At 72.0% G+C, this 54,637-nt stretch carries 59 protein-coding genes (1 of these 59 running past the window's edge); 30 read left to right on the top strand and 29 right to left on the bottom strand.

Annotation, left to right across the window (positions count from 1 at the left end):
• The 3 genes in view from AB0B39_RS20360 to AB0B39_RS20350 are tightly spaced (at most 34 nt apart) and all read left to right on the top strand, a layout consistent with a single transcriptional unit that may run on beyond the window.
• Positions 1–671, top strand: partial view of a hypothetical protein gene (locus tag AB0B39_RS20360; protein WP_357575056.1) — the 3' portion only. It extends 127 nt beyond the left edge of the window; 671 of the gene's 798 nt are visible here — the last part of the coding sequence; the start codon falls outside the window, past its left edge; it ends in the stop codon at positions 669–671.
• Between the two features lie 34 nt (positions 672–705).
• Complete coding sequence (locus tag AB0B39_RS20355) at positions 706–906, top strand: hypothetical protein (RefSeq protein WP_074314830.1); 201 nt, start codon at positions 706–708, stop codon at positions 904–906.
• Complete coding sequence (locus tag AB0B39_RS20350; protein ID WP_357575037.1) at positions 906–1,286, top strand: type II toxin-antitoxin system death-on-curing family toxin; 381 nt, start codon at positions 906–908, stop codon at positions 1,284–1,286. The genes AB0B39_RS20355 and AB0B39_RS20350 overlap by 1 nt, the downstream gene beginning before the upstream one ends.
• 12 nt (positions 1,287–1,298) lie before the next feature.
• On the opposite strand, the gene AB0B39_RS20345 is transcribed toward AB0B39_RS20350, so the two are convergent.
• A complete protein-coding gene (locus AB0B39_RS20345; RefSeq protein ID WP_357494705.1) occupies positions 1,299–1,877 on the bottom strand; it encodes a TetR/AcrR family transcriptional regulator in 579 nt (192 codons plus the stop codon).
• Positions 1,878–2,321: 444 nt separating this feature from the next.
• Between AB0B39_RS20345 and AB0B39_RS20340 the strand changes: the two genes are divergently transcribed.
• Complete coding sequence (locus AB0B39_RS20340) at positions 2,322–2,975, top strand: NAD(P)-binding domain-containing protein (RefSeq protein ID WP_357575036.1); 654 nt, start codon at positions 2,322–2,324, stop codon at positions 2,973–2,975.
• A 61-nt stretch (positions 2,976–3,036) separates the two neighbouring features.
• On the opposite strand, the gene AB0B39_RS20335 is transcribed toward AB0B39_RS20340, so the two are convergent.
• Positions 3,037–3,720: a response regulator transcription factor gene (locus tag AB0B39_RS20335; protein WP_039906992.1), complete on the bottom strand. Its 684-nt coding sequence runs from the start codon at positions 3,718–3,720 to the stop codon at positions 3,037–3,039.
• A gap of 23 nt (positions 3,721–3,743) precedes the next feature.
• Positions 3,744–5,024: an ATP-binding protein gene (locus tag AB0B39_RS20330; protein WP_234582347.1), complete on the bottom strand. Its 1,281-nt coding sequence runs from the start codon at positions 5,022–5,024 to the stop codon at positions 3,744–3,746.
• A 203-nt stretch (positions 5,025–5,227) separates the two neighbouring features.
• Here AB0B39_RS20330 and phoU point away from each other — a divergent pair, with 203 nt between their 5' ends.
• Entirely contained in the window at positions 5,228–5,881 is a 654-nt protein-coding gene (gene phoU, locus AB0B39_RS20325; RefSeq protein WP_234582346.1) for a phosphate signaling complex protein PhoU, read from the top strand.
• Between the two features lie 50 nt (positions 5,882–5,931).
• Here the strand turns inward: phoU and AB0B39_RS20320 are convergent, their stop codons facing one another.
• Complete coding sequence (locus AB0B39_RS20320; protein ID WP_007465667.1) at positions 5,932–6,699, bottom strand: phosphoglyceromutase; 768 nt, start codon at positions 6,697–6,699, stop codon at positions 5,932–5,934.
• Between the two features lie 153 nt (positions 6,700–6,852).
• On the opposite strand from AB0B39_RS20320, the gene AB0B39_RS20315 reads away from it, so the two are divergent.
• Positions 6,853–8,136, top strand: a complete 1,284-nt coding sequence (locus tag AB0B39_RS20315) for an MFS transporter (RefSeq protein WP_357494712.1) — start codon at positions 6,853–6,855, stop codon at positions 8,134–8,136.
• Positions 8,137–8,285: 149 nt separating this feature from the next.
• Complete coding sequence (locus AB0B39_RS20310) at positions 8,286–9,575, top strand: MFS transporter (protein ID WP_357494714.1); 1,290 nt, start codon at positions 8,286–8,288, stop codon at positions 9,573–9,575.
• Positions 9,576–9,945: 370 nt separating this feature from the next.
• On the opposite strand, the gene AB0B39_RS20305 is transcribed toward AB0B39_RS20310, so the two are convergent.
• The 3 genes from AB0B39_RS20305 to mshA all read right to left on the bottom strand — a co-directional run bounded on the left by AB0B39_RS20305 (position 9,946) and on the right by mshA (position 13,294).
• A complete protein-coding gene (locus AB0B39_RS20305; protein ID WP_357494971.1) occupies positions 9,946–10,980 on the bottom strand; it encodes a hypothetical protein in 1,035 nt (344 codons plus the stop codon).
• A 322-nt stretch (positions 10,981–11,302) separates the two neighbouring features.
• Entirely contained in the window at positions 11,303–11,824 is a 522-nt protein-coding gene (locus AB0B39_RS20300) for a YbjN domain-containing protein (RefSeq protein ID WP_357494716.1), read from the bottom strand.
• 105 nt (positions 11,825–11,929) lie between these two features.
• Entirely contained in the window at positions 11,930–13,294 is a 1,365-nt protein-coding gene (mshA, locus tag AB0B39_RS20295) for a D-inositol-3-phosphate glycosyltransferase (RefSeq protein ID WP_234582340.1), read from the bottom strand.
• Positions 13,295–13,501: 207 nt separating this feature from the next.
• Here mshA and AB0B39_RS20290 point away from each other — a divergent pair, with 207 nt between their 5' ends.
• Both AB0B39_RS20290 and AB0B39_RS20285 read left to right on the top strand, forming a co-directional pair.
• The gene (locus AB0B39_RS20290; protein ID WP_234582339.1) at positions 13,502–14,266 is read left to right on the top strand and encodes an SDR family oxidoreductase; all 765 of its coding nucleotides are present in this window, start codon (positions 13,502–13,504) and stop codon (positions 14,264–14,266) included.
• Positions 14,267–14,282: 16 nt separating this feature from the next.
• Positions 14,283–15,083 carry a class I SAM-dependent methyltransferase gene (locus tag AB0B39_RS20285; protein ID WP_357575035.1) on the top strand — a complete coding sequence of 267 codons (801 nt, stop codon included), beginning with the start codon at positions 14,283–14,285 and terminating at the stop codon, positions 15,081–15,083.
• Positions 15,084–15,182: 99 nt separating this feature from the next.
• Here the strand turns inward: AB0B39_RS20285 and AB0B39_RS20280 are convergent, their stop codons facing one another.
• Positions 15,183–16,265: a UDP-N-acetylmuramate dehydrogenase gene (locus tag AB0B39_RS20280; RefSeq protein WP_357575034.1), complete on the bottom strand. Its 1,083-nt coding sequence runs from the start codon at positions 16,263–16,265 to the stop codon at positions 15,183–15,185.
• 69 nt (positions 16,266–16,334) lie between these two features.
• Here AB0B39_RS20280 and AB0B39_RS20275 point away from each other — a divergent pair, with 69 nt between their 5' ends.
• The 8 genes from AB0B39_RS20275 (at position 16,335) to AB0B39_RS20240 (ending at position 24,316) form a co-directional block, all read left to right on the top strand.
• Complete coding sequence (locus AB0B39_RS20275; RefSeq protein WP_234582337.1) at positions 16,335–17,096, top strand: maleylpyruvate isomerase family mycothiol-dependent enzyme; 762 nt, start codon at positions 16,335–16,337, stop codon at positions 17,094–17,096.
• Between the two features lie 201 nt (positions 17,097–17,297).
• Entirely contained in the window at positions 17,298–18,605 is a 1,308-nt protein-coding gene (locus tag AB0B39_RS20270; RefSeq protein WP_357575033.1) for an extracellular solute-binding protein, read from the top strand.
• A 73-nt stretch (positions 18,606–18,678) separates the two neighbouring features.
• Positions 18,679–19,671: a sugar ABC transporter permease gene (locus AB0B39_RS20265; RefSeq protein ID WP_357494728.1), complete on the top strand. Its 993-nt coding sequence runs from the start codon at positions 18,679–18,681 to the stop codon at positions 19,669–19,671.
• On the top strand, positions 19,668–20,501 hold the full coding sequence (locus AB0B39_RS20260) for a carbohydrate ABC transporter permease (protein WP_357494730.1): 834 nt from the start codon (positions 19,668–19,670) through the stop codon (positions 20,499–20,501). The genes AB0B39_RS20265 and AB0B39_RS20260 overlap by 4 nt, the downstream gene beginning before the upstream one ends.
• The gene (locus AB0B39_RS20255; protein ID WP_234582333.1) at positions 20,498–21,877 is read left to right on the top strand and encodes a GH1 family beta-glucosidase; all 1,380 of its coding nucleotides are present in this window, start codon (positions 20,498–20,500) and stop codon (positions 21,875–21,877) included. The genes AB0B39_RS20260 and AB0B39_RS20255 overlap by 4 nt, the downstream gene beginning before the upstream one ends.
• Positions 21,878–21,896: 19 nt before the next feature.
• Positions 21,897–22,904 (top strand): LacI family DNA-binding transcriptional regulator, encoded by a 1,008-nt coding sequence (locus AB0B39_RS20250; RefSeq protein WP_234582332.1) that lies wholly within the window; start codon positions 21,897–21,899, stop codon positions 22,902–22,904.
• A gap of 100 nt (positions 22,905–23,004) precedes the next feature.
• A complete protein-coding gene (locus tag AB0B39_RS20245; RefSeq protein ID WP_234582331.1) occupies positions 23,005–23,418 on the top strand; it encodes a RidA family protein in 414 nt (137 codons plus the stop codon).
• A gap of 1 nt (position 23,419) precedes the next feature.
• A complete protein-coding gene (locus AB0B39_RS20240) occupies positions 23,420–24,316 on the top strand; it encodes a GNAT family N-acetyltransferase (protein ID WP_357575032.1) in 897 nt (298 codons plus the stop codon).
• Between the two features lie 18 nt (positions 24,317–24,334).
• Here AB0B39_RS20240 and AB0B39_RS20235 read toward each other — a convergent pair whose 3' ends face one another.
• The 5 genes from AB0B39_RS20235 to AB0B39_RS20215 form a co-directional block, all read right to left on the bottom strand.
• Positions 24,335–24,919 (bottom strand): TetR/AcrR family transcriptional regulator, encoded by a 585-nt coding sequence (locus AB0B39_RS20235; protein WP_357494736.1) that lies wholly within the window; start codon positions 24,917–24,919, stop codon positions 24,335–24,337.
• Between the two features lie 69 nt (positions 24,920–24,988).
• Positions 24,989–25,720: an ABC transporter ATP-binding protein gene (locus tag AB0B39_RS20230; RefSeq protein ID WP_357575031.1), complete on the bottom strand. Its 732-nt coding sequence runs from the start codon at positions 25,718–25,720 to the stop codon at positions 24,989–24,991.
• A complete protein-coding gene (locus tag AB0B39_RS20225) occupies positions 25,717–26,847 on the bottom strand; it encodes an ABC transporter permease (RefSeq protein ID WP_357575055.1) in 1,131 nt (376 codons plus the stop codon). The genes AB0B39_RS20230 and AB0B39_RS20225 overlap by 4 nt, the downstream gene beginning before the upstream one ends.
• A gap of 184 nt (positions 26,848–27,031) precedes the next feature.
• Positions 27,032–27,298, bottom strand: a complete 267-nt coding sequence (locus tag AB0B39_RS20220) for a flavin reductase (protein WP_357494740.1) — start codon at positions 27,296–27,298, stop codon at positions 27,032–27,034.
• Positions 27,295–27,549: a hypothetical protein gene (locus AB0B39_RS20215; protein WP_357575030.1), complete on the bottom strand. Its 255-nt coding sequence runs from the start codon at positions 27,547–27,549 to the stop codon at positions 27,295–27,297. Before AB0B39_RS20215 ends, AB0B39_RS20220 begins: the two co-directional genes overlap by 4 nt.
• Positions 27,550–27,742: 193 nt before the next feature.
• On the opposite strand from AB0B39_RS20215, the gene AB0B39_RS20210 reads away from it, so the two are divergent.
• Positions 27,743–28,489: a helix-turn-helix transcriptional regulator gene (locus AB0B39_RS20210; RefSeq protein ID WP_357575029.1), complete on the top strand. Its 747-nt coding sequence runs from the start codon at positions 27,743–27,745 to the stop codon at positions 28,487–28,489.
• A complete protein-coding gene (locus tag AB0B39_RS20205; protein WP_357494746.1) occupies positions 28,477–28,674 on the top strand; it encodes a DUF397 domain-containing protein in 198 nt (65 codons plus the stop codon). The genes AB0B39_RS20210 and AB0B39_RS20205 overlap by 13 nt, the downstream gene beginning before the upstream one ends.
• Before the next feature lie 321 nt (positions 28,675–28,995).
• Here AB0B39_RS20205 and AB0B39_RS20200 read toward each other — a convergent pair whose 3' ends face one another.
• Entirely contained in the window at positions 28,996–29,511 is a 516-nt protein-coding gene (locus tag AB0B39_RS20200) for an O-acetyl-ADP-ribose deacetylase (RefSeq protein ID WP_357494748.1), read from the bottom strand.
• A 1-nt stretch (position 29,512) separates the two neighbouring features.
• Positions 29,513–30,304: an EI24 domain-containing protein gene (locus tag AB0B39_RS20195; RefSeq protein ID WP_357575028.1), complete on the bottom strand. Its 792-nt coding sequence runs from the start codon at positions 30,302–30,304 to the stop codon at positions 29,513–29,515.
• A gap of 200 nt (positions 30,305–30,504) precedes the next feature.
• On the opposite strand from AB0B39_RS20195, the gene AB0B39_RS20190 reads away from it, so the two are divergent.
• From AB0B39_RS20190 to AB0B39_RS20170, 5 genes are read left to right on the top strand one after another with little or no spacing between them, the layout of a single operon-like run.
• On the top strand, positions 30,505–31,413 hold the full coding sequence (locus AB0B39_RS20190; RefSeq protein ID WP_357494752.1) for an ABC transporter ATP-binding protein: 909 nt from the start codon (positions 30,505–30,507) through the stop codon (positions 31,411–31,413).
• Between the two features lie 12 nt (positions 31,414–31,425).
• Positions 31,426–32,160, top strand: a complete 735-nt coding sequence (locus AB0B39_RS20185) for an ABC transporter permease (RefSeq protein WP_357575027.1) — start codon at positions 31,426–31,428, stop codon at positions 32,158–32,160.
• 11 nt (positions 32,161–32,171) lie between these two features.
• Positions 32,172–33,440, top strand: coding sequence for a sensor histidine kinase (locus AB0B39_RS20180; protein WP_357494754.1), 1,269 nt, complete (start codon positions 32,172–32,174; stop codon positions 33,438–33,440).
• The gene (locus tag AB0B39_RS20175) at positions 33,437–34,078 is read left to right on the top strand and encodes a response regulator transcription factor (RefSeq protein ID WP_357494756.1); all 642 of its coding nucleotides are present in this window, start codon (positions 33,437–33,439) and stop codon (positions 34,076–34,078) included. Before AB0B39_RS20180 ends, AB0B39_RS20175 begins: the two co-directional genes overlap by 4 nt.
• Before the next feature lie 24 nt (positions 34,079–34,102).
• Positions 34,103–35,086: a YafY family protein gene (locus AB0B39_RS20170; RefSeq protein WP_357494758.1), complete on the top strand. Its 984-nt coding sequence runs from the start codon at positions 34,103–34,105 to the stop codon at positions 35,084–35,086.
• Between the two features lie 37 nt (positions 35,087–35,123).
• Here the strand turns inward: AB0B39_RS20170 and AB0B39_RS20165 are convergent, their stop codons facing one another.
• From AB0B39_RS20165 to AB0B39_RS20140, 6 genes are all read right to left on the bottom strand, one after another.
• Entirely contained in the window at positions 35,124–36,038 is a 915-nt protein-coding gene (locus tag AB0B39_RS20165) for an SDR family oxidoreductase (protein ID WP_234582320.1), read from the bottom strand.
• A gap of 46 nt (positions 36,039–36,084) precedes the next feature.
• Complete coding sequence (locus tag AB0B39_RS20160) at positions 36,085–36,822, bottom strand: alanyl-tRNA editing protein (RefSeq protein ID WP_007465709.1); 738 nt, start codon at positions 36,820–36,822, stop codon at positions 36,085–36,087.
• 11 nt (positions 36,823–36,833) lie between these two features.
• Positions 36,834–37,721 (bottom strand): alpha/beta hydrolase, encoded by an 888-nt coding sequence (locus tag AB0B39_RS20155; protein ID WP_234582318.1) that lies wholly within the window; start codon positions 37,719–37,721, stop codon positions 36,834–36,836.
• Positions 37,718–38,032 carry a DUF2516 family protein gene (locus tag AB0B39_RS20150; protein WP_234582317.1) on the bottom strand — a complete coding sequence of 105 codons (315 nt, stop codon included), beginning with the start codon at positions 38,030–38,032 and terminating at the stop codon, positions 37,718–37,720. Before AB0B39_RS20150 ends, AB0B39_RS20155 begins: the two co-directional genes overlap by 4 nt.
• Before the next feature lie 71 nt (positions 38,033–38,103).
• Positions 38,104–38,823, bottom strand: coding sequence for a hypothetical protein (locus AB0B39_RS20145; RefSeq protein ID WP_357575026.1), 720 nt, complete (start codon positions 38,821–38,823; stop codon positions 38,104–38,106).
• A complete protein-coding gene (locus AB0B39_RS20140) occupies positions 38,820–39,434 on the bottom strand; it encodes a helix-turn-helix transcriptional regulator (RefSeq protein ID WP_357575025.1) in 615 nt (204 codons plus the stop codon). Before AB0B39_RS20140 ends, AB0B39_RS20145 begins: the two co-directional genes overlap by 4 nt.
• Before the next feature lie 112 nt (positions 39,435–39,546).
• Between AB0B39_RS20140 and AB0B39_RS20135 the strand changes: the two genes are divergently transcribed.
• Positions 39,547–40,344 carry an alpha/beta hydrolase gene (locus AB0B39_RS20135; RefSeq protein WP_357575024.1) on the top strand — a complete coding sequence of 266 codons (798 nt, stop codon included), beginning with the start codon at positions 39,547–39,549 and terminating at the stop codon, positions 40,342–40,344.
• 111 nt (positions 40,345–40,455) lie between these two features.
• Here the strand turns inward: AB0B39_RS20135 and AB0B39_RS20130 are convergent, their stop codons facing one another.
• From AB0B39_RS20130 to AB0B39_RS20115, 4 genes are all read right to left on the bottom strand, one after another.
• Positions 40,456–41,415, bottom strand: a complete 960-nt coding sequence (locus AB0B39_RS20130) for an asparaginase (RefSeq protein ID WP_357494767.1) — start codon at positions 41,413–41,415, stop codon at positions 40,456–40,458.
• A 94-nt stretch (positions 41,416–41,509) separates the two neighbouring features.
• A complete protein-coding gene (locus AB0B39_RS20125; protein WP_357494769.1) occupies positions 41,510–42,337 on the bottom strand; it encodes a 3-keto-5-aminohexanoate cleavage protein in 828 nt (275 codons plus the stop codon).
• Positions 42,338–42,360: 23 nt separating this feature from the next.
• Positions 42,361–43,473 (bottom strand): folate-binding protein, encoded by a 1,113-nt coding sequence (locus AB0B39_RS20120; protein WP_357494771.1) that lies wholly within the window; start codon positions 43,471–43,473, stop codon positions 42,361–42,363.
• Positions 43,470–43,901 (bottom strand): Fur family transcriptional regulator, encoded by a 432-nt coding sequence (locus tag AB0B39_RS20115; protein ID WP_357494773.1) that lies wholly within the window; start codon positions 43,899–43,901, stop codon positions 43,470–43,472. The genes AB0B39_RS20120 and AB0B39_RS20115 overlap by 4 nt, the downstream gene beginning before the upstream one ends.
• A gap of 66 nt (positions 43,902–43,967) precedes the next feature.
• On the opposite strand from AB0B39_RS20115, the gene AB0B39_RS20110 reads away from it, so the two are divergent.
• Positions 43,968–44,849, top strand: coding sequence for an aminotransferase class IV (locus AB0B39_RS20110; protein ID WP_357575023.1), 882 nt, complete (start codon positions 43,968–43,970; stop codon positions 44,847–44,849).
• Between the two features lie 4 nt (positions 44,850–44,853).
• On the opposite strand, the gene AB0B39_RS20105 is transcribed toward AB0B39_RS20110, so the two are convergent.
• Positions 44,854–45,444, bottom strand: coding sequence for an FABP family protein (locus AB0B39_RS20105; protein WP_357494777.1), 591 nt, complete (start codon positions 45,442–45,444; stop codon positions 44,854–44,856).
• A 55-nt stretch (positions 45,445–45,499) separates the two neighbouring features.
• Positions 45,500–45,604 (bottom strand): small membrane protein MtfM, encoded by a 105-nt coding sequence (gene mtfM / locus AB0B39_RS20100; RefSeq protein ID WP_305076120.1) that lies wholly within the window; start codon positions 45,602–45,604, stop codon positions 45,500–45,502.
• Positions 45,605–45,616: 12 nt separating this feature from the next.
• Between mtfM and AB0B39_RS20095 the strand changes: the two genes are divergently transcribed.
• The 3 genes from AB0B39_RS20095 (at position 45,617) to AB0B39_RS20085 (ending at position 48,505) form a co-directional block, all read left to right on the top strand.
• A complete protein-coding gene (locus tag AB0B39_RS20095) occupies positions 45,617–45,991 on the top strand; it encodes a DsrE family protein (RefSeq protein WP_357575022.1) in 375 nt (124 codons plus the stop codon).
• An 82-nt stretch (positions 45,992–46,073) separates the two neighbouring features.
• Positions 46,074–46,454: an SCP2 sterol-binding domain-containing protein gene (locus AB0B39_RS20090; RefSeq protein WP_357494781.1), complete on the top strand. Its 381-nt coding sequence runs from the start codon at positions 46,074–46,076 to the stop codon at positions 46,452–46,454.
• Positions 46,451–48,505, top strand: coding sequence for a glycogen debranching N-terminal domain-containing protein (locus tag AB0B39_RS20085; RefSeq protein WP_357494783.1), 2,055 nt, complete (start codon positions 46,451–46,453; stop codon positions 48,503–48,505). Before AB0B39_RS20090 ends, AB0B39_RS20085 begins: the two co-directional genes overlap by 4 nt.
• A 19-nt stretch (positions 48,506–48,524) precedes the next feature.
• Here the strand turns inward: AB0B39_RS20085 and AB0B39_RS20080 are convergent, their stop codons facing one another.
• Positions 48,525–49,289 (bottom strand): hypothetical protein, encoded by a 765-nt coding sequence (locus AB0B39_RS20080; RefSeq protein ID WP_357494975.1) that lies wholly within the window; start codon positions 49,287–49,289, stop codon positions 48,525–48,527.
• 166 nt (positions 49,290–49,455) lie between these two features.
• Positions 49,456–49,935: a winged helix-turn-helix domain-containing protein gene (locus tag AB0B39_RS20075; protein ID WP_357494977.1), complete on the bottom strand. Its 480-nt coding sequence runs from the start codon at positions 49,933–49,935 to the stop codon at positions 49,456–49,458.
• 209 nt (positions 49,936–50,144) lie between these two features.
• Between AB0B39_RS20075 and AB0B39_RS20070 the strand changes: the two genes are divergently transcribed.
• A complete protein-coding gene (locus AB0B39_RS20070; protein ID WP_357575021.1) occupies positions 50,145–54,530 on the top strand; it encodes a S8 family serine peptidase in 4,386 nt (1,461 codons plus the stop codon).
• Positions 54,531–54,637: the final 107 nt, after the last annotated feature.

Here is a 54,637-nt window from a genome sequence, read left to right as displayed (position 1 = left end):
TGACCTGGCTGCTCTCCCGCTGGACCTGCATCTTCGGTCGCGGTTGCCACGGCATCATCGCCGGTCGGTCCGCCGACGGCTGCTGCTCGCACGGGGCGTTCTTCACCGACTCGGACGACGAGAAGCGTGTCCGCAACGCCGTCAAACAGCTCACCTCGTCGACCTGGCAGCACTACCGGCGCGGTTTCAAGAACTGGACCGACGAGGACACGATCGACGGCAAGAACCCGGCCCGCCGCACCGCCACCCAGGGCGCCGACGGGCCGTGCGTCTTCCTCAACGACGCCGACTTCGCCGGCGGTGGAGGGTGCGCGCTGCACGCCCAGGCGCTGCGCGACGGGGTGCACCCGCTGGAATACAAGCCGGACGTCTGCTGGCAGCTGCCGATCCGGCGGGACCAGGACTGGGTCAAGCGACCCGACAACTCCAAGGTGCTGGTCTCCACGCTGTCCGAGTTCGACAGGCGCGGCTGGGGCGCCGGCGGGCACGATCTGGACTGGTGGTGCACCTCCTCGACGGACGCCCACGTGGGCGCCGAGCCGATGTACCTGTCGTACGGGCCGGAGCTGACCGCGCTGATCGGCGCGGCCGCGTACGAGCGGCTGGCCGAGCTGTGCGCGGCCCGGGTGCAGCAGGGCCTGGTCGCCCCGCACCCCGCCGACAATCTCTAGCCGATCTTGGTAGCACACTTGCTACCATCTGAGCATGGCGATGACCCTCCGGCTGGACGACGAACGCGAACGTCGACTTCGTCTTGTCGCGGACGAGGAAGCCCGATCCATGCACGCCGTCGTGGTAACCGCCATCGACGACTACCTCGCACGGCGGAACGCCAAGGAGTTCGGCGACCTGGCCGACGAGATCATTGAACGTCACGCCACACTGCTCGCCCGCCTGGCGGAGTGATGACGGTCCGCTATCCCACCCTCGCCGACGTGGCCGCCATCGCCCGCAAGCTCGGTGTCGGGATCAGGGACGCCGGCCTGGTGGAGTCGGCGGTGGCTCGACCGAAGACCAGTGTGTTCGGCGAGGACGCCTACCCCGACCTGTGGACCAAGGCGGCGGCGCTGCTGCACTCGCTGGCCAACAACCATCCGTTCGTGGACGGCAACAAGCGGATCAGTTGGATCGTGACGATCGCCTTCCTGCTCCAGAACCGCGCCGTCACCATCGCCCAGCTCGACGAGACCGACCAGGACATCGCGTACGACCTGGTCATCAGCGTGGCGGAGAGCCGCCTGACCGAGGTGGCCGACATCGCGACGGCGCTGCGCAAGCTGTTCTGAGCTGAGCGCCCGTCAGCGCAGTGCCGCGTCGACGAGGGTGCGGGCGCTGCGGCGGGCCGCGTCGGCGATCGCCGGGTCGCCGTCCAGCACACCACTGGCGAGCCCGCCGTCGAGCAGCAGGGTGAGCTGCCGGGCGAGCAGGTCCGGCTCGGCCGCGCCGGCCTGCCGGGCCAGCTCCGTCACCCAGGCCCGGACCACCGTCTTGTGCTCGACCGTCCGGGCGTGCACCGGGCCGCCGGCCGGCGACTCGGCGGCCGTGTTGATGAACGCGCAACCGTGGTAGCCGTCCCGCCGGCAGGCGCTGGCGAGCGCGTCGAACATCCCGACCAACTGGTCGCGCGGCTCGTCGCCGGCATCCCGGGCGGCGGCGCGCAGCGCACCGAACCACGCCTGGTCGACGCGGTCGAGGTACGCCAGCACCAGGTCGTCCTTGCGCGGGAAGTGCTTGTAGAGCGTCGCCTTCGCCACGCCCGACTCGGCGATGACCGTGTCCACCCCCACACCGCGCGGACCATGGGCGTAGAAGAGCCGGAACGCGGTCTCCAGGATCCGGTCCCGGGCCGAGCCGGCCGGCGTGCGGTGGGCAGGCATCGGCACTCCCTCGACGTGCTGGTGACGGCCGATTCTACAGACAGCTCCGTCTGCTGCCGCACGTCGTCCCGCGGCAGGGCCCGGTGGTGTCGTCGACTCCTGTCGAGCTGCCCCATGTGCGGGGCGGCGCCAATGGGAGGAGCCGTCGGAGTGAGCCACCGGTGCCGCGCCGCGTTCGCCCCCGCGCCCGGCCTCGCGTCCGGCCCTCGCCCAGCCCGCGTCCGGCCCCCGCCCAGCCCACGTTCGGCCCGCGCCCGGCCGCGCCCGGCCCCCCGCCCAGCCCACGTTCGGCCGCGCCCGGCCGCCCCATTTCTGGGGCAGCTCTACAGGCAATGAGAGACACCTGCCCTGTCGCCTCCCGAGGGGCAGCAGTAGACAGACCTGTCTGTTAGCCTACCGGCAGTCGGCGCGAGGCCACCGCGCCCGAGTGGAGGATCGATCGACATGCGCATAGCAGTTCTCGGCACCGGCTCGGTCGGCAGGACCATCAGCGCCCGCGCGGCGGAGCTGGGCCACCAGGTCACCATCGGCACCCGCGACGTCGCGACCACCCTGGCCGGCGACTACGCCGCCTGGACCGCCGAGCACCCCGAGGTGGGCCTGGCGACCCACGCGGATGCGGCCGCGGACGCCGAACTGGTGGTCAACGCCACCAGTGGCAGCGGCTCCCTGCCGGCGCTCACCGCGGCCGGCGCGGCGAACCTCGCCGGCAAGGTCCTGCTCGACATCGCCAACCCGCTCGACTTCAGCGCGGGCTTCCCACCCACCCTGACCGTGCAGGACACCGACTCCCTCGCCGAGCAGATCCAGCGGGAGTTCCCGCAGGCCAGGGTGGTCAAGTCGCTCAACACGCTGACCGCCGAGCTGATGGTGCGCCCGCGCCAGCTCGCCGACGGCGCGCACACGGTCTTCGTCTCCGGCGACGACGCGGAGGCCAAGCGGATCGTCACCGGGCTGCTCGTCAGCTTCGGCCACACCGACGTGATCGACCTCGGCGACCTCTCCACCGCCCGGGGCACCGAGATGCTCATGCCGCTGTGGTTGCGGCTCTACGGCCGGCTCAACACCGCCAACTTCAACATCAAGATCGTCCGCTGAGCGGACCCGGACCGGCCGAAGGGGGCCCACGCCGAGCGTGGACCCCCTTCGGGTCGGCCGATCACGGCTCGAACTTGTACCCCAGGCCCCGCACCGTGACGATGAAGCGCGGCGCCGACGGCTCCGGCTCGATCTTGGAGCGCAGCCGCTTGACGTGCACGTCAAGCGTCTTGGTGTCGCCCACGTAGTCGGCGCCCCAGACCCGGTCGATGAGCTGACCGCGGGTCAGCACCCGGCCCGCGTTGCGCAGCAGCAGCTCCAGCAACTCGAACTCCTTGAGCGGCAGCTGCACGGCCCCGCCCTCGACGGTCACCACGTGCCGCTCGATGTCCATCCGGACCGGGCCGGCGGCCAGCGTCGGGGCGCCCGCCTCGGCCACCTCCGGGCTCTGCCGGCGCAGCACCGCGCGGATCCGCGCGACCAGCTCCCGGGGAGAGTACGGCTTGGTGACGTAGTCGTCGGCGCCGATCTCCAGGCCGACCACCTTGTCGATCTCGCTGTCCCGCGCGGTGACCATGATGATCGGCACGGCCGAGCGCTGCCGGAGCTGCCGGCACACCTCGGTCCCCGACATCTCGGGCAACATCAGGTCGAGCAGCACGATGTCGGCGCCGGTTCGGTCGAACTCGGTGAGGGCATCGGTACCGGTCGCGGCGACCGAAACCTCGAAGCCCTCCTTACGGAGCATGTACGACAGGGCGTCGGAGAACGACTCCTCGTCCTCGACCACCAGAACGCGGCTCAACGGGGATTTCCTTTCCATTGCTGTCAGACCTGCCGTAGCTCGGCCGGACCGGCCTCGATCCCAACCGGCGGCAGTGTCGCCAGCAGGTCGTCAGGTGGACTGGCGGGCAACCGTAGGGTGAACGTCGATCCACCCCCAAGAGTGCTCGACACCTCCACCCGACCGCCATGGTTGCTCGCGATGTGTTTCACGATGGCCAGGCCGAGCCCGGTGCCACCTGTCGAACGCGAGCGGGCCTGGTCGGCCCGGTAGAACCGCTCGAAGATCCGGTCCACGTCCGTCGGGGCGATGCCGATGCCCTGGTCAGCGACCGCGACCTCGACATGTTCGCCGTCACCGCGGAGGGTGACCCGCACCGTGGTGTCCTCGCCCGAGTAGTTGATGGCGTTCTCCACCAGGTTCGCCACCGCCGTGGCGAGCTGACTGTCGCTGCCGTACGCGGTGAGACCCCGCTCGCCGTCGACAGTCACCTCGACCCCCCGGGCGGAAGCCGTGGTGCGGGTGCGGTCGACCACCTCGGCGATCACCCAGTCGAGCGCGACGGGCTCCGGTGGCGGCTGCGGTTCGGCGCCCTGCAGCCGGGTCAGCTCCAGCAACTCCTGCACCAGCCGGCCCAGCCGGGTCGACTCGTGCTGGATCCGTTCGGCGAACCGGCGGGCGGCGACCAGATCCTCGGAGAGGTCGGGCACCGCGGCGTCGGCCGGCTCGGTGGCGTCCAGCAGCGCCTCGGCGAGCAGTTGGAGCGCGCCGATCGGGGTCTTGAGCTCGTGGCTCACGTTCGCCACGAAGTCACGTCGGACCCGGGTCAGCCGGTGCGACTCGGTCACGTCGACCGCCTCCACGGCGATGAAGCCGTTCCCGAGGCCCATGGCCCGCAGGTGCACGCCCAGCGGGTTCTCCCCCGCGCTGTCGCGACCCCGCGGCAGGTCCAGCTCGATCTCGCGCCGCACGCCGGTGCGCCGCACCTGGCCGGCGAGCGTACGGATCAACGGGTGCGCGGCGATCGAGCCCGGGGTGCTGCCGGTACGCAGCAGACCCATCGCACGGGCGGCCGGGTTGATCAGCACGGGGACGTCGTCGTCGTCCAGTACCACGACACCGGCCCGGAGCGAATCGATCGTCCGGCGGCCGAGCCCGGCCTGCTGCTCGTCGGCTATCGCGGGCCTCCCCCTGCTCCAGCGGGAGCTCGCGCTGCCCGTCGACGTGGAGCGACCGCGCGCCGGCAGGAACCGGGGCAGCAGGAGGCCGACGACCAGTCCGGTCGCCAACGCCACGGCCACCACGACCGCCACCGCCCACTCCACCCGGCGATCGTAGGGTCATTGTTAACCTGGCTACCACACAGAACGGGACGAACCACCCGCACTTCGGAAAGTGTTCACCCCCACGTCTGGCGTCGTTCACCGTCGTTCATCCGGGATCCGTTCAGCCGCCCTACCGTTGGCGTCGCACCTGCTCAACCCCTGCGCCGGCACCCGCCGGCGGCGACCGACCACAGGACGTGATGATGCGCGACGAGTTCCGGGCCGACCTCCAGATCGTCAGCCAACTGCTGGTGGACATGGCGGAGGGCGTCCGCGCTGCCATGCGCCAGGCCACCCGGGCCCTGCTCACCGCCGACCGGCAGGCCGCCGAGACGGTCATCGAGCGGGACGCCGAGATCGACGACCTCTACCGGCACGTCGAGGAGCGGGTGTGTGACCTGCTCGCCCGGCAGGCGCCGGTCGCCTCCGACCTGCGTGCCATGATCACCGCGCTGCACGTGGCGGCCGACCTGGAGCGGATGGGCGACCTGGCCGACCACGTGGCGAAGACGGCGCTGCGGCGGCACCCCTCGCCCGCCGTACCTGCCGAGCTGCGGTCGATCTTCACCGAGATGGCCGACATCGCCGACCGGATGGCGGTGAAGATCGGTTCGGTGCTGGCCAAGCCCGACGTCGACCTGGCCGGCGAGTTGGACCGGGACGACGACGCCATGGACGAGCTGCACAAGAGCCTGTTCTCGGTGCTGCTCGGCGACGACTGGCCGTACGGGGTGGAGACCGCCATCGACGCCACCCTGCTGGGCCGCTTCTACGAGCGTTTCGCCGACCACGCGGTGAACGCCGGCGAGCACGTGATCTACCTGATCACGGGGGAGAACAGCCCGGCCGCCAGCTGACGTACACGAAAAGGGGCCCCCGCACCGCGCGGGGGCCCCTTTTCCTGTGCTCAGCGGCCCTGGTTGGCGACCGCGGCGGCGGCTTCCTTCGCTGCCGTCGGGTCGAGGTAGGTGCCGCCCAGGGTGAGCGGGCGCAGCTGCGGGTCGAGGTCGTAGCGCAGCGGGATGCCGGTCGGGATGTTCAGCTTGGCGATCGCCTCGTCGGAGATCTGGTCGAGGTGCTTGACCAGGGCGCGCAGCGAGTTGCCGTGCGCCGCCACCAGCACCGTCCGGCCGGCCAGGATGTCCGGCACGATCGAGTCGTACCAGTAGGGCAGCATCCGCTCGACGACGTCCTTGAGGCACTCGGTACGCGGCATCAGCTCGGTCGGCAGCAGCGCGTAGCGCGGGTCGCCCACCTGCGACCACTCGTCGTCGTCCGCGATCGGCGGCGGCGGCGTGTCGTACGAGCGGCGCCAGAGCATGAACTGCTCCTCGCCGTACTCGTCAAGGGTCTGCTTCTTGTTCTTGCCCTGTAGGGCGCCGTAGTGCCGCTCGTTGAGCCGCCACGACCGGCGCACCGCGATCCAGTGCCGGTCGGCGGCGTTCAGCGCCAACTCGGCGGTGCGGATCGCCCGGCGCATCACGCTGGTGTGCACGACGTCCGGCAGCAGGCTGTGCTCGCGCAGCAGCTCGCCGCCGCGCCGCGCCTCGCCCTCGCCCTTCTCGGTCAGGTCGACGTCCACCCAGCCGGTGAAGAGGTTCTTGGCGTTCCAGTCACTTTCGCCGTGCCGCAGCAGGACCAGCGTCCCGACGGTGGGCCCCTCGCTCGCAGTCATGCCGATCATCCTGCCTCAACCCCGTACCGGACACGCGGGCACCCGTCGTGACGACCACCACGTGAAAAAGCGGATGACCTGCGAATCCGGCCGCCACTAGGGTTGTAAGGCGCTGTAGTCACATCGGTCATTACTTGCAAGCGGGGGCACCACGTGCGGACGATGCGGAGCTGGTTCCGGGACACCACCGGCGGCCTGCCGGCCACCTTCTGGTACCTGTGGTCGGGCACCCTGATCAACCGGCTCGGCTCGTTCGTCCTCGTCTTCCTCGCCATCTACCTGACCCAGGAACGCGGCTTCTCCCCCTCCCAGGCCGGCCTGGTGCTCGGCCTGTGGGGTGTCGGCGGCGCGGTCGGCACCACCGCCGGCGGCACCCTGGCCGACCGGTGGGGTCGCCGACCGACGCTGCTCACCGCGCATGTCGGCGCGGCGGCCATGATGCTCGCCCTCGGGCTGGCCCGTGACCTCTGGGCGGTGGCGCTGGGTGCGCTGCTGCTGGGCATGTTCGCCGAGGCGGCCCGGCCGGCGTTCGGCGCCATGATGATCGACGTGGTGCCGGCCAAGGACCGCCTGCGCGCCTTCTCGCTCAACTACTGGGCCATCAACCTGGGCTTCGCCTGCGCCGCCATCCTCGCCGGTCTCGCCGCTCAGGCCGACTACCTGCTGCTGTTCGTGGTCGACGCGGGCACGATGCTGATCACCGCGCTGATCATCTTCGTCCGGGTGCCGGAGACGCGCCACGGCGGATTCACCGTCGCGGCGACCACGGCCCCGCGCGGCGCGCTGCGCACCATCCTCAGCGACCGGGTCTACCTCGGCTTCGTGGCTCTGAACCTGTTCGCCGCGATGGTCTTCCTCCAGCACATCTCGATGCTGCCGATCGCCATGGGGGACTCCGGCCTGAGCCCGGCCACCTACGGCTCGGTGATCGCGCTCAACGGCCTGCTCATCGTCGTCGGCCAACTCTTCGTGCCCCGACTGATCCGGGGTCGGAACCGTTCGCAGGTGCTCGCCCTCGCCGCCGTGGTGATGGGTGTCGGGTTCGGACTGACCGCGTTCGCCGGCAGCGCCTGGTTCTACGGGCTGACGGTGCTGATCTGGACGGTCGGCGAGATGCTGAACTCGCCCTCCAACTCCACGCTGATCGCCGAGCTCTCCCCGGCCGAGCTGCGCGGTCGCTACCAGGGCGTGTTCGGGCTCTCCTGGCAGATCGCCGGGGCGAGCGCGCCGATCCTCGGCGGCCTGGTGCGCGAGCACGTCGGCAACGCCGCGCTCTGGTTCGGCTGCGCCGTGATCGGCGTGCTGACGGCGGTGGCCCACCTCGCGTCCGGTCCCGCCCGGGAGCGGCGTGCCGTCGCGCTACGCCACGCCGCCGAAGCGTCCACGCCGGTCGGCACCCGCGCCGCAACGGCGCAGCCCGCCGAGGCGACAGCCTGAGCCCCTGCGCGAACGCCGAGGCGACAGCCTGAGCCCGGTGTGACCGCTGAGACGAACGGCTCATGATCAGGAAACCGACTGGCGCAACCCGGCCCGACTTCCTACCGTCCAGGAGAAACGGTTAAGAAACTGAACTGTCGGGAGGTCGGATGCACGCCCTGCGGCGCTGGTGGCACGACACCGCGGGCGGCCTACCCGCCACCTTCTGGTACCTCTGGGCGGGATTGCTGATCAACCGTGCCGGCGCGTTCGCCATGCTCTTCCTGTCGCTCTACCTCACCGCCGCCCGGGGAGCCAGCGAATCGGTGGCCGGCACCGTGGTCGGGGCGTACGGGGCCGGCGGGGCGGCCGGCGCGCTGCTCGGCGGGGTACTGGCCGACCGGTGGGGTCGCCGGGCCACCCTGCTCGCCGCCCACCTGGCCACCGCCGCCCTGATGGTGGCACTGGCCTTCAGCCGGCCCCTGCTGCTGATCGCGGCGCTCTCCGCGCTGGTCGGCGTGGTGCACTCGATGCCCAGCCCCGCCTTCGTGGCGGCGATCGTCGACGTGGTGCCCGCGCAGCGCCGCTCACGCGCGTTCAACCTCCAGTTCTGGGCGTTCAACCTGGGCATGGCCGTCGCGTCGCTGCTCGCCGGGGTGCTTGCCGAGGCGAGCTTCACCGCGCTGTTCCTGGTCGACGCCGGCGCCACGCTGACCGCTGCCGCCGTCATCGCCTGGAAGGTGCCGGAGACCCTGCGCCGGGCCGGCCCGGCCGCGCCCCTCCCACCCGCTGACCAGCAGGGGGTCGGCCGCTCGCGTCGACAGGGGCTGCACACCGCGCTCACCGACCGGAACTTCCTGATCTTCGTCGGGCTCACCTTCGTGCTGGCCGTCCTCACCCTGCAGACCTCGACGATCATGCCGCTGGCGATGCGCGCCGACGGTCTGGGACCGTCCGCGTACGGGGTGGTGGTGGCACTCGGGGGCGCGCTGATCGTGCTGGGGCAACTGTTCGTGCCCCGACTGATCGACAGGCACCGCAAGGACGTCGTACTGGCCGTCTCCACGGCCCTGCTGGCGGTCGGCTTCGGTGTGCTCACCGTCGCCGACGGCCTGGGCGTCTACCTCGGCGCGGCGGTGGTCTGGACGGTCGGTTCGATGCTCGCCGCGCCGCCCAACGCGCAGATCAACGCGGACCTGGCACCACCGCAGCTGCGCGCGCGGTACCAGTCGGTCTTCTACCTGACGTTCCCGGCCGCGGCGTTCGTCGCACCCACACTGGGCGGGGTGAGCTTGCAGCACCTCGGCGACCGGCACTGGCTGATCGTGGGCGGGCTGGGCCTGCTGGCCGCGCTGGGGCACCTGCTGGCCGGGCCGCCCCGCGACCGGCACGTCGACGCGTTGCGCCGGGCCGCCGACCGGGAGCCGGCGCCGCGCGGGGACCGCGTCCAGACCGGCTGACCATCCGACGGCAAAGCGCCCACCATGACCCGAAGGTCACGGTGGGCGCTCGCCGGTGGGGCCGGCGGCGGCGGGCAACACTCACCCCCGTAAGCATCGCCCGCTCGCGCCGCCGGTCCAAACAGGTGGGCACCGTCCCCCAACGGTTGATCCACCCGTCCCCTCGCACCTCGCCTGGTGCGCGGATCTGATCGATCCGCCGCTCCCCCGAACGTTTCCAAGCGTGGCGCGGTGCAATAAAGCTAGTTCGGCCGGATTCTGGATTCAACCCAGATGGGCTGTCTCGCCGGTCACAACTGACGAGTATCCCCAGCTCGCGCCTCGGTCTCTGGCAACAGCCGGGTACCCGTCGGGCATTCCCGCAAACACCTCAGCCGTCCTCACGATCGGGTGACTCCGTCCGGAAGAAGTTGCTCTGCCGGCCGTCACGCATCTGCTCCTGATAGATCAGGTTGAGCCGGCGCAGATCGAACGTGTAGAACCAGTCATCCCAGGTGATCTCGCGAATCCGGCTACTTTCCCGGTATCCGGGGATGTTGAAGGTCAACACTCCGGCCCGACCGTCCCGCTCGGTGCCCGCGATGGTCGCCGGCTTCGCGCCGCGCTCCATCGCCCAACGTCGGATCACCTCGTGATTCGCGGTGATCAGGCTCCGCCCCGGCCGCTCCGGCCGGTCGGCCGTCGACGAGATCACCTGCGAGCTGCGGACCGACCGTCCGCTGCCCCGTCCGGTCCGGATCCCACCGGCCGTCGTGCCACCGGCCGACGGTCGGCTGGCCGTGGCCCGCTTCGCCGGCGCCGCCCGCTTCGCCGTGGCCCGCTTGGCCGGTGCCGCCCGCTTCGCCGGCGCGGCCTTCGCAGTGGCCCGCTTGGCGGCCGGTCGCGACGGCGCCTTCTTCGCGGGCGCCTTTCGCGCTGGCGCGGTACGCGCGGTCGTCGACGTCCTGCGTGCGGCGGTCGACCTGGCCGCTGTCGTCTTCTTCGCCGCGGCCGTCTTACGGGCCGCCGTCGACGTCCGTGCGCTGGTCGTCCGCTTCGCCGCGGTCGACCTGCTCGCGGCGCTGGTCCGCTTCGCAGCCGTCGTCTTCTTCGCGGCGCTCGTCCTCTTCGCCGCTGTCGTCTTCTTCGCCGCGGCCCGCTTCGCGGGAGCGCTCTTGTTCGCGGGCGCCGCCTTCGCGCGACTCGGTGCGGCCCGCGACGCCGACTTCTTCGTCGCGGCGGCCCGACCGGCCGACGCCCTGGTGCCGGCGGCCCGACCTGCCGGTCCGGTGCTGCGTCGTCCCGCCCCACCGGCGTCGGAACGCATCGAGCGCACCAACTGTTTCACCAGGTCAGGCTTGCGCAACGCGGAGATCCCAGAGACCCCGCGTTTGCGCAACTGCCCGCGGATGTCGTCCACCCGCATCCGGGAGATCTCCGACTCGGAGACCCCGGGAGTAGCCGGGCTCTGGTTGCCGGCCTGCCGTTTGGTCCTGGTCGCAGTCCCGCCGCGACCTGAGCTGTTCCGCTGAGCCATGAAACGCTCCGCTCCTCGACACTCCGTCATCGGCGCGCGGGGGTCCCTCTGCCGCACCGCGCGGTGCGGCATACCCGTCAGGAGCAGTCCGAACCTCCAGCGACGAACCGGCTCGAACCGAAGCGGTCGGACCCCGGCCGCAAGCCGGTCACCGGGGGACGCAGCGCCGGTCGGCCCCGGTGGAGCGGGTGGAGCGACGCGGGGTCGGCCGTCAGGCGGGGTCGGTGTCGGGACCCGCGCCGGACGGCTCGAAGAGGTGGGCGAAGGCGGCCAGGTTCGCGGTCGACTCACCGCGCTTGACCCGCCACTCGTACTCGCGCCGGATCGAGCTGCCGAAGCCGATCTCCAGCATCGTGTCGAAGGACTCGTCGGAGTAGGTGAGCACCGAACCGAGCAGCCGGTCCAGCTCGTCGGCGTCCACGCCGGCCGGGTTGACCCGCCCGGTCAGGTACACGTCGCCGACCGCGTCGGTGGAGAAGGAGACCCCGTACATCCGGGCGTTGCGCTGCAACAGCCAGGCCCACAGCTCCTCGCGCCGCTCGTCGGGCTGGCGCATGACGAACGCCTCGATCCGCAGGGCGTGCTCACCGACGATCAGGTTGCAGATCGTCTTGAGCTTGTGGGTGCCCGGCAGGGTGACCGCGTACGAGCCGGGCCCGGTCGACTCCCAGGCCAGGTCACGTTCGGCACAGACCGACTCGATCAGAGTCGCAAGATCGCTCTTCGGGCTCACCGGACCCACTCTACGACCGCCCCGGCCCACGCGCCGGATGACGACGAGCCGGCGGACACCCCGACCGGCGTGCGGTTACCACCGGCCGGGCGGCCGGACCCCTGGTCACCAGGAGCAGGAGAGGGCGGGATCCGCGGCCAGGTCGGCGGCGAGGCGGGCCCGGCGGGCGGCGATCGCCTCGCCGTAGACGTCGAGCAGGCCCGAGACCGTGCGGTCCCAGGAGAAGTGCCGGGCGTGCTGCGCGGCGCCGCGGGACAGCCTGGCCCGCAGGGCACGGTCCGGCAGGAGGCGGCCCAGGGCGCGGGCCCAGTCCACCGGGTCGTGCCCGTCGATGAGCACCCCACTGGCGTGGTCGCGCACGGCCGTGACCAACCCGCCGACGGCGGCGGCCAGCACCGGCGTACCGCAGGCCTGCGCCTCCAGGGCGACGAGCCCGAAGGATTCGTTGTGCGACGGCACCGCGACCAGATCGGCGGCCCGGTACAGGGCCGGCAGGTCGTCGCCGGTGCGCGGCGGCAGGAAACGGACCCGGTCGGCGACTCCGAGCGTCGCGGCCAACTCGATCAGGGCGGTCGGCCGGTCCAGCCCACTGCCGCTGGGCCCGCCGCAGATCACCACTGTCACCTCGTCGGCCAGGACCGGATCACGCTGACGCAATGCGGCGATCGCGCGGATGAGCACGTCCGGCGCCTTGAGTGGTTGGATCCGACCGACGAAGGCCACCACGTACCCGTCGACCGGCAGACCCAGCCGGCGGCGGGCGGCGCGGGCGGCCACGAACCGGTCGCCCGACGCGGGCCGGAACCGGGCCAGGTCGACGCCCGGCTGTACGACGGAAACCTGGTCGGGGGCGGCGTCGTACCGCTCGACGAGGTCGCGGGCCTCAACCCTGGTGTTGGCGACCAGCCGGTCGGCCTCGGCGACGACCTGCTCCTCGCCGATCACCCGAGCCTTCGGTTCCGGTCGGTCGTCGGCGGCGAGCTGGGCGTTCTTGACCTTCGCCAGGGTGTGCGCGGTGTGCACGAGCGGCACTCCCCAGCGCTCCTTGGCCAGCCAACCGACCTGCCCCGACAACCAGTAGTGGGAGTGGATCAGGTCGTAGTGCCCGGGTGGGCGGGACGCCTCGGCGCGCAGCACCCCGGCGGTGAAGGCGCAGAGCTGGCCGGGCAGTTCCTCCTTGGTCAGCCCTTCCAGGGGACCGGAGGTGATGTGCCGGACCTGCACGCCGGGGGCCATCTCGACCACCGGGGGGAGATCACCCGAGGTGGCCCGGGTGAAGATCTCCACCTCGACGTCGGCCTCGGCGAGCCGCCGGGCGACCTCCAGGATGTAGACGTTCATCCCGCCGGCGTCGCCCGTGCCGGGCTGGTGCAGCGGAGAGGTGTGCACCGACAGGGTGGCGATGCGGCGGGGCCGGGGCCACGGTCGGGCACCTCGCTGACGACCGACACCGGTGTGCAGTTCCGCCACGTCCGCTCCTTCAGTCACGGTTAATGCCGTCTCGCACGACCGGCGCTTCTCGGTCAACCTGTACGCCGGATGTCATCTTCCCCATCGGGCTACGGAAATGCGTCGGCGCGGCCGGCCGGGGTGACGGACCTCATCAACCGGCGGCCCGCGCGACGGAGCCCCGCGCCCGATCGCAGGGCTTCGGACGACCGGGGCGACAATGACGAGATGACCTCTGTCGCCATCGTCACCGGAGCGTCCAGCGGGATCGGAGCAGCCACCGCCCGCCGGCTCGCCGCCGAGGGTTTCCACGTGCTCGCCGCCGCCCGCCGCGCCGAACGGCTCGCCGGCCTGGTCGCCGACATCACCGCCGCCGGCGGGCAGGCCACCGCGGTGACCTGCGACGTCACCTCGGACGAGTCGGTGGCCGGGTTGGCCGAGGCCGCCGCCGGTGCGCCCGGGCCGGTCACCCTCCTGGTGAACAACGCAGGCGGAGCGCGCGGGCTGGACCCGGTGGAGTCCGGCTCGGTAGCCGACTGGCAGTGGATGTACGACGTGAACGTGCTCGGCACCCTGCGGGTCACCCAGGCGCTGCTGCCGGCGCTGGAGGCGTCCGGTTCCGGCACCATCGTGGTGGTCTCCTCCACCGCCGGCCTGACCGTGTACGAGGGCGGCGGCGGCTACACCGCGGCGAAGCACGCGCAGACCGCCATCGCCGGCACGCTCCGCCTGGAGCTGTGCGGCAGGCCGCTGCGGGTCATCGAGATCGACCCCGGAATGGTGAAGACCGAGGAGTTCGGGCTGGTCCGCTTCGAGGGCGACGCCGAGCGGGCGGCCGCCGTCTACGCCGGGGTGCCGGGGCCGCTGGTCGCCGAGGACGTCGCCGACTGCATCGCCTGGTGCGCCACCCGCCCCGAGCACGTCAACATCGACCGGCTGGTGGTCCGGCCGCGGGCGCAGGCGGCGCAGCACAAGGTGCACCGGGTCTCCTGAGTCGGGGACCGGACCCATGAGCGGGGCTCCACGACGCCGGCCGCTCGGCGTGGTCACCCGGGGCACGACCAACCCGAACCGGCTGCGCCGGGTGGACAACTGGATCGTCGCTACCTGCGCCGACCGGCTGCGGGCGGCGGTCGATCCGCTGGTGGTGGACCTCGGGTACGGCGCCACGCCGGTGACCGCCGTGGAGTTGCGGGCCCGGCTGGCCGCCGGGGTCCGTCGGGACGTACGCCTGGTCGGGCTGGAGATCGACCCGGCGCGGGTGGCCGCCGCGACCCCGGCCGCCGACCCGCCGGGCCTGACCTTCGCCCGGGGTGGTTTCGAGTTGGCCGGGCTCCGGCCGGTGCTGGTCCGCGCGTTCAACGTCCTGCGCCAGTACGACGAGAGCGAGGTGGGCGACGCCTGGCGCACGATGACCGCAGCGCTCGCTCCGGGTGGGGCGCTCGTCGAGGGCACCTGCGACGAGCTGGGCCGGCTGGCGAGCTGGCTGCTGGTCGACGCGGACGGGCCGCGGACGTTGACCCTGGCCGCGAAGCTCACCACGCTGGGGAGTCCCGCCGAGTTGGCCGAGCGGCTGCCCAAGGCGCTGATCCACCGCAACGTCCCGGGTGAGGCGGTGCACGACCTGATCCGGGCCCTGGACGACGCCTGGCAGGCCGCAGCCCCGTACGCCACCTTCGGCCCCCGCCAGCGCTGGTTGCGGGCCGTGGGCAGGCTGCGGGACGACGGCTGGCCCGTGCGCGACGGCCCGCACCGCTGGCGGCACGGCGAGCTGACCCTCTCCTGGCCCCTCCCGCGCACGCACCCCTGACCTCGCGATCTTGCACTTTCGGTCGCCGTTTTGCCCGATTACATCCGTTATGCCACGACAGAAACTGCAAGATCGCGGAGCGGTGTGGAGGGTGGGGGGTTACAGGGCGCAGTTGATCAGGACCGGCTCGGGGTGCAGGGTTACGCCGAGGCGGTTGTGCACGGTGTCGCGGATGGTGCCGGCGAGAGCCAGCAGGTCGCTGGTGCTGGCGGTGCCGCTGCGGTTGGTCAGGGCCAGGGTGTGCTTGCTGGAGATGGCCACCCCACCCTCGCCGGGGTGGCCCTTGGTGAAGCCGGCCTTGTCGATCAGCCAGGCCGCGCTCACCTTGACCAGGCCGTCCGCCCCGGGCCAGGACGGGGGCTCGCCCAGGTCGGTGGAGCGTTCCAGGAGCTGCTCGTACGTCGCCCGGTCGAGCACCGGGTTGGTGAAGAAGGAGCCGACCGAGCGGGTGTCGGGATCGGCGGCGTCGAGCACCATGCCCTTGCCGGCGCGCAGCCGCAGCACCGCAGCCCGCGCGTCGGCCAGTGGCACCCGCTCGCCCACCTCGACTCCGAGCGCCCGGGCCAGCTCGGCGTAGCGCACCGGGCCGGACAGCGGCGAGCGGGTGAGCCGGAAGTCGACCGAGAGCACCACCCAGCGGTCCTGGTACTTGAAGATGCTGCCCCGGTAGGCGAACCCGCATTCGGCCGCGGGGACGACCCGACGGGTGCCGTCGAGCCGGTCGTACACCTCGACGCCGGTGATCGTCTCGGCGACCTCCTGGCCGTACGCGCCGACGTTCTGGATCGGGGTGGCGCCGGTGGAGCCGGGGATGCCGGATAGGCACTCCAGGCCGGCCCAGCCGTTTCCGATGGTCGCGGCGACCAGGTCGTCCCACGGCTCGCCGGCCTCGACGCGTACGGTGACCGACCCGGCGTCCTCGGTGAGGACCCGCAGGCCACCCGAGCGCACCAGCACGACAGTGCCGGGGAAGCCGGCGTCGCCGATCACCACGTTGCTGCCGCCGGCCAGGACGAGGATCGGCTCGTCCGCGACCTGGACCGCCTGGATGATCTCGTCGGCGCTGGTCGCGGCCACGATCCGCCCGGCCGGCCCGCCCATCCGTAGCGTGGTGTAGCCGGCCAGTGGACCCGGAATGGCACGATCGACTTCGGTTGTCGGCTGGGCGGAGGCGTCTGACACGTCTTTCACCTTAGGCTGATGGGCAGCCGTGGCACCCACTGGTGGTCCGGCACCCCCGGGAGGATGGCGATGAGCAGATTGCAGGGCAGCAAGGACTTCTGGATCGGGGCACTGCGGGCCGAGGGCCCAGCGTTCGCCGCGGCGGTCGCCGAGGCGCCGCCCGAGACACCCGTGCTGTCCTGTCCGGGCTGGACAGTCAATGATCTCACCCTGCACCTCGCGGGCATCTACCACTGGGTTTATTCCTTCGCCGGCTCCGGGAAGAACGAGGTGCCGGCCCGCCGGGACACGTCCGTGGCGCCGCCCTCCGGGCTGAGCGCGCTCCAGCTCTGGCAGCAGGGGTACGACCAGCTGATGACCCTCTTCGACGGGCTCGACCCGGAGGCGCCGGCGTGGAACTGGGCACCGCAGCCGAAGAAGGCCGGCTTCTGGCCGCGCCGGATGGCGCACGAGACGGCGGTGCACCGCTGGGACGCCCAGCTCGCCATCGCCGCCGGTGAACCGGTCGAGGCCAAGCTCGCCGCCGACGGGGTGAGCGAGGTGCTGGACACCTGGTTGCCGGCCGGCCGGCGGCAGGTGAAGGGCGACTGGCACGGGGTGGTGCAGCTCGCGGCGACGGACGCGGATCAGGAGTGGTATCTGCGGTTGCGCGGCGAGGGGGTGGCGCTGCTCGACACGGCGACCATCTTCGACCACGACGATCACCACGCCCGCGCGCAGGTCAGCGGCACCGCGAGCGATCTGCTGCTGGCGCTCTGGGGACGGGTGAGCTTCGAGACCCTCGACGTCACGGGTGACCGTGTGCTGCTCGACGGCCTGCGTACCGGCTGATTCGACACCGGGCGCGGCCCGGTCGACGTTGACGAGGGCGTCACCCCGACGGGGGTGACGCCCTCGTCGTGCGTCGGGTGTCGCCGACAGATTCGAGAGAGCGCTCTCTTGACAGTGCCCGGCGAACCCTCCACCCTGACGTGAGAGCGCTCTCTTGGCCTTCTGCCACCACCTGACCACCTTGAGAGAGGTCCATATCCGATGGCTGTCCTTCCGCGCCGCCGCCTCGCCGCGGTGGCCCTCGCCGCCACGACCGCCCTGCTCGTCACCGCCGGCTGCGGCGGCGGCGACGACGCCGAGGCGGACGGGCCGATCACGCTGACCGTCGACGTCTTCGGCCAGTTCGGCTACGACCAGCTCTACCAGGAGTACATGGCCGCGCACCCCGACGTGAAGATCGTCGAACGGGGCACCGGCAGCAACCTCGACGAGTACTCGCCGAAGTTGACCCAGTGGCTCGCCGCCGGCCGGGGCGCCGGTGACATCGTGGCCATTGAGGAGGGCCTGCTCGTCGAGTACAAGGCCAACCCCGGCAACTTCGTCAACCTGCTGGACCACGGCGCCGCCGACCTCAAGGGCAACTTCCTCGAATGGAAGTGGAACGCCGGCCTGACCCCCGACGGCAAGCAGCTCATCGGCCTCGGCACCGACGTCGGCGGCATCGCCATGTGCTACCGCAAGGACCTCTTCGAGAAGGCCGGGCTGCCCACCGAACGGGACGCGGTCTCGAAGCTCTGGCCGACCTGGCAGGACTACATCGCCACCGGCGAGAAGTTCGTCGCGGCCAAGACCGGCGCGTCCTTCCTCGACGCGGCCACCAACACGTTCAACACGATCCTGCTGCAGACCGCCGGCAACACCACCGGCTACAGCTACTACGACACCAACGGCAACGTCGTCGTCGACAGCAACCCGGCCGTACGGCAGTCCTGGGACACCACCATGGACATCATCGACTCGGGACTCTCCGGCAAGTACGGCTCGTGGTCCGAGGAGTGGGTGTCCGCCTTCAAGCAGACGAAGTTCGCCACCATCGCCTGCCCCGCCTGGATGACCGGTGTCATCGAGCAGAACTCCGGCCCGGCCGCCAAGGGCAAGTGGGACATCGCCCGGGTGCCCGGCAACGGCGGCAACTGGGGCGGGTCGCACCTCGCCGTGCCGAAGCAGAGCAAGCACCAGGCCGAGGCGATCGAGCTGGCCAAGTTCCTGACCAGCGCCAAGGGCCAGATCGGTGCGTTCAAGGCCAAGGGTCCGCTGCCGTCCTCGCCGCAGGCGCTCGACGACCCGGCGATCGCCGGCTCGACAAACGCGTACTTCTCCGGAGCGCCCGTCGGAGCGATCTTCGGTACCGGCGCGAAGAGCCTCAAGCCGGTCTACATGGGCCCCAAGAACCAGGCCGTCCGCACCGAGGTGGAGAACGCCGTACGGACCGTGGAGCTGGGCCAGCGCAGCCCGACGCAGGGCTGGACGGACGCGGTGACCAACGCGAAGAAGGCCGCCGCCAAGTAGCCCGAGCCAGCGTGCGGGCGGGCTCCTGGGAAACCGGGGTCCCGCCCGCGCGACGGAAAGGAGTCCTGAGGGCATGACCGTCCAGCTCGACGCCCGCCCCCCGGTCGCACCGACTGCCGGGCAACCCCGCCGATCCTCGGGTCGGCTCAGCCGGCTCGACACCCGCTTCTCGCCGTACCTCTTCATCGCCCCGTTCTTTTTGATCTTCGGAGTCTTCGGGGCGTACCCGCTGGCGTACACCTTCTGGGTCTCGCTGCACGACTGGGACCTGCTCGGCACCGACCACCCGTTCGTCGGCGCGGAGAACTACACCCGGCTGCTGGCTGACGCCGACTTCTGGCACGCGCTGGTCAACACGATGGGCATCTTCGTCATCTCCACGGTGCCGCAGCTGCTCGCCGCGCTCTGGCTGGCCAACCTCCTGAATCGGGGGCTGCGGGCGCGTACGGGCTGGCGGATGGCGGTGCTCGTTCCCAACGTCACCTCCACCGCCGCCGTGGCGATCGTCTTCGGGGTGCTCTTCGGCCGCGAGTTCGGCATGATCAACTGGCTGCTCGACCTGGTCGGCATGGACGCGATCGACTGGAAGTCCAACCGGGTCGCCTCCTGGGTGGCCATCTCCGCCATGGTCGACTGGCGGTGGACCGGCTACAACGCGCTGATCCTCCTGGCCGCGATGCAGGCCATCCCCCGCGACCTGTACGAGGCGGCGGCGATCGACGGCGCGAGCCGCGCCCGGCAGTTCTGGTCGGTCACCGTGCCACTGCTCAAACCGACGATCATCTTCTGCACGATCATCGCCACCATCGGCGGACTGCAGCTCTTCACCGAACCCCGGATGTTCAACTCCGGCACCAACCCGATCCGCGGCGGACCGCTGCGCGAGTCGCAGACCCTGACCATGTACATGTTCGAGAACGCCTTCGCCCCGCACTACAACTTCGGGTACGGCTCGGCCGTGGCCTGGCTGCTCTTCGCGCTCATCGCGATCGTCGCGGCGGTCAACGTGCTGATCCTGCGCCGACTCGGCGGCGGGGCCGGCCCTCGAAAAGGAGCAACCCGATGAGCCGGCTCTGGCGGGCGAGCCCGCTCACCTACCTGGCCCTGATGTTCGCCGCCATCCTGTCGATCTTCCCGATCTGGTGGATGTTCGTCATCGCCAGTCGCAGCAACGACGCGATGGGCCAACTGCCACCCCCGGTCACACCCGGCGGCAACCTGGGCGCCAACATCGCCCGCCTGTTCGACAACACCGACGCGTACTTCCTGACCGGGCTGATCAACTCGACGATCGTGGCCACCACGGTCACCGTCTCGGTCGTGTTCTTCTCCAGCCTGGCCGGGTTCGCCTTCGCGAAGCTGCGCTTCCGGGGGCGCAACGCGCTGCTGTTGGTGATCATCGCGACGATGATGGTGCCGACGCAGCTCGGCGTGATCCCGCTCTATCTCCTCATGACCAAGTTGCAGTGGAACGACAGGCTGCCCGCGGTGATCGTCCCGGTGCTGGTCACCGGCTTCGGGGTGTTCATGATGCGGCAGTACGCCGGCCAGGCCATCAGCGACGAGCTGATCGAGGCCGCCCGGATGGACGGCTGCGGCACCCCGCGGATCTGGTGGCACGTGGTGCTGCCGGCGCTGCGCCCGGCGGCCGCCGTGCTCGGCCTGCTCACGTTCATGACCACCTGGAACGACTTCCTGTGGCCGTACGCTGTGCTGAACGACCCGGCGAACCCGACCGTTCAGCTCTCCCTGCGAGCGCTGTCCGACGGGTATTACCAGGACATGTCGCAGGTGTTCACCGGGACGGCCATCGCGACGCTGCCCCTGTTGCTGGTCTTCGTGCTGTTTGGCCGCCAGATCATCGGCGGGATCATGGAAGGTGCGGTCAAGGCATGAGTGAACTCCGGTTTCCCGAGCACTTCCTCTGGGGTGCGGCCACCGCCGCGTACCAGATCGAGGGCGCGGCCCGCGACGACGGTCGCGGCCCGTCCATCTGGGACACCTTCTGCCGTACGCCAGGCAAGGTGTACCAGGGCCACACCGGTGACGTCGCCTGCGACCACTACCACCGGTACGCCGACGACGTCGCGCTGATGGCCGAGCTGGGCCTGCGGGCGTACCGGTTCTCGGTCGCCTGGCCCCGGATCCAGCCCGACGGCAGCGGCCCGGTCAACCCGCGCGGGCTGGACTTCTACGACCGGCTCACCGACACACTGCTCGACCGGGGCATCGACCCGATCGTCACCCTCTACCACTGGGACCTGCCGCAGAGCCTTGGCGACCGGGGCGGCTGGACCAACCGGGAGACCGCCGAACACTTCGCCACGTACGCCACTGCCGTGTACGCCCGCCTCGGCGACCGGATCGACGTCTGGACCACGCTCAACGAGCCGTGGTGCTCGGCCTACCTCGGTTACGGCAACGGGGTGCACGCGCCGGGCGAGCAGGACGGGGCGGCGGCCTTCACCGCCGTACACCATCTGCTGCTCGGGCACGGCCTGGCGGCGCGGGCGCTGCGGGCGGCCGGCGCGCGCAGCGTCGGCATCACCGTCAACCCGGCCGATGTACGCCCGGCGGACCCGCAGAGCGCGGCCGATGCCGCAGCCGTCCGCCTGGTCGACGGCCTGCACAACCGGATCTTCCTGGACCCGCTGCTGGCCGGCGGCTATCCCGACGACGTACGCGAGCACATGGCCCGCATCGTCGAGCCGACGTTCATCCGCGACGGCGACGAGAAGCTGATCGCCGCCCCGATCGACCTGCTCGGCATCAACTACTACGCGCCCACCTACGTCGCCGGCCGCCCCGACGGCGACGGCGACGGCGCCTACCCGGGCACCGAGGGCGCCGTGCACTTCCTGCCGCCGGCCGGGCCGCTCACCGACATGGGCTGGATGATCGAGCCGTCCGGGCTGACCCGGTTGTTGGAGCGGATCGCCACCGACTATCCCGGTGTGCCGCTGTTGATCACTGAGAACGGCGCGGCGTTCCCCGACAAGGCGGGCAGCGACTCGCCGGCCGGTCCGGGCCAGGTGATCGACAACGACCGGATCGCCTACCTCGACGGGCACCTGCGGGCGGCGCACGAGGCGATCTCCCGGGGCGTTGATCTGCGCGGGTATCTCGTATGGTCATTCCTGGACAACTTCGAGTGGGCGGAGGGTTACCGCAAGCGGTTCGGGATCGTGCACGTCGACTACCTGACCCAGCGGCGCACACCGAAGGCCAGCGCCCGGTGGTACCAGGAGGTGATCTCCCGGAACGGGCTGTGACGAGCGGGGGAAAGTCGCGATGACCACGGCTCAGCGGCCGACGCTCGAGGCGGTGGCGGCACGGGCCGGGGTGTCCCGGGCCACCGTCTCGCGGGTCGTCAACGGCTCCACCACAGTCGCCGAACCCATCCGGGAGGCCGTCAACCGGGCGGTCGCCGAGCTGGGGTACGTGCCCAACCTGGCCGCCCGCAGCCTGGTCACCCAGCGGACCGACTCGATCGCCCTGGTCATGCCGGAGGCGGCCACCCGGGTCTTCTCCGACGACCAGGTCTTTCCCGGCATCATCCGGGGCGTCAGTCAGGAGTTGGAGGCCGCCGACAAGCAGCTGGTGCTGATGCTGGCCGGCTCACCGGCCGGGCACCAGCGGGTCGAGCGGTACACCACAGGTCGCCACGTGGACGGGGTGCTCTTCGCCTCGCTGCACGGCGCCGATCCGCTGCCGGGCACGCTGGCCCGCCTCGGCATCCCCGTGGTGGTCAGCGGCCGGCCGCTCGGCGACGTGCCCGTGCCGTACGTCGACGTGGACCACGTCGGCGGCGTCACCACCGCCGTCCGACACATGATCGACGGCGGTCGCCGGCGGATCGCCACCATCGCCGGTCCGCAGGACATGGTCGCCGGGATCGAACGGCTGATCGGCTACCGGGAGACGGTGGCCGCCGCCGGGCTGCCCGAGCTGATCGCCGTCGGCGACTTCACCCGCGAGTCCGGTGCGGCGGCGATGGACCGCCTGCTCACCGACCATCCCGACCTGGACGGGGTGTTCGCCGCCTCGGACCTGATGGCACATGCGGCCCTGCGCACGCTGCGTGCGGCCGGCCGGCGGGTGCCGGAGGACGTGGCGGTGATCGGCTTCGACGACATCGAAACCGCCGCCTACACGGAACCGCCGCTGACCACCGTCCGGCAACCGATCGTGGAACTCGGCCGGCGGATGACCCAGCAACTGCTCCGCCTCGCCGCCGGCGAGGAGATCGAGCAGTCGCTGATGCTGCCGACCGAGCTGATCGTCCGCGCCTCGGCCTGACGGGGCTGCTGCCCGCTTCAAGATCCGCACAACGTCTCTCCGGGCACAGGGGGCGCTTAATGCGTCGCTGTGGCGGGCGATCGTCGTTAGCCTCGCCGACATGCCGGATCCTGTCGCGCTGCTGCACGTCCCCGCCCTGTCCGACGTCGCCGAGTACGCGTACGCCGCCACCGTCGATCCGCCCGCCCGGCTGGTGTTCACCGCCGGCGCGTGCCCCTTGGACGCCGAGGGCCGTACCGTCGCGCCAGGTGACCACGCCGCGCAGGCCCGGCAGGTGCTGACGAACCTCTCCACCGCCCTGGACGCGGCCGGCGCACGGCTGACCGACGTCGTCAAGACCACCGTGTACGTGGCGTCGTCGCAGCAGAAGGACCTGGTGACCGTGTGGGAGGTGGTCCGGGACTTCTTCGGCGACCACGACCCGCCCAGCACCCTGCTCGGGGTGGCCGTGCTCGGCTACACCGACCAGCTCGTCGAGGTCGAGGCCGTCGCCGCCGTACGGACGGGGGCCTGACATGCGTATCCGTGTGGCGCAGCCGGACGACGCCCCGGGCGTGGTGGCCCTGCGGGCGACCGTCCACCCGTACCTGGTGCGGGGGGTCGAGTCGACCCGCAAGATGATCGCCGAACCGCCGCCCGGGGAGGACTGGACGGCGTTCGTCGCCGAGGTGGACGGCCGCGTGGTGGGGTGGGTGTCCGCCGAACGCATCGGGACGACCTCGGCGGCGAACGTCGGTGGCATCAACCTGCTGCACGTGCACCCGGAGCACCGGCGGCGCGGCGTCGGGACGGCGTTGCTGACCGCCGCGACCGACTACCTGCGCCCGTTGGGTATCCGCCGGGTACGTGCCATGGCACAGCCGGACGCGCTGCCGTTCGCCCGTCACCACGGGTACGAGCCCAGTCGGGAGGTGCGCTATTCGGCGCTCGACCTGAATCCGGCGCCAGCGCTGCCCGAGCCGCCCCCGGGCGTACGGCTGCATCCGATCGCCGACCTGGACCCACACCTGCTGTACGTGGCGGACGTGGCCTCGGCGGTGGACGAACCGGGCGACGTGCCTGTCGACGCGAAGAGCTACGAGAGCTGGCAGTACGACGTGTGGGACAACCTCGGGCTGGACAAGACGTCCAGCACCGCCGTCGAGGTCGACGGTGCGGTGGTCGCGTTCAGCCTCGTGAAGCGCGACGGCGACCGGATGTGGTCGGACTACACCGGCTCCGTCCCCGCGTACCGGGGGCGTGGGCTGGCCCGGCTGGCCAAGGCGGCGGCGCTGCACCGGGCCGCCGCCAACGGCGTCCGGATCGCGTACACCTCGAACGACGAGGCCAACGCGCCGATGCTGGCGATCAACGCCCGACTGGGCTACCGGCCCGTGGGATCCCAGTGGTCCTGCCTGGCGGAGCTGACCTGACCAGCTCCGCCGGCAGCCTCAGCCGCTGTCGCGGTCGAGGTACGGGCTGAGGACCTCGCGGGCGAGGTTGGTCGCCTCGTCCAGGGCGAGCCCTCCCTCGATCATGCGACTCAGGGCGTAGACGATCGACTGCACCAGTTCGGCCACCCGGACCGGGTCCGAGGAGCCGTGGTCGGTGAGGGCGGCGCGCAGCGGGGCTTCCAGGCGGTCGTGCATGAGTCGGCTGGAGCTGGCGAGTGTCTCGCTGCTGCCGGCCGACGCCAGCGCGCGGGCCAGCGCGTGATCGCCGCGGGCAACCAGTTGCAGGTTGCTGTCCACGTACGCCTGGATCTTCTGGCCGGGGGTGCCGGCCGCGTCCATCTGCTTCTCGACGTAGGCCGACCAGCGGGGGAACGTCTCGGTGACGAGGGCGTCGAACATGTCGGCCCGGGACTTGAAGTACGAGTAGACGCTGGACCGGGCCAGACCGGCGTGCTGGGCCACCTCGGCCAGACCAGGGATCTGCTCGGGGTGTTTCGACAGCAGGGTGCGTGCCGCGTCGAGCAGCGCGGCGCGTTGGGACGCCCGGTGCTCGGCGACGGTCGCGGCCTGGATCTTCGGCACGCCGCCCCCCTCGTTCCGGACGGGCGTGGCCGGCCGGCCTCTGCGGCCGTGCCCCACCCGTCGTCGTGGTCAGCTGCTGGCCGCGAGCTTGCCGTCGACCATCTCGTAGACGGTGTCACAGTATTGCAGGACGTCGTGGTCGTGAGTGACCATGACCACCGCCACCGACCGCTGCCGGGCCTCGTGGGCCAGCAGCTGCACGATCTCGTGACTGCGTGCCCGGTCCAGCGCCGCCGTCGGTTCGTCGACCAGCAGCACGCTGGGCTCGGTGACCAGTGCCCGCGCGATTCCGACGCGCTGGCGTTCGCCGCCCGACAGCTGGTGGGGGCGCCGGCCGGCCTTGTCCGCCATACCGACGTCCGCGAGCAGTTCCAGCGGGTCCCGGCCGGACCGCTGGGACCGCGGCCCCAGCCGCAGGGGCAGCCGCAACTGGTCGGCGGCGGTCAACGCGGGCAGCAGGTTGCCCGACTGGAACACGAACCCCACATGCCGGCGGCGCAGCTCCGTCCGCGTACGGCGACTCGGAACTGTCATGTCCTGACCGGCCACGGTGACGGTTCCGTGGTCGGGCCGGGCCAGGCCGCCAGCGACGGCGAGCAGGCTGGACTTGCCCGCACCGGACGGACCCACGACTGCGGCGAGTTCACCGGGTCGCACCGTCAGGTCGACGTCGTCGAGCGCCTGCACGGTCTCGGCGGCGTTGCCGTGCCGCAGGGACACCGCACGCATCACCAACCCGAGCCGTCCGGGTGCGTCGTCGGCGGGTGTGGTCGAAGCGGTCGGAGCGGGACGGCTGCTCATCGGTTTCCTCCCAGAGCGGTGGCCGGGTCGACAGAGGTGATGCGGATGACCGCCGCGCCGGCTCCGATCAGGCCGAGGACGACGAGGCCGACCCCGGCCGCGGAGATGCTCGGCATGCTCAGCGCGAACGGGATACCGCTGCCGGTGATGAGGGCGCCGAGCGCGAGCCCGATGCCCACGCCGACGGCGACAGCAGCCGCCAACAGCACGAGGGCCTGCGTCAGCGCGTCGCGCAACACCCAGCCGGTCGAGGCGCCCAGCGCCCGCAGGACGGCCACCTCGGGCTTGCGCTGGATCGCCCACACCGCGAAGAACGCTCCGGCGACCAGCGCCGAGATCGCGTACAGGAATCCCTGGATCAGTTGCAGCGTGGTCGTCTCGGCGGTGTATCCCGGCGAGGCGCCGTAGGACTCCTTCAGGGTCAGGCTCTCGGTGCCCGCCGCGGTGTCCCCGGCGGCCAGGTCGACGGACTTACCGTCGTCCGCGCGGACCGCCACGGCAGTGATCTCCGTTGCGGCGCGCTGCGGCAGCGCCGTGCCGGGGGCGGTGCCGGACTTGATGGCCTGCCACGCGGCCAGCGGCACGTACGCCACGTCCACGTGCCCGAAGGTGTCCTGCTGCTCGGTGACGCCGACGACCCGCAGCCGCGTGCCGAGCCGATCGATGGTGACCGTGTCGCCCATCCGCAGGCCCGCGTCCAGCGCCGTGGGGCTGACCACGATCCCGTCCTCGGTTCCCAGTCGCTCACCCTGACTGACCGACGGCGACAGGAACGAGTCGGGCTGGACTCCGAACAGCGCCAGGTCGATCTCCGTTCCCCGGTCCGTACGCGTGTTCACCAGCGTGTTGCCGAAGGGTGCCGCATCCGCGACGCCCGGCTGGGCAGACCATTCGTCCACCGCCGACAGGTCCACCACGCTGCGGGAGAACGCCGAGTCACGCTGGACGTCGTGCGCGAAGGCGAATGAGGTGACCGGCAGGTTCTGCAGTCCGGACACCCCGTCGCGGACCAGCCCGACCGACAGGCCCGACAGCATCACCATCAGCACGGCGATCAGGGCGATCACCGCGCCCATCAACGCGAAGCGCAGGCGGGCAAAGCTCAGCTCACGAATGGCGAGGAACATCAGCACCCGCCAACAGGGGTTATCGACATCATGTCGACATGTTACCAACATGCTGTTGGCAAGATGGACGTGCGCAGGTGTCGCCCCCACCACACGCCATCCTGCGAAAACAGCCTGGGCGAGCTGACCGTGGACGCCAGCCAGGCCGCTAGTGATCAGGCGGGGAGACCCGCCTGCGTCGCGATCAGTCGGCTCGGCTGTCGCTGCGCGGGCGCGTCCACTCCAGGAACCGGGCGACGTACACCGCCGGGTCCGGTCGCAGGCCCAGCCTCAGCGCGTCGGCGAACGCCTCGCGCGCGAGCGTGGTCAACATGAGCAGCATCCCGACCCGATCGTCGCGCCAGCGAGCCAGCAGCGACAGCCGGGCCGCCGAACACGGCCAGTGGGCGCCGCACCGGGTACAGCGCCAGTGCGGCAGGCCCGCGTGATGCGGCCGCGATCGGGGGCTCATCCGACGCACGCTGCCTGGCGGGCGTTCATCAACTGCACGCCCTCGCGCCGCACGTACAGCTCCCGCCGGGCGACCGCGTCACCCCGCGAGCCCAATTCGTACGCGTCGAGCCACACCCACCCGTCGTACGTGTCCCACTCCAACTCACGGATGACCCGCACGGTGATCGGACGCAGGAACTGCACGCTCGCGGTGGCCGACAGGCGTAGCAGGTCGCCGGCCCGGAACGTCGGTCCTGGTGCTGCGGCCATGCCTCCCCCTCCGGTGGACTAGGAGGGGCCGCCCCTGAGTGCTCGCCCACGGGACGGCCCCGGCTGACACCGCCGCCGGGCTACACCTCCACCAGCAGTGCCGCTCACCTGCCACCCTGCCGAGCGGAGCTGGACGGCTACACCCGTAGATATACGTTCGGTAGACGTTAGGGACGTCCAGTGGGAGGCGACCATGAATCAGGCGCTACGGGCTGCACTGGCGGACTCGGGCGAGACTGTTGAGAGTCTTGCCGAGCAGGTGGGAGTAGATCCGAAGACGGTCACACGGTGGGTCACGCCGGGTAGAGTTCCCCATCCCCGCCATCGAGCGGCAGCGGCGAGTGTCCTGAAGGTTGAAGTGAGGGACATTTGGCCGGACGTTTTGAAGCGCCGTGAGCCGGCGTGGCTGCGGCCATGGGTCGAGACAGAGCTTCAGGCGACCGCTCTCCGCGCGTTCCAGGTATCGGTGATTCCCGGTCTGCTACAGACGCCGGAGTACGCAACTCTGGTCCTCAGCAGCGGGTTGTTGGACGCGGACGAGGTTGCGGGTTACGTGGAGACGCGGCTTCGCCGGCAGGCAGCCGTCCTTAACCGGCGGAAGCCTCCGCTGTTCATCGCGGTCATCGACGAATGCGCGTTGCGCCGCGGGGAGCCCGACATCATGCACCCGCAGCTGGACCACCTGATCGAAATGGCGCAGCGGCCCAACACCCTCCTCCACGTGTTACCGCTTGACGCGGGCATGCACGCCGGACAGGCCGGACCGTTCGTCATTGCAACCACTGAGGATGGCGACGTGGGATATCTCGACGATCAGGCATCGGGCCGGCTGACCAATGAGACAGCCCCACTCTGGGCCATCTGGGATACGCTGCGCTCAGTGGCTCTTCCTCGCCGCCACACCATCGACTTTCTGAGGGCACGAACATGGCTGACCTGAACGACGCCGAGTGGCGTACCAGCACCCGCAGCAGCTCTAACGGCGGCGACTGCGTCGAGGTCGCCGACAACCTGCCGGGCGTCGTCCTCGTTCGGGACACCAAGGACCGCGACGGCGGCACGCTCCGGTTCGCCCCTCACACCTGGCAGGGCTTCGTCGACATGGTGAAGACCCCCGCCCTCTGAGCAGCAGCGCCGACAAAGACCCTCGGGCGAACCCGAGGGTCTTTGCACTATGCCTGGCGACCGCTGTGGCGAACTGTGGTCGCACCAGGAAACAACGAGATCTTGGACAGTTACCGTTCTGAGCGAACGGTAACTGTCCAAGATCTGCGCGGAACCAGCGGAACCAGCGCGACCGGCGCGACCGGCGCGACCGGCGCGACCGGCGACGGGACCGGAAGCGCCGCGCGAAGCCTGTCGCGTGTCGAATCCTCGATCACGTGATGCTGACCAAATCCCTACGGTGACTCGCAACCGGTCAGGATCACGTGATCACGCTGCCGGCTACGCCGCCTCGAAGACCTCGCGGGCCGTCGCGTGCGTGTCGGCGCCGAAGAGCACCAGTCGGGCCTCGGTGACGGTTGCTGGGGAGGCCGAGCGCAGCACCGACAGCGCCTGGCGGACCGCGTCGTCGACCGGCCAGCCGTAGATACCGGCGGAGATCAGCGGAAACGCCACTGTGGACGCGCCCAGCTCGTCGGCGACCCGCAGGCTGTTCACGTAGCAGTCGCGCAGCAGTCCCGACCGGTCCTCGCCGGCCGAGAAGACCGGACCGACCGTGTGGATGACCCAGCGGGCCGGCAGGTTCCCGGCGGTGGTCGCCACCGCCTGCCCGGTGGGCAGCCCTCTGCCGTACTTGGCGGCGCGCAGCGCCCGGCACTCGGCCAGGATGGCTGGCCCGCCGCGTCGGTGGATGGCGCCGTCGACACCGCCGCCGCCGAGCAGGGACGAGTTCGCGGCGTTCACGACGGCGTCGACCCGCTGGGCGGTGATGTCTCCCTCGACCAGGGTGATCTCCACGTCAGCTCTCCTCGATCGACTGGCCGAGTGACCGGCGGGCCAGCAGGGTGGCACCGGCGACCGCGGCCGGCATGACCAGCACTGCGCCGAGCGGTATGAGGAAGCAGAGGAACACCGCCACCCCGAAGCCGAGCGCCATGGGCCGGTCCGCCTTGAGGATCGTCCGGCGTTGCGGCAGCCGCATGCCACGTCGGTAGAACGGCGCCCCGACCAGCTCGACGGCGAGGAACCAGCCACCCACCGCCGCCCCGATCACCGGCACGACAGTCTGGCCGACCACCGGGATGAAACCGGCGAAGAAGAGCGGGATGCCGACCAGCGCCGTGAGGGCCACCAGGCGTACCGAGTCGGCGAGGCTGCGGCGCAGCGACGACCAGAACGGCACGTCCACCGCGTCCGGAGTGCCGCCGAGCCGTTCCTCGACCCGCTCGGAGATCTTCTCGTAGAACGGATCGCCGATGACCAGGGTGACCGCCGTGAAGGCGAGGACACCGAGCAGGCCACCGAGCCCCAGGAAGGCCAGGCCGGCGATCACCCGGACCAGGCTGCGGCTGGTGCTCGACCAGTCGTCGGCGAACGGCGTGACAAGCGCGGCCAGGTCGTCCACGAAGTACACCAGGGTGGCGAGCGCGGTCACGAAGAGCGCACCGGAGATCAGCGCCGGCACGATGCCGAGCAGCATCAGCCCGGGGCTGCGGACATAGAGGCCCAGGCCGCGCAGGAGCAGCCTCACCCCGAGGAAGAAGCGTCCGACGGCCCCGGTCACCGGGCTGGCGATTCTGCTGGCGTCCACGATCGAGCAGCCTAACCAGCCGTGTTCGAAACCGCCGGGCGGAGCGCTAGCAGCGATGCCGCGCGTCCACATCAACCGATTGACGGACGGCGGCGATCCACCGGGATCGCCGGGGTCCGTCGCCGACCGGTCGATTCGCCGCCGGGCCAGCCCGACGACCCTTGAGGGGTACGAAGTCAGCGGCGGCGGAAGGCGGCACGATGCCGGTCATCGAGGTGACCCACCTGAAGAAGCGGTACGGCGATCTGGTCGCGGTGGACGACGTGTCGCTCACCGTAGAGGCCGGGGAGATCTTCGGCGTTCTCGGTCCGAACGGCGCCGGCAAGACCACCACGGTGGAATGTGTCGCCGGGCTGCGCGTCCCCGACGGGGGCGGGGTGTCGGTCCTCGGGCTCGACCCGCGCCGGGACGCGGTCCAGCTGCGGCAGCGGGTCGGGGTGCAGCTCCAGGAGAGCCAGCTGCCCGACCGGCTCCGGGTCGCCGAGGCCCTGGAGCTGTACGCCTCGTTCTACCGCAACCCCGCCGACCCGGCCGCGTTGATCGACAAGCTGGGCCTGGGCGAGAAGCGCAACACCGCGTACAAGAAGCTCTCCGGCGGTCAGAAGCAGCGGCTCTCCATCGCGCTGGCCCTGGTCGGCAACCCGGAGATCGCGATCCTCGACGAGCTGACCACCGGGCTGGACCCGCAGGCCCGCCGGGACACCTGGGGTCTCATCGAGCAGGTCCGCGACAGCGGAGTGACGATCGTGCTGGTCACCCACTTCATGGAGGAGGCCGAGCGGCTCTGCGACCGGATCGCGGTGATCGACCGCGGCCGGGTGGTCGCCCTGGACACCCCGACGGGCCTGGTGTCGGCGGTGGCTCCGGAGCAGCGGGTCCGGTTCCGGCCCTCGGCGCCTGTCGACGACCGGCTTCTCACCGACCTGCCCGAGGTGTCCGACGTGCGGCGGACCGGCGGTCAGGTGGTGGTGACCGGCACCGGTGACCTGCTGCACGCGGTCACCTCGGTGCTCGCCCGCCACCAGATCGTCGCCGCCGACCTGCGGCTGGAGCAGTCCACCCTCGACGACGCCTTCGTCGAGCTGACCGGGCACCGGCCCGTCGACTGAAAAGGGGCAAGCATGCACGCGTTCCGTCAGATCCTGAGGATCGAGGCGCGGCTCTACCTGCGCGACCTGCCGACGCTGCTCACCATAGTCGGGCTACCCACGATGATCCTGGTGGTGCTCGGGTTGATCCCCTCGCTCCGCGAGCCGGATCCGAACTTCGACGGGCAGAACTTCGTCAACTACTTCGCCCCGTCGCTGCTCGTGGTCACCCTGGCCATGGTCGGGGTGAACACGATGCCCATGGCGCTGGCGACCTACCGGGAACGCGGCGTGCTGCGTCGGCTGGCGACCACTCCTGCGCACCCGGGCGCTCTGCTCGCCGCCCAACTGGTGGTGGCCCTGGCCGCGATCCTGGCCAGCGCGCTGCTGCTGATCATCGTCGGCCGGTTGGCGTTCGGGGTGCCGCTCCCGGAGCACCCGCTCGGCTTCGCCCTGGCCTTCGTCCTCGGCACGGCGGCGCTGCTGGCGCTCGGGCTGCTGGTCGCCGCCGTGGCCCGGACGACGAAAGCGGCTCAGTCCCTGGCCGTGCCACTGTTCCTGCTCACCATGTTCTTCGGCGGGGTCTACCTGCCCCGGTTCCTGCTTCCGGACGCCGTGGCGCGGATCGGTGACTACACGCCGCCCGGGGTGCAGGCGCTCCTCGACGCCTGGACCGGCCCCTCGCCGCAGCCGCTGCACCTGGCGATAATGGCGGTGATCGCCGTGACGGCCGGGGCTGGCGCGGCGAAACTGTTCCGCTGGGAGTGAGCGGGGATCCGATGACCAGCAGCGGTGGGTACGACCGGCTGGCCAGCTGGCGAAAGCGCGAGGCGAACGTCTATCGCGTGTTCCCGTACGGCGGGCTGGCGCTGGGCACCCTGCTGGCCCTCGTCGCACCGGCACCCGCCAGCCCGGGGGCGGCGCCCACCCTCGCCGTCGCCGTCGCTGCCGGCTGCTGGGTCGCCTGGTTCGTCACCCTGCACCCCGACTGGCAGAGCCGGCGCAGGGTGATGGCTGTCTACTACGCCGGGCTGCTCACGTTCGCGGCTGTGCTGGTGGCGGCCAGCCCGTGGTACGGCTTCTTCGCCTGGATCGGATACATCCACGCCTTCCCGGTGCTGCCCGGGCGTTGGCGGGTCGCCGGAATGGTCACCACTGCCACCCTCGTCGCCACCTCGCAGGGCGGCGGTCTGGCCGTGGTGACGTCGCACTGGCCACTCTGGCTGGTGCTGGTGCTCTTCAACCTGCTCGTGGCCGGCTCGGTGAGCTGGTTCGCGACGATGGCCGAGAAGGAGGACGCCAATCGCCGACGGCTGATGGCGGAACTCGGCGAGGCCAACCGTCAACTCACCGAGACGGTCCGGGAGAACGCCGGGCTGCACGCCCAACTGCTCACCCAGGCGCGCGAGGCCGGCGTGCTGGACGAGCGCCAACGGATGGCGCGGGAGATCCACGACACCCTGGCCCAGGGGTTGACCGGGATCATCACGCAACTGGAGGCGGCCGAGCAGACCCGGGACCGCTCCGCCGACTGGCGCCGGCACGTCGACAACGCGCTCGCGCTGGCCCGGGAGAGCCTCACCGAGGCCCGCCGCTCGGTGCGGGCGGTCCGCCCGGAGCCGTTGGAGACGGCCCGGCTGCCGGACGCGCTCGTCGAGCTGGGTGGGCGCTGGGCGGCCCTGCACGGGGTACGGGCCGACGTCGCCACCACCGGTACGCCCCGCCCCCTGCACCCGGAGGTCGAGGTGACCCTGCTGCGGGCCGCCCAGGAGGCGCTGGCCAACGTGGCCCGGCACGCCGCCGCGTCACGGGTCGGGCTGACCCTGTCGTACATGACGGACGTGGTCACCCTCGACGTCCGTGACGACGGGACGGGCTTCGACGCCACCGGCCAACCGGCGTCCCGCGAGCCGGGCGGCGGGTACGGGTTGACCGCGATGCGGCAGCGGGTGACCCGGGTCGGTGGCGAGTTGGCGGTCGAGTCCGAGCCGGGCAACGGCACCGCCATCTCGGCGTCCGTCCCCGCGCTGCCGGGAGGTGCCGGTTGACCGCCCCGATCCGGCTGCTGATCGTCGACGACCATCCGGTGGTGCGCGACGGGTTGCGGGGCATGTTCACCGGCGACCCGGCATTCGAGGTGGTCGGTGAGGCGGCCGACGGCTCGGAGGCGTTGACCCTGGTCGCGACGGTGCGGCCGGACGTGGTGCTGATGGACCTGCGGATGCCCGGCATGGACGGGGTGACAGCCATCGGCACGTTGGCCCGCTCCGGCAGCACCGCCCGGGTGCTGGTGCTCACCACGTACGACACGGAGGCCGACGTGCTGCCGGCGATCGAGGCCGGCGCCACCGGCTACCTGCTCAAGGACGCGCCCCGCGAGGAGTTGGTCCGCGCGGTACGGGCCGCCGCCCGGGGTGAGTCGGTGCTCGCGCCGAGCGTCGCCGGGCGACTGATGGGCCGTCTCCGTACGCCGGTCGAGGAGCCGCTCAGCCAGCGTGAGCTGGAGGTGCTCACCCTGGTGGCCCGGGGTGCCTCCAATCGGGAGGCGGCGGCCCGGCTGTTCATCAGCGAGGCCACCGTCAAGACACACCTGCTGCACCTGTACGCCAAGCTCGGGGTCAACGACCGGGCCGCCGCGGTGGCCACCGCGTACGACCGGGGGCTGCTGACCCCCGGCGGGCGGTGAGCGGGGGCCGGGCAGGATGGGCTGGTGCGCGCGTCCCGACTGATCTCGCTGCTGCTGCTGTTGCAGGCGCGCGGATCGATGACGGCGGGTGAGCTGGCGCGGGAGCTGGAGGTCTCCGAACGGACCGTCTACCGGGACGTGTTGGCGCTGTCCGCCGCCGGGGTGCCGGTGTACGCCGACCGGGGCCGTGCCGGCGGCTACCGGCTGCTCGGCGGATACCGGACGCGGCTGACCGGGCTGACCCGCGACGAGGCGGAGGCCCTCTTCCTCGCCGGGCTGCCCGGCCCGGCCGGCGACATGGGCCTGGCCGACGCGGTGGCCGCCGCCGAGCTGAAGGTGCTCGCCGCGCTGCCGCCGGCGCTGCGCGACGCGCCGGTCCGCGCGGGGCAGCGGTTCCACCTGGACGTGCCGGGCTGGTTCCGGGAAACGCCGCCACCGCAGTGGTTGGCCGAGCTGGCGCGGGCGGTCTGGGGAGACCGGGTGGCGCAGCTGCGGTACCGGCGCGGCGCGCAGGAGGTGACCCGCCGGGTGCAGCCGTACGGGCTGGTCCTCAAGAACGGGGTCTGGTACCTGGTCGGCCGGGTCGGCGACGACACGCGCACCTACCGGGTGGACCGGGTGACCGGTGTCGAGGTGGGCGAGGAGCACTTCGAGCGGAACGAGGGCTTCGATCTGGCCGGGCACTGGCGGGAGCAGGCCGGGGAATTCCTGCGGACCATGCTGCGGGCCGAGGTGACCGTCCGGCTCACCCCCGCCGGCCTGCGCCAGCTCCGGCACCTGGTCGACGCCCCGCACGTGTACGACGAGGTGGTCGCCGCCGCAGGCGAGCCCGACGAGGAGGGCCGCGTGGTGACCCGGCTGCCCGTCGAGTCGGTAGATGTCGCGTACGCCCAGTTGCTGGCGCTGGGCCCGGAGGTGGAGGCGCTCGACCCGCCGGAGCTGCGCGCACGGATGGCGGACGCGGCACGCCGGGCCGCCGCACGCTACGACGGCCCGGCCGTGCCGTGACACCGGTCAGCGAGCCCGCCGGTGACCGGTCAGCGGGTCAGCGGTAGCCGGTGACGTCGGCGGGCTTGCCCGCGTCGACCACCTCGGTGATGTACCGGATGGCCTCCGGCTGGCTGCCGTCGACGTCGGTGAAGCCGTACACCTTCGACAGCGTCCCCGCGTCGACTGACTGACCGTTCCACCGGGCCTTCTCCTCGTCGGCGGCGAGCGCGGCCACCGCGCGGCCGACGAAGGCCGGGGTCTCCGAGATGAGGAAGTGCGGGTCGGTGGCGGCGCCGTCGCGCCAGTTCTCCTCGGTGACGCCGAAGTGCTCCAGCATCGCCTCGGAGCGCAGCCAGCCGGGGGTGAGCGCGACAGCCGTGCCGCCGTGCGGCTTCAGCTCGTGCGCCTGGGTGAAGGCGAGCCGGTTGACCGAGACCTTGGCCAGGTCGTAGAAGACCGAGAGGCGGTAGTTCTCGTCGTTGTACGCCTTGGTGCCGTCGCCGATCTCCACGACCAGGCCACCGGGCTTGCGGATCAGCAGCGGCAGGGCGAAGTGGCTCGTGATGATGTGCGTGTCGACGGCCAGCCGCAGGGTGCGGAAACCCGCCTCCAGCGGCTGCTCCCAGACCGGCTTGTCCCAGGTCACCAGGGGGTCGCCGCCCCAGATGTCGTTGACCAGCACGTCGAGTCGACCCTGCTCGGCGTCGATCCGGGCGACCAGGTCGCGGACCTGTTCGGGCACCAGGTGGTCGACCCGCACGGCGATGCCGGTGCCACCGGCCGCGGTGACCAGCTCGGCGGTCTCCTCGATGGTCTCCGACCGGTCCATCTCCGAACGGCCGGCGCGGCTGCTGCGGCCGGTGGCGTACACGGTGGCGCCGGCGGCACCCAACTGGACCGCGATCTGTCGACCGGCGCCCCGCGTGGCACCGGCGACGAGCGCGATCTTTCCTGCGAGCGGTTGTGTCATGCCTCCGAGGCTGCCAGCGATACCTGACAGCCGTCGTCCGAATTTGTCAGTCCACCAGCCGGACGCGGACGCGGCGGTTGGCCCGACCCTTGCTCTCCACCTTGACCACCTGCACCTTGCCGATCTGGGCGGTGGACGCGACATGGGTACCGCCGTCGGCCTGGACGTCCAGGCCGACGATGTCGACGATCCGGACCTCCTGCTCGTCCGGCGGAATGAGGTTGGACTGGGTACGGATGATGTCCGGAAGGGCCAACGCCTCGGTACGCGGCAGCACCCGCGTGGCGACCGAGCGGTCGGCCGCCACCTCGGCGTTGACCAGCTCCTCGATGCGGCTCTTGAAATCCGGGGGAACCTCGGGGAGGTTGAAGTCCATCCGGGCCTCGCCCGGTTCCATGTTGCCGCCGGTGACCAGCGCCCCGAAGTCGCGGAACACCACGCCGCAGAGCACGTGCAGCCCGGAGTGCGTACGCATCAGGCGGGTGCGGCGCTCGTCCTCCACCGCGCCGACGACCTCGGTGCCGACCGGCGGCAGCGGGTCACCCTCGGCGGGGATCAGGTACGGGTCGTCGCCCTTGCGGGTGCCGACGATCCGGGTCTGCACGCCCTGCCAGAGCAGTACGCCGTGATCCGGCGGTTGACCGCCGCCGCCCGGGTAGAACGCCGAGCGGTCCAGGACGATGCCCTGCTCCGGGTCGGCGTGCAGGACCGTGCAGGTCCACTCCCGCAGGGTCGGGTCGGCGAGATCCAGCCGGTGCGTGCGGCCATGTTGTGTGACGCCCATGACAGGGCACGTTACTCGTTGAGGAAGCCGGAGATGCGCCCGCGCAGATCGGCGCGTTCCGACCAGAGAACGCCCGGCCTGTCGTACACGTGCAGGGTGGCCTGGGGCAGCGCGGCGGCGAGCTGCTCGGCGACCTCGACCGGATGCAGGTCGTCGCCGGCGCAGCCGATCACCAGGGCCGGCGCGGTGACCGCCGCCAGGGCGGTGGCGTCGCTCAGCGGCACCTGATCCGCCAGGGTGGCCAGGCCGTCGGCCAGACCGTCGCGGAGCAGTTGGTCGAGCCGCTGCCGCAGGTACGCCCAGCCGGCCGGCGTGTTGCGGACCGCCACCGGTAGTTCCAGTGAGACGACGTCGGCGACGGCCGAGGCGTCACCGCTCTCGACGGCCTCCAGCAGGGCGCTGACACGTTCCCAGGCGACCGGCCCACGGGGCTGGTCGAGCACCGCCGGCAGGAAGAACACCAGTTTCTCGAAGCGCTCCGGGCTCTCGGCCAGCAGGGCACAGAGCGCGCCCGCGCCGAGGCTCGCCCCGAAAGCGCGGCTGGCGCCACCGAGATCGGCGATGGCCCGCAGGTCGCGGGCCAGGTCGAGGTAGGTCCACGGGCCGGGCGGCGCCTCGGAGCGGCCGTGCCCCCGGAACTGGAAGAACAGCCGACGACCGGCCACCCCGCTGCCGAACGGTCGCGTCGTGGCGATCCCGTTGCCCAGCCCGTGCGCGAAGACGGTGACCGGATCACCGACGCCGGTGACCAGGCGCTCCAGCTGCACGCCGTGCGGGGTGGCGACCAGTTCCGTCTCCGGCTCCGGCAGAGCGGGCCGGCCGGTACGCGGCCCGCCCGGGCCCGGCCCCCAGGTGCGGGGGCCGCTGTCCGGTGGAGGGGGCCAGCGGAAACCTCTCACCAGAACCCTTTGCCGTCGCTGAGGTCGCGGAGACCGACCCGCACGTCGAGCAGGTAGATGAGCGCGGCGGCGATGCCGATCAGTCCGAAGAGGCTGATCGGACCGCGACTGAGCAGGATCAGCACGAGGCAGACCGCCAGGATGGCGATCCAGCCGCCCTTGGGCAGCGTCCCGATGGCGGAGAATGCGTCGGAGCGCTGCGTGATGGCATGCACCAACGCGACACCCTGGATGATCAACGCGAAGACGAGCAGGATCAGCTCGATCACGTAACGGACTTCGAACGCGAAGATCGGCGCGGCGGTGGCCATGCCGGCAAGTTTATGTCGGCGATCCCGACTACGTCCGTCAAGGACGCCGTCGGGATCGCCGACCTGACGAACTACTCGGCCGCCGGGCGGGTCCGCTTGGTGGCCCGGGGCAGCTTGGCCGACGGGGTCTCGGCTGCCGGCTTGGCGGCCTTCGCCCGGGCGGCCTTCTTGACGGCTGCCGGCTTGGCCTCGGCGATCTCGGCCACCTCGGCCGGGCTCGGCACCTCGGCCGGGGCCGGCGTCGAGGCCGGAGCCGTCGGGGCGGTCGCAGCCGTCGGGGCCGTCGCCTCGGCCGCGGCCGGCGCGGCCTGGGTGGCCTCGATGTCGGCGTTGACCGTCTCGGCGGCCTCCAGCACGCCGGCGCCGACGACCCGCTCGCCACGGGCCACCAGCGCGCCGTAAGCGGCGAACGCCCGCTCCTGCGCGGCCTGGGCACCGGCGATCACCACGGCGGCGTTGCGGGTCGCGGCGGCCCGCAACTTGTCGATGTCGGCGACCTCGCGGAGCTTGGCCAGGTCGGCCGACTCGCGCAGCTTGGCGAGGTCCAGCTCGGCCTGCGCGCGACCGCGCAGGGTCTCGGCGGTCTCGTTGGCGGTACGCAGCGTCTCGGTGGCCTTCTGGCGCAGCTCGAAGCCGGTCAGCACCGCCCGGCCGCCGAGGTCGGCGACGACCCGGGTGCCGTGGAGGCCGACGGTCGCGGGCAGCTTGCGCAGCTGCTCGATGGCCAGTTCGGCGGCACCGGCGGCGGCGTAGATCGGGGCGGGGATGCGGTTGGTCTTCGGCTCGGTCATGACGTCTCCTCCTCGGCCGCCTCGGCGGCCTTCCGGACCGCCGGTCCGGCGGCCTTCTCTTCGGGGGTGCTGCGCTTCTCGGGGGTGCTGGTGCTGCTGCCCGGGGCGGGTGCGGTGCCCGCCTCGGTGACGGCGACCGACTCGAGCACGGCCTCGGTCGGGGTGCCGCCCGCGGTGGTGGGGCCGGTGGCTGCCAGGTTGGCCACGTCGGCCGGCTCGTCGGCGACGTCGGTCGGGGTGGTCGCGGCGGCGGCCTGGGCCTCGGAGAGCCGGGCGTTCTCCCGGCGGAACGTCTCGTAGATCTGGCTGAGCGACTGCTTCTGGGCCATCGTGAGGTCGGTGTCCACCGCGATGGCGGCGAGCACACCGTGGCCCTCCTTGTCGTCGAGCAGCCCGGCCCGCAGGTACATCGCCGGGGTCGAGACCCGCAGCGCGCTGGCCAGTTGCTGGAGCACCTCGGCGCTGGGCTTGCGCAGCCCGCGCTCGATCTGACTGAGGTACGGGTTGCTGACCCCCGCCTGCTCGGCGAGCTGACGCAGCGAGATCTTGGCGTTGCGCCGCAGATCGCGGATGAACCCGCCGACGTCGGGAAGGTCCTTGGGTGTGGCCATGACCCCGACGCTAGTGCCGCGTGCTAGCTCCTGCAAGCGAAATGCTTGCCAAAGTTAGCAAGGTCTCAGCACCACGTTTGCGCGCCGCTCGCCGGATCCGTACGGTCCGTTGGTGGACAAGATCACAGTCAACGGAGCACTTCTCGCGTACGACGAGGTCGGCACCGGTTCGCCAGTCGTACTGCTGCACGCCGGCATCGCCGACCGGCGGATGTGGCGGGGCGTCGTGCCCGCGCTCGCCGCCCGGCACCGGGTGATCGTCCCGGACCTGCGCGGGTACGGAGACTCGGAGCTGCCTCCGACGCCGTTCGCGCACCACGACGACGTGGCCGGCCTGCTGGACGCCCTCGACCTGCCCCGGGCCGCGCTGGTCGGCTGCTCCTTCGGTGGGTCGGTCGCCGTCGACACCGCGCTCGCGCATCCGGACCGGGTGAGCGCGCTGGCCCTCTTCGACACGGCGGTCTCCGGCAACGAGTGGTCCGAGGAGGCCAACGACCTCTGGGACGACCTGGTCGGCGAGGTCGACCCGGACGACTTCGTCGCCGGGGCGGCCGGCGAGGTGCGGTTCTGGGTGGTCGGGCCCGGCCGCCAGCCGGCCGACGTCGACCCCGGACTGCTGGCGTTCGCGCAGGAGATGGACCAGCGGGCCCTGGCCGCCGAGTTGGCGCTCGGTGCGGTCGAGGTGGGCGAGCTGACGCCTCCGGCCATCGGCCGCCTCGGTGAGCTGCGGGTGCCCGTCCTGGTCACCGCCGGCGCCGCCGACGTGCCGGACATCAGCCGCCTCGCCGACCGGATCGCCGCCGAGGTCCCCGGCGCGGTACGGCTGCCGGACGTGCCGGACGCCGCACACCTGTTGCCGCTGGAACGTCCGGAGCCGGTCAGCACCGCCCTGCTCGCGTTCCTGACCTGAACACAAACCCCGACCGCGCCTGGCGCCACCCACCCCGTCGATCATGAAGTTATTGCCACCCACGTCGGCGTGTCATGGCGATAACTTCATGATCAACGGGGTGGGGGCGGGTTACCAGAGCGGGCGGACCGCGCCTACCGGGAGGCCGCCGCCGAAGAGCGGGACCTCGGCGTACTCGGTCAGCACCGGGGCGTCCACGCCGAGCCGGCGCAGCGCGGAGACCAGCACCGGCATCCGGGCCCGGTCGGCCCCATCGTCGATCTTCAGAGCCACCGCGCCGACGCCCGGCAGCCCCACCGCGAACACGCCCTCGGCGCCGACCTTGGCCAGCAGGCCCGGGACACCGCGCATCAGCCGGGTGTCGTCGGCCTGCGTGCCACCGACGATCTCCGGGTGCGCCCGCATCGCGTCGGCCACCGTGCGCGGCACCGAGCCCGGCTCGGCGTCGACCAGCCGGAGGAACGCCCCGGCCAGGCCGGTCAGCGACACCGCCAGCACCGGGGCACCACAACCGTCGACCCCCACCGCCGCCGCCTGCTCACCGGTGAACTCCTCGATGGAGGCCCGCAAACCCTGCTGCAACGGGTGCTCCGGCCGCCAGTAGCCGTCCTGCGGCCACCCGGCGGCCTCGCAGGTCAGCAGCATTCCACTGTGCTTGCCGGAGCAGTTCATCTGCACCCGGCTCGGCCCGCCCCCGGCCCGCAGCACCGCCTCGCGGGCCGCCGCACCCACCGGCAGGTCGGGCGGGCAGTGCAGCGCCGAAGCGTCCAACCCGGCCCGGTGAAGGAGCGCGCCGACCCGGGCCAGGTGGAAGTCCTCCCCCGCGTGGCTGGCCGAGACCAACGCCAGGTCGGCCGGATCGGTCAGCGGCAGGCCGGCGCGGAGCATCCCGATCGTCTGCATCGGCTTGCTGGCCGAGCGCGGAAAGATCGGCGCGGTCACGTCCCCGGCGGTCGCCAACGGCACCCCGGCGGCGTCCAGCACCACCACCGAGCCGCGGTGCGCGCCCTCCACGAACCCGGACCGGACCACCTCGGCGAGCGGCACGCCGCCCTCGTACGTCTTTCCCACGTGCTGGACGGTACCCAGGAGGCTGGACCGCCCGTCGGCGGGGTGACCAGGTCGTCCATCGCCCGGGTGACAGGGGCGCGGGAGGTTGCCGGCCTTACAGCCCGAGCAGCGCGCGGGCCTCGGTGGTGGTCAGCGGCGGACGCTGGGCGAGTTGCGCGAAGCCGACCGCGCGGGCGACCAACTGCATGTTGGACTCGACCGGCCGACCCTTGGCGTACGTCACCGTGTCCTCCATGCCGACCCGCAGGTGCCCGCCGGTCGACAGCGACGCCAGCAGCACCGGGAGCGTGCTCCGACCGATGCCGGTGGCCGAGAAGGTGGTGCCCGCCGGCAGGTCCGCCAGCATCCGGTGGGCGGCGACAAGCGTCTCGGTGGTGCCCGGCATGCCGCCCGGCACCCCCATCACGAAGTCGACGTGCACGTGCCCGCCCGCCGGCAGGCCGTACTTGCCGAGGAGCCGCTGCAACGCGGACAGGTGGCCGAGGTCGAAGATCTCGTACTCCGGCACGATGCCGCGCTCCTGCATCCGGGTGTGCAGGTCGACGATGAACTCCCAGCGGTTGAGGAAGACGTCGTCGCCGAAGTTGACGGTGCCCATGGTGCAGGAGGCCATGTCCGGACGCGCGTCGAGCACGGCGAGCCGGGACGCCTCCGGGTCGGTCACCGCGCCGCCGGAGGAAAGCTGCACGATCAGGTCGGTGCTCTCCCGCAGCGCCGCCACCGTCTCGGCCAGCCGGGCCGGGTCGAGGGTGGGCCGGGCCTCGTCGTCACGGATGTGGACGTGGATCACGGCGGCGCCGAGCGCCTCGCACTCCTTGGCGGTGAGCAGCAGCTCGTCCAGGGTCACCGGCAGCGCCGGCACCTCCGCCTTGGCCGACTCCGCGCCGGTCGGGGCCACCGTGATCAACGTCCCTGTCGTCATGCCGGCGATCCTAGACGCCCCGCTCAGGACGGGTCGATCGCCGCCGCGGTCTCGCCGATCATCAGCGGGGCGTCGTCCGGAACGTTCCGCTTCAGCACCGCGAGAGCGACCTGACCCAGTTCGTGGTGCAGCACGGCGGTCCCCACGAAGCCCACCGCCCGCCCGTCGAGGGTCACCGGCGTACCGGCTGTCGGCGGCTGGTCGGTGGTCACCCCGTCCAGGTGCAGCAGCACCAGGCGGCGCGGGGGCCGACCCATGTTGTGTACGCGGGCCACCGTCTCCTGGCCCCGGTAGCAGCCCTTGTCCAGGTGCACCGCCGGGCCGATGAGGTCCACCTCGGCCGGAATGGTCCGGTGGTCGGTGTCCACCCCGACCCGCGGCTGCCGGGCGGCGACCCGGATCGCCTCGTACGCCCAGAGGCCGGCGACCGGCACGCCCGCCCCACGCAGCTCGGCGACCACCTGCTCCATCGCCGAACGGGGAACCAGCAGGTCCACCCCGAGGACGCCACGTCGCGCCCAGCCGCCCATCGGCAGCGGTCGGACGTCGTACCGGATGCCCGCTCGGGGCGGCACGGCCCCGGCGGCGAACTTCGGACCCGGCACCGGCACCAGGTCCGGCGCGGCCAGCCCGGTCACGCCGAGCGTGCCCAGGGCCTCCGACGCCGCCGGCCCGACCAGCGACAGCAGTGCCCGCTCGGCGGTGGCGTCGCGGGGGTCGACCTTGCTGAAGAACCGCATCTTCTCCAGGTACGCGAGCAGGCCCTCGGTCGCCCCCGGCTCGGTGTCCAGCCAGGTGGTCTCGCCGTCCTCGGCGACCAGGGCGTGCTGCTCGACGTGCCCGTGCGGGGAGAGCACCAGCAGCTCCGTGCCCTCGCCGGCGGCCAGCGTGCTCAGGTGCTGCGAGGTGATCGTGTGCAGCCAGCCGGCCCGCTCCTCGCCGGGCACCGCGATGATCCCCCGGTGCGACCTGTCGACCAGGCCGACAGCGGTGTCCAGGACGCGCTGCTCGCGCAGCGGGTCGCCGTAGTGCGCGGCCACCCCCCGCACCCCGGCCGCGACGTGCGCCGGGTCCGGCTGGTCACGGCTGGCCTCGTCGATGCTCTCGACGGCCACCGCGCCCGCGATGTCGATCATGTTTGATCCCCGTTCTCGCAGCGGTCGCAGACGCCGAAGAGTGACACGTGCCCGATGTCCACCCGGAAACCCCGCTGCTCGGCCAACTGCTCGGCCAGCGGTCGGAGCAGCTCCGGATCGATCTCGTCGATCGCGCCGCACTCCCGGCAGACCAGGTGGACGTGTTGGTGCTCACCCGCCGCGTGGTAGGTCGGCGAACCGTGCGAGAGGTGGGTGTGGGTCACCAGGCCGAGCCGTTCCAGCAGCTCCAGCGTGCGGTAGATGGTGGTGATGTTGACGCCGGCGGCGACCTCCCGGACCGCGGTGTGCACCTGCTCCGGTGTGGCGTGGCCCAGATCGAGCACCGCCTGGAGGACGAGCTGCCGCTGGGCCGTCAGCCGCAGCCCACGGGCCCGGAGCATTTCCGCGAGGGAGGATTCGGACACCATCCGATCATAGTTCGGCGATCGCGCCGACCTCCTGCGCGCGCCCGACGGCCGCTACGCTCGGCGGTCATGGTGACGTCGTCCGCGGGCAGTGTCCCGGCCAGGCCGAGCGCGCGGATCGCGGTGCTGGGGCGCGGCCTGATCCCGGCGGACGAACCCCTGCTGCGCGGCGACGACCTGGGCGTCCTGCACGGCGACGGGCTCTTCGAGTCGATGCACCTGCGCCAGGGGCGGCCGTGGCTGCGCGACGAGCACCTGGCCCGGATGGCCAGGGCGGCGGCGGCCGTCGACCTGGACCTGCCCCCCACCGACGCACTTACCGATCTGCTCGACTCGGTGCTCGCGGGCTGGCCGGCGCAGGTGGAGGGCGCGCTGCGGCTGGTCTGCACCCGCGGCTCGGAGGCCGGTGGCCCGCCGACCGTCTACGCCACGCTGACCGCGGTGCCGGCGTCGTCGCTGGCGGCCCGACGGAACGGGATCGCCGTGGCCCTCCTGCCGCTGGGGGTGCCCGCCGCCGCGCGTACCGGCCTGGACTGGCTGCCGGCCGGGATCAAATCCACGTCGTACGCGGTCAACAGCGCCGCCCGCCGCTGGGCGCGCGCCAACGGGGTGGACGACGTGCTCTGGGTCTCGTCCGACGGGTACGCCCTGGAGGGGCCCATCGCCAACGTGGTGTGGCTCACCGGGGACACGATCTGCACGGTGCCCGCCGCCACCACCGGCATCCTGCCCGGCACGACCGTCGCCTGGCTGCTCGCCCACGCCCACGAGCTGGGCCTCGACGGCGCAGAACGGATGGTGACCCCGGCCGAGCTGCACGCCGCCGACGGCGTCTGGTTCAGCTCGTCGATACGCGGAATCGCCGAGGTCCGGATGCTGGACGGGGTACGCCGGGACCGCTGCCCGCGTACCCCCGCCCTGCACGAACTGCTGGGTTTCCCCGTCGACTGAAGCGTCAGCCGCCCACCCGGACGAGCCGGGCGGAGAGGTGCGGGCTGAGGGGGTGGCCCATCGCCGCCATCTCCTGGGCGTACAGCAGCGCGCCCTCGACGATGCCGAAGAGGCGGTGCCCGCCGGTGACCTCCTTGGCGGTCGCCGTCCGCACCACCGCGTCGGTGGCGAACTCGACCTGGGTGCCGGTGCGCTTGCCGAGGTGCAGCTCCATCACCCCGGTCGGTGTGCTCAGCAGCGCCTCCAGCTCGTCGGTGGCCCGGCCGTCCACCATGACCGGCCGCCACCAGCCGACCTCACGCCCGGCGGGGCGGACGGGCCGGCTCTGCTCGTCGAGGATCCAGGCGCGCGACTCGTAGTGCAGGAACGGCCGGCCGTCGTGGCTGATCCGGATCTCCTGCGCGTAGTCGAAGTCCTCGATCGTGGGGAAGCCACCCTTGCCCCGGCCACGCCACAGACCGATGTACGGCAACAGGCCGTCCAGCGCCGGGTGCAGCTTCGGGCCGACCCGCAGGTCGTGACTCTCCTCGAACGGGTACTCCTCGACCGGCGGCGCGTTCAGCCACGGCGGCTGCAGCGGGTTCTCGTCGCTCACCGTTCCACCTTCGTTCGCGACTGCGGGGCTCGCAGACCCGGCTCACTCCTCGCGCTCACCAACGTCCCCTCGAAATCTTCACTGCCAGGTAGACCAGGCCGCCAGCGAGCCCGCCCAGGCCGGCGACCAGCAGGCTGACGAACCCGATCTCGGTAACCATCGTGACCATCCTATGCTGGGCCCCATGGCCCGCTCTCTCGTCGTCAAGGTCACCGCTGGGATGGACGCCCCGGAGCGGTGCGCGCAGGCGTTCACTGTCGCCGCCACGGCTGTCGCGGCCGGCGTGGACGTGTCGCTCTGGCTGACCGGGGAGTCGACCTGGTTCGCGCTGCCCGGCCGCGCCCAGGAGTTCGAGCTGCCGCACTCCGCGCCGCTGGCCGAGCTGCTGCACGTCATCCTGACCAGCGCCCGGGTGACCGCCTGCACGCAGTGCGCGGCCCGGCGGGAGATCGGCCCGGACGACGTACTGCCCGGTGTGCGGATCGCGGGCGCCGCGGTCTTCGTCGAGGAGGCGTTGGCCGAGGGCGCGCAGGCGCTCGTCTACTGACCACCGGCACGCCGCGGGGCGAGGGCATGGGCGGACTCCGGATACCGACCCGACATCTCGGACAGCTGCCTACGATTCGACTGTGACCGAGGCGACGGAGAGGTTCTTCGAATCGCTGCCGACGCGTGCGCCCACGATCCTGGGCGGCCTGGCCACGGGGACCCTGCAGATCGATCTCGGCATCGACCACCAGACCGAACACTGGCTGGTCCGGATGCGGCCGGGAGCGGTCCAGGCCAGCCGTGAGCGGGGCCCGGCCGACGCCATCTGGTACAGCAGCGCGGCCCTGTTCGACAGGCTGATCACCGGCGAGGCACAGGGACTCGCCGCGGTCCTGCGCAACGAGAGCACCTTCAGCGGTGACGTGGTGCTCTTCCTGGCCTTCCGCCGCTTCTTCCCGAACCCGCCGGGCACCCGTGACCCGCGCGAGGTGGCCCGACAGGCAGCCGGACGGCGGTCGTGAAGGATCTCGTCAGCATCCTGGACGGCAACACCTTCCTGGTCACCGACCACCGCGGAGACATCGAACCGTCCTTCGACTTCCCGACCGGGCTGTTCTCCTTCGACACGCGATTCCTGTCGAGCTGGGTGCTCACCCTCGACGGCGAGCGGCTGCACGCCCTCTCCGTGGACGACAGCGAGTCGTACCGGACCACGTTCTTTCTCGCGCCCGGCGAACCCACCCACTACCTCGACGCCAAGGTGTCGATGATCCGTCGGCGGGAGATCGGAGGTGGCTTCGAGGAGGAGCTGACCGTCCTCAACTACTCCGGCGCGGAGGCCGAGTTCACCGTCCGGGTCGAGATGGGCAGCGACTTCGCCGACCTGTTCGAGATCAAGCACGCCCAGCAGAAGGTCGGCCGGACGACCATCGGGGTGACCAACGACGAGCTGCGGTTGACGTACCGGCGGGAGGCCTTCCACCGCGAGACAGTGGTCCGCTCGACGGTGCCGGCGCAGGTCGACGCCGCCGGGATGACCTTCCGGGTCCGGATCGGGCGCAACAGCGAGTGGACGACCCGGCTGCACGTCTCCACTGTCGTCTACGGGGCGCGGGAGGAGGACATCCGGGCCACCCTGCCGTTCGCGGGCAACCGCGGCGCGGATGCCATCCGCGCCGAGCAGCAGGAGCTGATCGACCGGGCGCCCACGCTCGGCTGTGACTGCCAGCCGCTGGCCGGGGCGTACCGACGGAGCCTCAACGACCTGGCAGCGCTGCGCTACGAGTCGATCGCCCTGGGCGCACGGCTGATCGCCGCCGGGCTGCCGTGGTTCATGACCCTGTTCGGTAGGGACAGCATCATCACCTCGTTGCAGGTGCTGCCGTTCCTGCCGGAGCTGGTCCCGGCGACCATCCTCATGCTCGCCGGTCTCCAGGGGCACCGGGTGGACGACTTCCGCGACGAGGAGCCCGGCAAGATCCTGCACGAGCTGCGGTACGGCGAGACCGCCGGTTTCGAGGAGCAGCCGCACTCGCCGTACTACGGGTCGGCCGACTCGACGCCGCTGTTCGTCATCCTGATCGACGAGTACGAGCGCTGGACCGGCGACACCGCGCTGGTCAAGCGGCTGGAGCCACACGTCCGGGCGGCCCTTGAGTGGATCGACACGTACGGCGACCTTCTCGGCACCGGCTACCTCTGGTACCGCACCCGCAACCCCGAGACCGGGCTGCAGAACCAGTGCTGGAAGGACTCCTGGGACGCCATCTCGTACGCCGACGGCCGGCTGCCCGGCTTCCCCCGGGCCACCTGCGAGCTGCAGGGCTACGCGTACGACGCGAAGATCCGGGCCGCGCGGCTGGCCCGGAAGATCTGGAACGACCCGGCGTACGCCGACCGGCTGGAGCGGGAGGCGGCGGCGCTCAAGCAGCGGTTCAACCACGACTTCTGGATCGCCGACCGGGAGTACTACGCGCTCGCCCTGGACGCCGACGGCCGGCAGGTGGACGCGCTCACGTCGAACATCGGGCACCTGTTGTGGAGCGGGATCGTGGACGAGCCCCGAGCCGGCAAGGTGGTCGGCCACCTGCTCGGGCCTCGGCTCTTCTCCGGCTGGGGCGTGCGGACCCTGGCCGAGGGCGAGGGCCGGTACAACCCGATCGGCTACCACGTGGGCACCGTGTGGCCGTTCGACAACTCGATCATCGCCTGGGGCCTGGGCCGGTACGGCTACCGGGAGGAGGCCGGGCTGATCTGCGACGCGATGCTCGCGGCGTCCCGCTACTTCGACGGGCGGCTGCCGGAGGCGTTCGCCGGCTACGCCCGTAGCCGCACCGGCTACCCGGTGGAGTACCCGACCGCGTGCAGCCCGCAGGCCTGGTCGAGCGGCACGCCGCTGCTGTTGCTGCGGGTCATGCTGGGGCTGGAACCGCAGGGCGAACACCTGATCATCGATCCGGCCGTGCCACCGGGCATGGGCCGGGTGGAGCTGCTGGACATTCCCGGCCGCTGGGGCCGCGTGGACGCGTTGGGTCGCAGCCGAGGCCCGCAGGACCAGCAGACGGGCCGCTGATCCGGGCCCGACGTCCGGCTCAGGCGGGGCAGCCGACGGTGGCGGCGACCCGTGCGGTGTCCGGGCCGAGTTCGGCAAGCACTGTGACGTCGCCGGCGCGGTACGCGTACACCGGGGGGTTGTCCAGCAGTGGGGCGTCCCCGGCCAGCGGGGCGAGCGCGCCGGCGGTGGCCGGGCCCGGCCCGGCGGCGGACCGTGCGGTACGGGCCACGGCACCGTCCGGGCACGGCGCGGTGACCAGGTCCGGCGCGGCGTCGCCCGGCCGGTCGAGCGCGGTCAGGGCGGCCGTCAGGGCAACGGCCTCCGGGCCGGCGCCGGTGGCCGGCTTCGGGTCGTAGCCGGCGCCCAGCGGCCGGCAGCCGGTGTCGACTGTCAACCGGAGCCGGCCATCCCCGGTCGGTCGTCCCTCGACGGCGACGAATTCGCCCGCGTCGGCGTGGAGTTCCGGCCCGTCAAGGCCGGGGCCGACGCCGGCCCGCCAGGTGGACGGCAGCCGGTCGGCGATGCCGGCGAGCACGGTGCGCTCGGTGCCGGCGGGCGCGAGCACGCCGACCTCGCGCCGCAGCGCGGCGCCGTCGGAGAACGGGGTGACGCGGCAGCCGGCGTCGACCCGCACCGGGCCCAGCTCCAGCAGCCCGGCCGTGCCGGCGGCCCGGGCCAGCTCACCGACGGCCCGGTCGACCACCGGGGCGGCCTTGTCGAGGGACCGCTGCTCGCGCACCGTCGGCGGGTCGTCGCGGACCGACATCCAGGCCAGGCCGGCCAGCAGCACGGCCCACAACACTGTCGCGACCAGCAGCCAGCGCCGCCCACGCCGGGTCGGTGCCGGCGCGGGGGGATCGCTCGACGGGGCCCAACCCGTCTGGACAGCACCGCTCACCCGGCCATGGTGTCACGGGCGGTCCTCCGCACCGGAGGCAGCGGTCGGCGGTCGGGGTGACGGCGGAAGATCAGGCCGGCCGGGGCGGCGGGTCGAGCCGGTAGCCGACCCCGCGCACGGTGTGCACCCGCGGCCCACCCGGCAACCCGTGCAGCTTGCGCCGGAGCCGCTTGATCGCGGAGTGCAGGATCGCCGTGTCGCCGAGGTACGTGCCGGCCCAGACCGCGGCGAAGAGCTGCTCGTGGCTCCACACCACGAGCGGTGGACCGACGAGCCGGGCGAGCAGCTCCCGTTCGGTACGGGTGAGCGGGAGTGGATCGCCACGCCAGGTGACCACGTGCCCGGCCCGGTCGACGACCAGCTCACCCCAGCTGATGCGCCCCTGCGGCGACGGCATGGTGCTCGGTCCGACGGCCGGTGCCGCGCCTGCCGACGGTGGCAACAGCATCGCCCGCAGCTGGGCCAGGTCCGCGCAGGTCACTATCGGACCGTCGAGCTGCCGCAGCACCCGCTCGCGCACCGAGGCGTCCGCACTGACGCAGACGACGATCGGGACCTCCGCACCGGGCCCGCCGACTCCGCCCGCACCACCCGCTACCACCACCCGAAGATAGTGACGGATGCCGATGCATTTCGGGGCCCCGTCGCAACGGTCGGAATGACGCCACGTCACTGACCAGGCACTGACCGGCGTTGTTCACTGTGCACGGCGGTGCGCGCCCGTCCCGAACCCGTCGGGACCCAACGTGGGGAGGAACAGTGCTCCGACCATCAACCCTGAGGTCCGCTCTCTGGCGGACGGCCGTCGCGTGCTGCGCGGCCCTGCTGGCCCTCACCGCCCAGCCCGCGGTGGCCGCCCGACCCGCGCCCCGGCCGACACCGGCCCGCGTGGACCAGCGCCTGCTCGGCCAGCTCGGCACGTCGGGCAGCGCGAGCTTCCTGGTCTACCTGCGGGACACCGCGCCGCTGAGCCGGACGGCGAAGCTGCGCGACCCGGACGATCGGGCGCGCGAGGTGCGCCGGCTGCTCACGACGACCGCCAGGCGCACCCAGAAGGGTCTGCGCTCGCTGCTCACCACCCGCAAGGCGCCGTACACCACGTACTGGATCGCCAACGCCGTGCGCGTGACAGGTGACCGGGCGCTGCTCGACCAGATCGCCAAGCGACCCGAGGTGGCCCGGATCGAGCCCAGCCGCAGCTATCCCCTGCTCCGGCCGAAACCGGTCACCGGCGGCCGCGTCACCGCCAACGGCGCCGAGTGGGGACTCACCAACATCAACGCCCCGCAGGTGTGGAGCGAGTTCGCCGACCGTGGCGAGGGCATGGTGGTCGCCAACATCGACAGCGGCGTCCAGTACGACCACCCGGCGCTGGTGGGGGCGTACCGCGGCAACCTCGGCGGTGGCGCGTTCGACCACAACCACAACTGGTACGACCCGGCGGGCGTGTGCCCGAGCGCCGCGCCCTGCGACAACAACGGCCACGGCACGCACACCATGGGCACGATGGTCGGCGACGACCGCGCCGGCAACCAGATCGGCGTCGCACCCGGCGCGAAGTGGATCACCGCGAAGGGCTGCGAGACCGACTCCTGCACCGACTCATCGTTGCTCGCGGCCGGCCAGTGGGTGCTGGCACCGACCGACCTGAACGGCCAGAACCCCCGCCCCGACCTGCGCCCCGACGTGGTCAACAACTCCTGGGGCGGCGCCGGCGGCGACCCGTGGTTCCAGCAGACCATCGCGGCCTGGCGGGCGGCCGGCATCTTCGGCGTCTTCGCGGCGGGCAACGACGGCCCGGCCTGCGGCAGCGCCGGCTCACCCGGAGACAACGCCAACGCGTACGCGGTCGGCTCGTACGACGTGCACGACGCGATCTCCGACTTCTCCGGGCGGGGTGGCGGCACCGACACGTTGTCGTACAAGCCGAACGTCGCCGCACCGGGCAGCAACGTGCGCTCCAGCGTTCCGGGCGACTCCTACGCCGCCTTCGACGGCACCTCGATGGCCGCGCCGCACGTCTCCGGCACCGTCGCGCTGCTCTGGTCGGCGGCGCCGAGCCTGAAGGGTGACGTCACCGCCACCGAGGAGCTGCTGGACCGGACCGCCCGCGACGTCGACGCCACCGCCTGCGGAGGTACCGCCGCCGACAACAACGTCTTCGGCGAGGGCCGGCTGGACGCGTACGCGGCGGTGCGGGACGCCCCGCGCGGCGCCGTCGGGCGGATCACCGGCACGGTCACCGCCGCCGCTGACGGCGAGCCGATCGCCGGCGCGACAGTCGGCGACGGCACCCGCAGCGCCACCACCGGCGCGGACGGCCGGTACGCGCTCACTGTGCCGGCCGGCGCGGCCACTGTCACCGTCAGCGCCTACGGGTACGCCGCGCGGACGGCCACCGTCACCGTCACCGAGGGCGGCACGGTCACCGAGGACTTCGCCCTGACGGCGAACCCGTCGGTCACCGTGAGCGGCCGGGTCACCGACGGCTCCGGGCACGGCTGGCCGCTCTACGCCCGGATCGAGGTCACCGGCCGTCCCGGCGGACCGGTGTTCACCGACCCGGCCACCGGGCGGTACTCGTTCACCGTGCCGGGCGACACCACGTACCGGCTCACCGTCACCGCCCGCTACCCCGGCTACCGCACGATCACCCGGGACGTGGCCACCGGCGACGGGCCGGTTCCGGCCGACATCGCCGTACCTGTCGAGACCGCCTGCACGGCGGCCGGTTACACCGGCAGCTTCGGCACGCCGCTCCTGGCCGAAAGCTTCGACGGCGCCGCCGCGCCGGACGGCTGGTCGGTCCGCGACCGCACCGGGGACGGCGGCTGGACCTTCGACGACGCCGGTGAGCGGGGCAACCTCACCGGCGGCAGCGGCGCCTTCGCCATCGCCGACAGCGACCGTCTCGGCTCCGGTAGGACCCAGGACACCGACCTGGTGACCCCGACCGTCGACCTGCGCTCCACGCCCGCGCCGGTGCTGCGGTTCCACAGCGACTGGCGGGCGGTCGGCGTGACCGATGCCGCCGACGTGGACGTCTCCACCGACGGCGGCACCACCTGGACCACGGTGTGGCACCAGACCAGCAGCCGACGTGGACCGCTGCTCGAGGAGGTGCCCCTGGATCCGGCTGCCGGGGCGTCCGCCGTGCAGGTCCGGTTCCGCTTCCACGGCACCTTCGCGTGGTGGTGGCAGGTGGACGACGTGCAGCTGGTCAACCGCGACTGCGTGCCGGCAGCCGGCGGTCTGGTGCTCGGCCTGACCACCGACCGCAACACCGGCACCCCGCTCAACGGGGTCACGGTGGTGAGCGCCGACCGACCGGCGGACCGTGGCACGTCGGCGTCGACACCTGACGACCCGGCCCTGCCGGACGGCTTCTATCGGCTCTTCTCCGGGCTGACCGGGGCGCACCGGTTCACGGCCAGCCGTGCGCCGTACCAGGCGGCCACGCAGACGGCGACGGTGACTGCCGACGAGGTCCGACGGCTGGACGTCGCGCTGGCCGCCGGCAGACTCACCGTCACCCCCACGAACGTCCAGTCGTACCAGTCGTACGGCAGCACCCGGACCACGAAGCTGACGGTCCGCAACACCGGAAGCGCGCCGGCCGCCGTCAACCTGGTGGAGCGCGGCGGGCGGTTCGACCTGCTGTCCAGGGCCGGTGCGCCGCTGCGGGAGCAACGGATGAAGGGGATCAGCAAGGCCCGCACGGGTACCGCGTACGGCGGGGCGGAGACCGGAACCGAGGCCGCGCCACGGGCGCAGGACGGGTGGACCGGTATCGCCGACCTGCCCGCCGGCGTCTACGACAACGCGGCGGCCACCCTCGACGGGAAGGTCTACTCCGTCGGCGGTGGCGGTGGCAGCGGCCTGGAAGGCAAGGCGTGGCGCTACGACCCCGACACGGACGCCTGGGCCGCGCTGCCCGACCTGCCGACCGCGCGGGCCAAGCCGGTCGCGGCGGCCGTCGGCGGCAAGGTGTACGTCCTCGGTGGCTGGGGAGTCGACGACAACACGGTCGCCTCGGTGGACGTGTTCGACCCTGCCACGGAACGGTGGAGCACGGTGGCCGGAGCGACCAACCCGTTCCCGGCGGCGGCTGCCGGCGGCGCGGTGACCGGTGGGAAGGTCTACCTGGTCGGGGGCTGCCTGGACAACGACTGCACCGACTCGGACCGGCTCGTCGTCTTCGACCCGGCGACCGGCGCGTTGCACACCGGCGCGTCCTACCCGCATCGGGTCTCCTGGCTCTCCTGCGGCGGGATCGGCAGCGCGATCTACTGTGCCGGCGGCACCGGCGGCACCGAGTACACCGACGCCTACCGCTACGACCCGGCGGCGGACGCGTGGCGCCCACTGCCGAACCTGCCGCTGGACCTCTGGGGTTCCCAGTACACGGCGGCCGGGGACCTCCTGGTCCTGGCCGGCGGGGTCACGGCCGCGTCGACAACGGTGACCAACCGGACCATCGCGTACGACCCGGTGGCCGGAGGTTGGCGCGACCTGCCAAACGTCCAGTTCGGCAGGTACCGAGGCGCCGCCGCCTGCGGCGCGTACAAGATCGGTGGTTCGCCGTCGTCCTTCGTGGGCTCCGCCGAGAGTGAGCGGCTGAGCGGCCTGGAGCTGTGCGACGGGGAGGCGGACCTTCCCTGGCTCGCCACGACACCGGGCACCTTCACGCTGGCCGCGGGCGCCTCCCGAACGGTCACCGTCACCATGAGCGCCACTGTCGCGGCCGGCGTGGACCAGCCGGGCACCTACTCCGGCGAGCTGGGCGTCGCATCCGACACGCCGTACCGCGTCTCCGCGCTACCGGTGCGGATGAACGTGTCGCCGCCGGCCAGCTGGGGCAGGATCCAGGGCACCGTCACCGGGGTCACCTGCGCCGGGGTCACCGTCGGGGTCGCGGCGACGGTCCGGGTGAACCGGGTGGGGACGACTACCGGCTACACCCTGACCGCGGACGCCCAGGGCCGGTACGTGTGGTGGCTGCCGAAGGGCCGCTACGACGTGATCGTCGCCAAGGACGCCTGGGTGCCGCAGACACAGCGCACGCGGATCGAGGCGGGCATCGTCGACACACTCGACTTCACCCTCGATCCGGTCTCGTCCTGCACGAGAGCCACCGGCATCTGACCCGACACGCGTGGGTGGCCGGCGACCTGTCGGCCGCCGGCCACCCGCGCGACGACGACCGGGGCCGGGGCCCCCCGCCGGGTGTCCCGCCCCCGGGCGACAGAACG

Source organism: Micromonospora sp. NPDC049114, from assembly GCF_040648635.1.
GTDB lineage: Bacteria > Actinomycetota > Actinomycetes > Mycobacteriales > Micromonosporaceae > Micromonospora.
Note: the sequence above shows the minus strand (reverse complement) of the source record. Positions and strands in the feature narration are given on the sequence as shown.

What these genes read in the sequence shown, in the direction of transcription:
- AB0B39_RS20210 (WP_357575029.1), top strand. Translation starts at nt 27,743, where the DNA reads ATGAATCAGGCGCTACGGGCTGCACTGGCGGACTCGGGCGAGACTGTT.
- AB0B39_RS20215 (WP_357575030.1), bottom strand. Translation starts at nt 27,549, where the DNA reads ATGGCCGCAGCACCAGGACCGACGTTCCGGGCCGGCGACCTGCTACGC.
- AB0B39_RS20230 (WP_357575031.1), bottom strand. Translation starts at nt 25,720, where the DNA reads ATGAGCAGCCGTCCCGCTCCGACCGCTTCGACCACACCCGCCGACGAC.
- AB0B39_RS20115 (WP_357494773.1), bottom strand. Translation starts at nt 43,901, where the DNA reads ATGGTGTCCGAATCCTCCCTCGCGGAAATGCTCCGGGCCCGTGGGCTG.
- AB0B39_RS20240 (WP_357575032.1), top strand. Translation starts at nt 23,420, where the DNA reads ATGCGTATCCGTGTGGCGCAGCCGGACGACGCCCCGGGCGTGGTGGCC.
- AB0B39_RS20125 (WP_357494769.1), bottom strand. Translation starts at nt 42,337, where the DNA reads ATGACGACAGGGACGTTGATCACGGTGGCCCCGACCGGCGCGGAGTCG.
- AB0B39_RS20225 (WP_357575055.1), bottom strand. Translation starts at nt 26,847, where the DNA reads ATGTTCCTCGCCATTCGTGAGCTGAGCTTTGCCCGCCTGCGCTTCGCG.
- AB0B39_RS20320 (WP_007465667.1), bottom strand. Translation starts at nt 6,699, where the DNA reads ATGACTGCGAGCGAGGGGCCCACCGTCGGGACGCTGGTCCTGCTGCGG.
- AB0B39_RS20310 (WP_357494714.1), top strand. Translation starts at nt 8,286, where the DNA reads ATGCACGCCCTGCGGCGCTGGTGGCACGACACCGCGGGCGGCCTACCC.
- AB0B39_RS20250 (WP_234582332.1), top strand. Translation starts at nt 21,897, where the DNA reads ATGACCACGGCTCAGCGGCCGACGCTCGAGGCGGTGGCGGCACGGGCC.
- AB0B39_RS20245 (WP_234582331.1), top strand. Translation starts at nt 23,005, where the DNA reads ATGCCGGATCCTGTCGCGCTGCTGCACGTCCCCGCCCTGTCCGACGTC.
- AB0B39_RS20140 (WP_357575025.1), bottom strand. Translation starts at nt 39,434, where the DNA reads ATGGCCACACCCAAGGACCTTCCCGACGTCGGCGGGTTCATCCGCGAT.
- AB0B39_RS20185 (WP_357575027.1), top strand. Translation starts at nt 31,426, where the DNA reads ATGCACGCGTTCCGTCAGATCCTGAGGATCGAGGCGCGGCTCTACCTG.
- AB0B39_RS20355 (WP_074314830.1), top strand. Translation starts at nt 706, where the DNA reads ATGGCGATGACCCTCCGGCTGGACGACGAACGCGAACGTCGACTTCGT.
- AB0B39_RS20260 (WP_357494730.1), top strand. Translation starts at nt 19,668, where the DNA reads ATGAGCCGGCTCTGGCGGGCGAGCCCGCTCACCTACCTGGCCCTGATG.
- AB0B39_RS20205 (WP_357494746.1), top strand. Translation starts at nt 28,477, where the DNA reads ATGGCTGACCTGAACGACGCCGAGTGGCGTACCAGCACCCGCAGCAGC.
- AB0B39_RS20220 (WP_357494740.1), bottom strand. Translation starts at nt 27,298, where the DNA reads ATGAGCCCCCGATCGCGGCCGCATCACGCGGGCCTGCCGCACTGGCGC.
- AB0B39_RS20270 (WP_357575033.1), top strand. Translation starts at nt 17,298, where the DNA reads ATGGCTGTCCTTCCGCGCCGCCGCCTCGCCGCGGTGGCCCTCGCCGCC.
- AB0B39_RS20160 (WP_007465709.1), bottom strand. Translation starts at nt 36,822, where the DNA reads ATGGGCGTCACACAACATGGCCGCACGCACCGGCTGGATCTCGCCGAC.
- phoU (WP_234582346.1), top strand. Translation starts at nt 5,228, where the DNA reads ATGCGCGACGAGTTCCGGGCCGACCTCCAGATCGTCAGCCAACTGCTG.
- AB0B39_RS20165 (WP_234582320.1), bottom strand. Translation starts at nt 36,038, where the DNA reads ATGACACAACCGCTCGCAGGAAAGATCGCGCTCGTCGCCGGTGCCACG.
- AB0B39_RS20255 (WP_234582333.1), top strand. Translation starts at nt 20,498, where the DNA reads ATGAGTGAACTCCGGTTTCCCGAGCACTTCCTCTGGGGTGCGGCCACC.
- AB0B39_RS20095 (WP_357575022.1), top strand. Translation starts at nt 45,617, where the DNA reads ATGCTGGGCCCCATGGCCCGCTCTCTCGTCGTCAAGGTCACCGCTGGG.
- AB0B39_RS20305 (WP_357494971.1), bottom strand. Translation starts at nt 10,980, where the DNA reads ATGCGGGTGGACGACATCCGCGGGCAGTTGCGCAAACGCGGGGTCTCT.
- mtfM (WP_305076120.1), bottom strand. Translation starts at nt 45,604, where the DNA reads ATGGTTACCGAGATCGGGTTCGTCAGCCTGCTGGTCGCCGGCCTGGGC.
- AB0B39_RS20290 (WP_234582339.1), top strand. Translation starts at nt 13,502, where the DNA reads ATGACCTCTGTCGCCATCGTCACCGGAGCGTCCAGCGGGATCGGAGCA.
- AB0B39_RS20275 (WP_234582337.1), top strand. Translation starts at nt 16,335, where the DNA reads ATGAGCAGATTGCAGGGCAGCAAGGACTTCTGGATCGGGGCACTGCGG.
- AB0B39_RS20120 (WP_357494771.1), bottom strand. Translation starts at nt 43,473, where the DNA reads ATGATCGACATCGCGGGCGCGGTGGCCGTCGAGAGCATCGACGAGGCC.
- AB0B39_RS20150 (WP_234582317.1), bottom strand. Translation starts at nt 38,032, where the DNA reads ATGGCCACCGCCGCGCCGATCTTCGCGTTCGAAGTCCGTTACGTGATC.
- AB0B39_RS20340 (WP_357575036.1), top strand. Translation starts at nt 2,322, where the DNA reads ATGCGCATAGCAGTTCTCGGCACCGGCTCGGTCGGCAGGACCATCAGC.
- AB0B39_RS20345 (WP_357494705.1), bottom strand. Translation starts at nt 1,877, where the DNA reads ATGCCTGCCCACCGCACGCCGGCCGGCTCGGCCCGGGACCGGATCCTG.
- AB0B39_RS20110 (WP_357575023.1), top strand. Translation starts at nt 43,968, where the DNA reads ATGGTGACGTCGTCCGCGGGCAGTGTCCCGGCCAGGCCGAGCGCGCGG.
- AB0B39_RS20265 (WP_357494728.1), top strand. Translation starts at nt 18,679, where the DNA reads ATGACCGTCCAGCTCGACGCCCGCCCCCCGGTCGCACCGACTGCCGGG.
- AB0B39_RS20180 (WP_357494754.1), top strand. Translation starts at nt 32,172, where the DNA reads ATGACCAGCAGCGGTGGGTACGACCGGCTGGCCAGCTGGCGAAAGCGC.
- AB0B39_RS20145 (WP_357575026.1), bottom strand. Translation starts at nt 38,823, where the DNA reads ATGACCGAGCCGAAGACCAACCGCATCCCCGCCCCGATCTACGCCGCC.
- AB0B39_RS20285 (WP_357575035.1), top strand. Translation starts at nt 14,283, where the DNA reads ATGAGCGGGGCTCCACGACGCCGGCCGCTCGGCGTGGTCACCCGGGGC.
- AB0B39_RS20350 (WP_357575037.1), top strand. Translation starts at nt 906, where the DNA reads ATGACGGTCCGCTATCCCACCCTCGCCGACGTGGCCGCCATCGCCCGC.
- AB0B39_RS20190 (WP_357494752.1), top strand. Translation starts at nt 30,505, where the DNA reads ATGCCGGTCATCGAGGTGACCCACCTGAAGAAGCGGTACGGCGATCTG.